Annotated in this window: 54 protein-coding genes and 1 pseudogene (2 of these 55 running past the window's edge); 43 read left to right on the top strand and 12 right to left on the bottom strand. The window is 73.0% G+C overall.

The window, feature by feature from the left end; all coding sequences use genetic code 11:
* A protein-coding gene (locus AB0C76_RS11520; protein ID WP_359963159.1) for an RluA family pseudouridine synthase crosses the window boundary here: on the top strand, positions 1-904 show its 3' portion. It extends 35 nt beyond the left edge of the window; the window shows 904 of its 939 coding nt (coding positions 36-939); the start codon falls outside the window, past its left edge; it ends in the stop codon at positions 902-904.
* A gap of 1 nt (position 905) precedes the next feature.
* Positions 906-1,373: a GNAT family N-acetyltransferase gene (locus AB0C76_RS11515; protein WP_359963156.1), complete on the top strand. Its 468-nt coding sequence runs from the start codon at positions 906-908 to the stop codon at positions 1,371-1,373.
* Between the two features lie 127 nt (positions 1,374-1,500).
* Here the strand turns inward: AB0C76_RS11515 and AB0C76_RS11510 are convergent, their stop codons facing one another.
* A complete protein-coding gene (locus AB0C76_RS11510) occupies positions 1,501-2,523 on the bottom strand; it encodes a mechanosensitive ion channel domain-containing protein (RefSeq protein ID WP_359963153.1) in 1,023 nt (340 codons plus the stop codon).
* Positions 2,524-2,657: 134 nt separating this feature from the next.
* Between AB0C76_RS11510 and AB0C76_RS11505 the strand changes: the two genes are divergently transcribed.
* From AB0C76_RS11505 to dnaE, 6 genes are all read left to right on the top strand, one after another.
* On the top strand, positions 2,658-5,435 hold the full coding sequence (locus AB0C76_RS11505) for an alpha/beta fold hydrolase (RefSeq protein WP_359963150.1): 2,778 nt from the start codon (positions 2,658-2,660) through the stop codon (positions 5,433-5,435).
* On the top strand, positions 5,432-6,289 hold the full coding sequence (locus AB0C76_RS11500) for an ABC transporter permease subunit (RefSeq protein ID WP_359963147.1): 858 nt from the start codon (positions 5,432-5,434) through the stop codon (positions 6,287-6,289). The genes AB0C76_RS11505 and AB0C76_RS11500 overlap by 4 nt, the downstream gene beginning before the upstream one ends.
* A 70-nt stretch (positions 6,290-6,359) precedes the next feature.
* Positions 6,360-6,938, top strand: a complete 579-nt coding sequence (locus AB0C76_RS11495) for a dienelactone hydrolase family protein (protein ID WP_359963144.1) — start codon at positions 6,360-6,362, stop codon at positions 6,936-6,938.
* Positions 6,926-7,333, top strand: coding sequence for a DUF3052 domain-containing protein (locus tag AB0C76_RS11490; protein ID WP_359963141.1), 408 nt, complete (start codon positions 6,926-6,928; stop codon positions 7,331-7,333). The genes AB0C76_RS11495 and AB0C76_RS11490 overlap by 13 nt, the downstream gene beginning before the upstream one ends.
* Entirely contained in the window at positions 7,326-8,060 is a 735-nt protein-coding gene (locus AB0C76_RS11485; RefSeq protein WP_359963138.1) for a hypothetical protein, read from the top strand. The genes AB0C76_RS11490 and AB0C76_RS11485 overlap by 8 nt, the downstream gene beginning before the upstream one ends.
* A 134-nt stretch (positions 8,061-8,194) precedes the next feature.
* Positions 8,195-11,728, top strand: a complete 3,534-nt coding sequence (gene dnaE / locus AB0C76_RS11480; RefSeq protein ID WP_359963135.1) for a DNA polymerase III subunit alpha — start codon at positions 8,195-8,197, stop codon at positions 11,726-11,728.
* A 137-nt stretch (positions 11,729-11,865) separates the two neighbouring features.
* On the opposite strand, the gene AB0C76_RS11475 is transcribed toward dnaE, so the two are convergent.
* Positions 11,866-12,753, bottom strand: a complete 888-nt coding sequence (locus AB0C76_RS11475) for a LysR substrate-binding domain-containing protein (protein ID WP_359963132.1) — start codon at positions 12,751-12,753, stop codon at positions 11,866-11,868.
* Between the two features lie 72 nt (positions 12,754-12,825).
* Here AB0C76_RS11475 and AB0C76_RS11470 point away from each other — a divergent pair, with 72 nt between their 5' ends.
* From AB0C76_RS11470 to AB0C76_RS11445, 6 genes are all read left to right on the top strand, one after another.
* On the top strand, positions 12,826-13,728 hold the full coding sequence (locus tag AB0C76_RS11470; RefSeq protein ID WP_359963129.1) for a dihydrodipicolinate synthase family protein: 903 nt from the start codon (positions 12,826-12,828) through the stop codon (positions 13,726-13,728).
* Positions 13,729-13,829: 101 nt separating this feature from the next.
* Positions 13,830-14,876: an aspartate-semialdehyde dehydrogenase gene (locus AB0C76_RS11465; RefSeq protein ID WP_359963126.1), complete on the top strand. Its 1,047-nt coding sequence runs from the start codon at positions 13,830-13,832 to the stop codon at positions 14,874-14,876.
* Positions 14,877-15,122: 246 nt separating this feature from the next.
* Positions 15,123-16,370: an NYN domain-containing protein gene (locus tag AB0C76_RS11460; RefSeq protein ID WP_359963123.1), complete on the top strand. Its 1,248-nt coding sequence runs from the start codon at positions 15,123-15,125 to the stop codon at positions 16,368-16,370.
* Positions 16,371-16,454: 84 nt separating this feature from the next.
* Complete coding sequence (locus AB0C76_RS11455) at positions 16,455-17,456, top strand: ABC transporter ATP-binding protein (RefSeq protein WP_359963121.1); 1,002 nt, start codon at positions 16,455-16,457, stop codon at positions 17,454-17,456.
* On the top strand, positions 17,453-18,265 hold the full coding sequence (locus tag AB0C76_RS11450) for an ABC transporter permease (RefSeq protein ID WP_359963118.1): 813 nt from the start codon (positions 17,453-17,455) through the stop codon (positions 18,263-18,265). Before AB0C76_RS11455 ends, AB0C76_RS11450 begins: the two co-directional genes overlap by 4 nt.
* Before the next feature lie 63 nt (positions 18,266-18,328).
* The gene (locus AB0C76_RS11445) at positions 18,329-19,141 is read left to right on the top strand and encodes a hypothetical protein (protein WP_359963115.1); all 813 of its coding nucleotides are present in this window, start codon (positions 18,329-18,331) and stop codon (positions 19,139-19,141) included.
* Between the two features lie 110 nt (positions 19,142-19,251).
* Here the strand turns inward: AB0C76_RS11445 and ybaK are convergent, their stop codons facing one another.
* From ybaK to AB0C76_RS11430, 3 genes are read right to left on the bottom strand one after another with little or no spacing between them, the layout of a single operon-like run.
* Positions 19,252-19,746 (bottom strand): Cys-tRNA(Pro) deacylase, encoded by a 495-nt coding sequence (gene ybaK / locus AB0C76_RS11440; protein ID WP_359963112.1) that lies wholly within the window; start codon positions 19,744-19,746, stop codon positions 19,252-19,254.
* Between the two features lie 35 nt (positions 19,747-19,781).
* Positions 19,782-20,510, bottom strand: coding sequence for an LON peptidase substrate-binding domain-containing protein (locus AB0C76_RS11435; RefSeq protein WP_359963109.1), 729 nt, complete (start codon positions 20,508-20,510; stop codon positions 19,782-19,784).
* 52 nt (positions 20,511-20,562) lie between these two features.
* Complete coding sequence (locus AB0C76_RS11430; RefSeq protein ID WP_359963106.1) at positions 20,563-22,140, bottom strand: oxidoreductase; 1,578 nt, start codon at positions 22,138-22,140, stop codon at positions 20,563-20,565.
* Positions 22,141-22,231: 91 nt separating this feature from the next.
* Here AB0C76_RS11430 and hisD point away from each other — a divergent pair, with 91 nt between their 5' ends.
* The 8 genes from hisD (at position 22,232) to hisF (ending at position 28,128) form a co-directional block, all read left to right on the top strand.
* Positions 22,232-23,539 (top strand): histidinol dehydrogenase, encoded by a 1,308-nt coding sequence (hisD, locus tag AB0C76_RS11425; protein WP_359963103.1) that lies wholly within the window; start codon positions 22,232-22,234, stop codon positions 23,537-23,539.
* Complete coding sequence (locus AB0C76_RS11420; protein WP_359963101.1) at positions 23,536-24,696, top strand: histidinol-phosphate transaminase; 1,161 nt, start codon at positions 23,536-23,538, stop codon at positions 24,694-24,696. The genes hisD and AB0C76_RS11420 overlap by 4 nt, the downstream gene beginning before the upstream one ends.
* Before the next feature lie 6 nt (positions 24,697-24,702).
* Positions 24,703-25,296 carry an imidazoleglycerol-phosphate dehydratase HisB gene (gene hisB / locus AB0C76_RS11415; protein WP_359963098.1) on the top strand — a complete coding sequence of 198 codons (594 nt, stop codon included), beginning with the start codon at positions 24,703-24,705 and terminating at the stop codon, positions 25,294-25,296.
* Positions 25,293-25,445 (top strand): hypothetical protein, encoded by a 153-nt coding sequence (locus AB0C76_RS11410; protein WP_359963095.1) that lies wholly within the window; start codon positions 25,293-25,295, stop codon positions 25,443-25,445. Before hisB ends, AB0C76_RS11410 begins: the two co-directional genes overlap by 4 nt.
* A gap of 34 nt (positions 25,446-25,479) precedes the next feature.
* Positions 25,480-26,115: an imidazole glycerol phosphate synthase subunit HisH gene (hisH, locus tag AB0C76_RS11405; RefSeq protein WP_359963092.1), complete on the top strand. Its 636-nt coding sequence runs from the start codon at positions 25,480-25,482 to the stop codon at positions 26,113-26,115.
* A gap of 17 nt (positions 26,116-26,132) precedes the next feature.
* Positions 26,133-26,858, top strand: a complete 726-nt coding sequence (priA, locus tag AB0C76_RS11400) for a bifunctional 1-(5-phosphoribosyl)-5-((5-phosphoribosylamino)methylideneamino)imidazole-4-carboxamide isomerase/phosphoribosylanthranilate isomerase PriA (RefSeq protein WP_359963195.1) — start codon at positions 26,133-26,135, stop codon at positions 26,856-26,858.
* A gap of 62 nt (positions 26,859-26,920) precedes the next feature.
* The gene (locus AB0C76_RS11395; RefSeq protein ID WP_359963089.1) at positions 26,921-27,361 is read left to right on the top strand and encodes a RidA family protein; all 441 of its coding nucleotides are present in this window, start codon (positions 26,921-26,923) and stop codon (positions 27,359-27,361) included.
* Positions 27,358-28,128 (top strand): imidazole glycerol phosphate synthase subunit HisF, encoded by a 771-nt coding sequence (hisF, locus tag AB0C76_RS11390; protein ID WP_359963086.1) that lies wholly within the window; start codon positions 27,358-27,360, stop codon positions 28,126-28,128. Before AB0C76_RS11395 ends, hisF begins: the two co-directional genes overlap by 4 nt.
* A 56-nt stretch (positions 28,129-28,184) precedes the next feature.
* Here hisF and AB0C76_RS11385 read toward each other — a convergent pair whose 3' ends face one another.
* From AB0C76_RS11385 to AB0C76_RS11375, 3 genes are all read right to left on the bottom strand, one after another.
* Entirely contained in the window at positions 28,185-28,964 is a 780-nt protein-coding gene (locus AB0C76_RS11385; RefSeq protein ID WP_359963083.1) for a VOC family protein, read from the bottom strand.
* Positions 28,965-29,225: 261 nt separating this feature from the next.
* A complete protein-coding gene (locus tag AB0C76_RS11380) occupies positions 29,226-29,870 on the bottom strand; it encodes a TIGR03085 family metal-binding protein (protein ID WP_359963080.1) in 645 nt (214 codons plus the stop codon).
* A gap of 25 nt (positions 29,871-29,895) precedes the next feature.
* Complete coding sequence (locus AB0C76_RS11375; protein WP_359963077.1) at positions 29,896-30,471, bottom strand: hypothetical protein; 576 nt, start codon at positions 30,469-30,471, stop codon at positions 29,896-29,898.
* Positions 30,472-30,578: 107 nt separating this feature from the next.
* On the opposite strand from AB0C76_RS11375, the gene AB0C76_RS11370 reads away from it, so the two are divergent.
* The 18 genes from AB0C76_RS11370 to AB0C76_RS11285 all read left to right on the top strand — a co-directional run bounded on the left by AB0C76_RS11370 (position 30,579) and on the right by AB0C76_RS11285 (position 49,357).
* Positions 30,579-31,067 (top strand): hypothetical protein, encoded by a 489-nt coding sequence (locus AB0C76_RS11370; RefSeq protein WP_359963074.1) that lies wholly within the window; start codon positions 30,579-30,581, stop codon positions 31,065-31,067.
* Positions 31,068-31,257: 190 nt separating this feature from the next.
* Positions 31,258-31,629, top strand: coding sequence for a phosphoribosyl-AMP cyclohydrolase (gene hisI / locus AB0C76_RS11365; protein ID WP_350741272.1), 372 nt, complete (start codon positions 31,258-31,260; stop codon positions 31,627-31,629).
* A 32-nt stretch (positions 31,630-31,661) separates the two neighbouring features.
* Positions 31,662-33,185: an anthranilate synthase component I gene (locus tag AB0C76_RS11360; RefSeq protein WP_359963071.1), complete on the top strand. Its 1,524-nt coding sequence runs from the start codon at positions 31,662-31,664 to the stop codon at positions 33,183-33,185.
* A 30-nt stretch (positions 33,186-33,215) separates the two neighbouring features.
* Positions 33,216-33,692 carry a Uma2 family endonuclease gene (locus tag AB0C76_RS11355; protein WP_359963068.1) on the top strand — a complete coding sequence of 159 codons (477 nt, stop codon included), beginning with the start codon at positions 33,216-33,218 and terminating at the stop codon, positions 33,690-33,692.
* Positions 33,693-33,718: 26 nt separating this feature from the next.
* On the top strand, positions 33,719-34,348 hold the full coding sequence (locus AB0C76_RS11350) for a TIGR02234 family membrane protein (RefSeq protein ID WP_359963065.1): 630 nt from the start codon (positions 33,719-33,721) through the stop codon (positions 34,346-34,348).
* 146 nt (positions 34,349-34,494) lie between these two features.
* Positions 34,495-34,758 (top strand): HGxxPAAW family protein, encoded by a 264-nt coding sequence (locus tag AB0C76_RS11345; protein WP_359963062.1) that lies wholly within the window; start codon positions 34,495-34,497, stop codon positions 34,756-34,758.
* A gap of 89 nt (positions 34,759-34,847) precedes the next feature.
* On the top strand, positions 34,848-35,288 hold the full coding sequence (locus tag AB0C76_RS11340) for a DUF2752 domain-containing protein (RefSeq protein ID WP_359963059.1): 441 nt from the start codon (positions 34,848-34,850) through the stop codon (positions 35,286-35,288).
* 219 nt (positions 35,289-35,507) lie between these two features.
* A complete protein-coding gene (trpC, locus tag AB0C76_RS11335) occupies positions 35,508-36,314 on the top strand; it encodes an indole-3-glycerol phosphate synthase TrpC (protein ID WP_359963056.1) in 807 nt (268 codons plus the stop codon).
* A 9-nt stretch (positions 36,315-36,323) separates the two neighbouring features.
* Positions 36,324-36,473: a hypothetical protein gene (locus tag AB0C76_RS11330; RefSeq protein WP_329928299.1), complete on the top strand. Its 150-nt coding sequence runs from the start codon at positions 36,324-36,326 to the stop codon at positions 36,471-36,473.
* A 49-nt stretch (positions 36,474-36,522) separates the two neighbouring features.
* Entirely contained in the window at positions 36,523-37,773 is a 1,251-nt protein-coding gene (gene trpB / locus AB0C76_RS11325; protein ID WP_359963053.1) for a tryptophan synthase subunit beta, read from the top strand.
* A 1-nt stretch (position 37,774) separates the two neighbouring features.
* Complete coding sequence (gene trpA / locus AB0C76_RS11320; RefSeq protein ID WP_359963050.1) at positions 37,775-38,584, top strand: tryptophan synthase subunit alpha; 810 nt, start codon at positions 37,775-37,777, stop codon at positions 38,582-38,584.
* A 322-nt stretch (positions 38,585-38,906) separates the two neighbouring features.
* On the top strand, positions 38,907-39,152 hold the full coding sequence (locus AB0C76_RS11315; RefSeq protein WP_359963047.1) for a hypothetical protein: 246 nt from the start codon (positions 38,907-38,909) through the stop codon (positions 39,150-39,152).
* Between the two features lie 160 nt (positions 39,153-39,312).
* On the top strand, positions 39,313-39,840 hold the full coding sequence (locus tag AB0C76_RS11310) for a MauE/DoxX family redox-associated membrane protein (RefSeq protein ID WP_359963044.1): 528 nt from the start codon (positions 39,313-39,315) through the stop codon (positions 39,838-39,840).
* A gap of 64 nt (positions 39,841-39,904) precedes the next feature.
* Complete coding sequence (locus AB0C76_RS11305; protein WP_359963042.1) at positions 39,905-40,768, top strand: thioredoxin domain-containing protein; 864 nt, start codon at positions 39,905-39,907, stop codon at positions 40,766-40,768.
* Between the two features lie 150 nt (positions 40,769-40,918).
* Positions 40,919-41,953, top strand: coding sequence for a prolipoprotein diacylglyceryl transferase (gene lgt / locus AB0C76_RS11300; protein ID WP_359963039.1), 1,035 nt, complete (start codon positions 40,919-40,921; stop codon positions 41,951-41,953).
* 160 nt (positions 41,954-42,113) lie between these two features.
* Entirely contained in the window at positions 42,114-42,839 is a 726-nt protein-coding gene (locus AB0C76_RS11295) for a VIT1/CCC1 transporter family protein (RefSeq protein ID WP_359963192.1), read from the top strand.
* A gap of 451 nt (positions 42,840-43,290) precedes the next feature.
* Positions 43,291-47,904: a glutamate synthase large subunit gene (gene gltB / locus AB0C76_RS11290; RefSeq protein ID WP_359963190.1), complete on the top strand. Its 4,614-nt coding sequence runs from the start codon at positions 43,291-43,293 to the stop codon at positions 47,902-47,904.
* On the top strand, positions 47,897-49,357 hold the full coding sequence (locus AB0C76_RS11285; RefSeq protein WP_359963036.1) for a glutamate synthase subunit beta: 1,461 nt from the start codon (positions 47,897-47,899) through the stop codon (positions 49,355-49,357). Before gltB ends, AB0C76_RS11285 begins: the two co-directional genes overlap by 8 nt.
* A 309-nt stretch (positions 49,358-49,666) precedes the next feature.
* Here the strand turns inward: AB0C76_RS11285 and AB0C76_RS11280 are convergent, their stop codons facing one another.
* Complete coding sequence (locus tag AB0C76_RS11280; protein ID WP_359963033.1) at positions 49,667-49,876, bottom strand: winged helix-turn-helix domain-containing protein; 210 nt, start codon at positions 49,874-49,876, stop codon at positions 49,667-49,669.
* An 829-nt stretch (positions 49,877-50,705) separates the two neighbouring features.
* Between AB0C76_RS11280 and AB0C76_RS11275 the strand changes: the two genes are divergently transcribed.
* From AB0C76_RS11275 to AB0C76_RS11265, 3 genes are all read left to right on the top strand, one after another.
* A complete protein-coding gene (locus AB0C76_RS11275) occupies positions 50,706-51,371 on the top strand; it encodes a hypothetical protein (RefSeq protein WP_359963030.1) in 666 nt (221 codons plus the stop codon).
* Positions 51,372-51,449: 78 nt separating this feature from the next.
* Entirely contained in the window at positions 51,450-52,316 is an 867-nt protein-coding gene (locus AB0C76_RS11270; RefSeq protein ID WP_359963027.1) for a helix-turn-helix transcriptional regulator, read from the top strand.
* Positions 52,317-52,422: 106 nt separating this feature from the next.
* Positions 52,423-53,880, top strand: coding sequence for an aldehyde dehydrogenase family protein (locus tag AB0C76_RS11265; RefSeq protein ID WP_359963025.1), 1,458 nt, complete (start codon positions 52,423-52,425; stop codon positions 53,878-53,880).
* A 38-nt stretch (positions 53,881-53,918) separates the two neighbouring features.
* On the opposite strand, the pseudogene AB0C76_RS11260 reads toward AB0C76_RS11265, so the two are convergent.
* From AB0C76_RS11260 to AB0C76_RS11250, 3 genes and pseudogenes are all read right to left on the bottom strand, one after another.
* Positions 53,919-54,191 (bottom strand): annotated as a pseudogene (locus tag AB0C76_RS11260) (helix-turn-helix transcriptional regulator); the annotation flags it as partial.
* Entirely contained in the window at positions 54,092-54,646 is a 555-nt protein-coding gene (locus AB0C76_RS11255) for an alcohol dehydrogenase catalytic domain-containing protein (RefSeq protein WP_359963023.1), read from the bottom strand. The gene AB0C76_RS11255 and the pseudogene AB0C76_RS11260, both read right to left, overlap by 100 nt.
* Before the next feature lie 495 nt (positions 54,647-55,141).
* Positions 55,142-56,871: the 3' portion of a 5'-nucleotidase C-terminal domain-containing protein gene (locus tag AB0C76_RS11250; protein WP_359963021.1), read on the bottom strand. 112 nt of this gene lie beyond the right edge of the window; the window shows 1,730 of its 1,842 coding nt (coding positions 113-1,842); its start codon lies off the right edge, out of view — the gene reads right to left on this strand; it ends in the stop codon at positions 55,142-55,144.

The raw sequence follows: 56,871 nt of genomic DNA, 5'->3' as shown, positions 1-56,871 counted from the left end.
ACCCGACGGCCTGGAGGGCGAGCGACTCGACGCCGCCCTCGCCCGGATGTTCGGCTTCTCCCGGACCAAGGCCGCCGAGTTGGCCGCCGACGGCAAGGTGACGCTCGACGGCGCCGTGGCCGGCAAGTCGGACCGGGTGACCGCCGGCTCCTGGCTGGAGGTCGAGATCCCCGCCCCCGCCGCCCCGGTGCAGGTCGTCGCCGAGCCGGTCGACGGCATGCGGATCGTCCACGAGGACGACGACATCGTGCTCGTCGACAAGCCCGTCGGCGTCGCCGCCCACCCCAGCCCCGGCTGGACCGGCCCCACCGTCATCGGCGGCCTCGCCGCGGCCGGCTTCCGGATCTCGACCTCCGGTGCGGCCGAGCGCCAGGGCATCGTCCACCGGCTCGACGTCGGCACCTCGGGCCTGATGGTCGTGGCGAAGTCGGAGCGCGCGTACACCGACCTCAAGCGCCAGTTCCACGACCGCATCACCGAGAAGCGCTACAACACGCTCGTCCAGGGCCACCCGGACCCGCTGAGCGGCACGGTCGACGCGCCGATCGGGCGGCACCCCAGCTCGGACTGGAAGTGGGCGGTGACGCGCGAGGGCAAGCCGTCCGTCACGCACTACGACCTCATCGAGGCGTACCGGGCCGCGTCGCTGCTCGACATCAAGCTGGAGACCGGCCGCACCCACCAGATCCGCGTGCACATGTCCGCGCTGCGGCACCCGTGCGTCGGCGACCTCACCTACGGCGCCGACCCGACGCTCGCCAAGCGGCTCGGACTGACCCGGCAGTGGCTGCACGCCGTCTCGCTCGGGTTCGAGCACCCGGCGGACGGGCAGTGGGTCGAGTTCTCCAGCGAGTACCCGGCGGACCTGCGCAAGGCGCTCGACATCATCGCGTCGGAGAGCTGAGATGACGGCGGCCGCGGGGATCCGCGTCGCGCAGGGCGAGGCGGACCTGGAGCTCGTGCGGGCGGTCCGGCGCGAGGTGTTCGTCGTCGAGCAGAACGTGCCGGAGGAGCTGGAGTACGACGAGTACGACGCCACCTCGGTGCACGTGCTGGCGGTCGCGGCGGACGGCACCGCGCTCGGCACCGGACGGCTGATCCACGGGGACGTTGCGCTGGATCTCACCGGTGGGCGCGCCGGGCGGGTGCTGCTGGGGCGGCTCGCGGTGGTGAAGGCCGCCCGGGGGACCGGGCTCGGGGTCTCGCTGGTGCGGGCGATCGAGGCTGCGGCGGTCGCCCGTGGGGCCGTGGAGCTGGAGCTGCACGCGCAGGTGCAGGCGCTCGGGTTCTACGAGCGACTGGGGTACACGGCGGAGGGGCCGGTGTACGACGACGCCGGGATTCCGCACCGGACGATGACGCGAGTGCTGTAGGCCCTCCGGGGGCCGTGGGGACCGCTGGGAGCGGGGCCGCGGCTCGGTGGGTGGCTGGTCGCGCGGTTCCCCGCGCCCCTTTCGGGGCGCGGGGAATTCTTGTGTGCGGGGAACCGGGCGAGGGCTCTCAGGGGGTCGTGCGGAGGCGGGGGAGGGCTTCGGGGTGTTCGTCGCGCAGGTAGGCGATGAGGTGTTCGCGGATGTCGAAGCGGAGTTGGGCGGCGTCGTCGGGGGTGCGGGCGGTCATCGTTGCGCGGACGACGATGGTGCTGGGGGTGGAGTCGGTGACGTTGAGGGCCCACTCGGTGCCGTCCCAGAGGGGGTGGGTCTCCAGGCGGGCGTGCAGGGCCCCGCGCAGGGCGTCGACCGGGGTGGTGTGGTCGAGGTGGAGCAGGACCGCGGCCAGCAGTCCGGGGTCGCGGCGGGTCCAGTTCTCGAACGGCTTGTTGACGAAGTAGGAGACCGGCACGATCAGGCGCCGGTGGTCCCAGAGGCGCACCACCAGGTAGGAGAGCGTGATCTCCTCGACCGTGCCCTGCTGGCCGTCCACCACCACGGTGTCGCCGATCCGGACCGTGTCGCCGAAGGCGATCTGCAGGCCGGCGAAGAAGTTGCCCAGGGTGCTCTGGGCGGCGATGCCCGCGACGATGCCGATGATGCCGGCGGAGGCCAGCAGACCGGCGCCGATGGTGCGCATCGCGGAGAACGTCAGCAGCATCACGGCGACCGTCACGATGACGATGCCGGCGCTCACCGCGCGGCGCAGCATGCTGATCTGGGTGTGCACGCGCTGCCTGCGGGCGGGGTCCTCGGTGACCATCTCGAAGCGGCCGAGCAGGGCCTCCAGGAGCGCCGCCACGACACGGACGGTCAGCCAGCCGAGGGAGGCGAGGAAGAAGAGGAGGAGCAGGTGGTGCGCGCCCTCGTCGTTCTTCAGGCCGAAGATCCGCTTGAGCGGGCTCGCGGCGAGCAACAGGGCTGTGATGACGGTGAGTTGGAGGGGGATCCGGCACCTGCGGAGCAGTGGCCAGACCGGGGCCCCGGGGTTGCGGGCGGCGGCGCGCTGGAGTGCCTGGTCGACGAACCAGCCGGTCGCCAGGGTGGCGACGACGGCGGCGAGCAGGGTGATCAGCGGCCGGAACACGGGCACCTCGCCGAGGGGGGCTGGGTCGGTCGAGCCGTACGATACCCGGGCATAGCGGGCCGGAAGCGGGTGAAACGGGCGGGGGCCGGGGCGGCGGCCTTATCGGACGCCTACTCGTGCGGCCGTTACGATCAACGGCCATGGAGTTCGGTGGCGCGTGGCGTCGGTGGCGCGGCCGCGGTGCGGTGACGCGGCGGAGACTGCTGGCCGGTGCGGTGGCCCTGGTGGCCGTCGCGGGGATCGGCACGGCGGAGGTGGCGGCCGGCGGGGAGCAGCCGGTCCACCAGGAGGATCGTTTTCTCAGCATGCCGGAGACGCCCGGCAGCGCCCAGCAGGTGCAGCTGGACACCTCGTTCTTCACGACGGGCTCCACCCCGCGCCCGGCGGTCCTGCTCGCCCACGGCTTCGGCGGCTCCAAGGAGGGCGAGCGCGACCGGGCCGAACAGCTGGCCCGGCAGGGGTACGCGGTGCTGACCTGGTCGGCGCGCGGCTTCGGGCACTCGGGCGGGAGGATCGGGCTCAACGCGCCCGACCGCGAGGTCGAGGACGTCAAGCACCTGGTGGACTGGCTGGCCCAGCGGCCCGAGGTGCAGCTGGACGCGCCCGGCGATCCGCGGGTGGGCATCACCGGCGCCTCGTACGGCGGCGCGGTCTCGCTGCTGGCATCCGCGTACGACCACCGGATCGACGCGGTGGCCACCCAGATCACGTGGTGGAACCTGGCCGACGCGCTGTTCCCGCAGGGCGTGCAGGGGGCGGGCGCGGCGGACGGGGTGTTCAAGAAGCTGTGGGCCGGGATCTTCTTCACGACCGGCGCCGCGGGCGACCTCGGGCCGTCGGGGGGCTCACCGCGCGAGGGCGGCCGGCCGACCGGGGGCGAGGGCGGGCCGGTCGGGTGCGGGCGCTTCCTGGAGTCGCTCTGCCAGATGTACGACCGGGTCGCCACGAGCGGGCACGCGGACGCGGACGCCGTCGCGCTGCTGGACAAGTCGAGCCCGTCCTCGGTGGCCGGGCAGCTCAAGGTGCCGACGCTGGTCGTGCAGGGGCAGCAGGACTCGCTGTTCCCGCTGGACCAGGGGGACCGGATCGCGCAGGCGGTGGCGGCCAACGGCGCGCCCGTCTCGGTGGACTGGTTCGCCGGCGGGCACGACGGGGGCACGGACACGAGCGCCCGGGTGGACGACCGGGTGACGGCGTGGTTCGACCACTACCTGCGGGGGCGGAAGAACGACACGGGCCCGGCGTTCCGGGTGACCCGGACCGGTGGGGTCGACTCGACCGGATTCCAGGCCGTGCTGCGCGGCGCCACGGCGGACGCGTACCCCGGGCTCGGGGGTACCGGCTCGCGCTCGGTGGAACTGACCGGCGGTGAGAAGACACTGGCCAACCCGCCGGGCGGCGCCCCGCCGGGCATCTCGACGCTGCCGGGGATCGGGGCGCTCAGCCAGGCGGCCTCGCTCGGGGCCGGGCTGGCGCTGGACTTCCCCGGGCAGAACGCGTCGTTCGAGTCGGCGCCGCTGGACGGGCCGCTACACCTGACCGGACAGCCGACCGTGCCCGTCCGGGTGCAGGCGGACCAGCCGGACGCGGTGCTGTTCGCGAAGCTGTACGACGTCGGGCCGGACGGCAAGGCCCAGCTGCCGCAGCAGCTCGCCGCGCCGCTGCGGGTCACCGGCGCGGACGCCGGGCGGACCGTCACGGTGGCGCTGCCCGCCGTCGACCACACGTTCCCGGCGGGGCACCGGCTGCGGCTCGTGCTGGCGAGCACCGACCTCGCGTACGCCTCGCCGGCCGAACCGGCCACCTACCGGGTGGCGGTCGCGGGGGCGCTGGCCGTGCCGACCGTGGAGCAGCTCGTCACCGAATCGACGCCGCTGCCCGCGCGGACCTGGATGCTCCCGGTGGCCGCCGTCGTGGTGGCGCTCGGGCTGGTGCTGGTGCCCCGGCTGCGGCGGCGCGCGCGGGGGGCCGGCGGGCCCGCGTACGACCCGGCGCTCGGCGGGGTGCCGCTGCAGATCACCGGGCTCGGCAAGCGCTACAAGGGCTCGGCGGACCGGTACGCCGTACGGGACCTGGGCTTCCGGGTCGAGCAGGGGCAGGTGCTCGGGCTGCTCGGGCCGAACGGCGCGGGGAAGACCACGACGCTGCGGATGCTGATGGGCCTGATCCGGCCGGACGCGGGCGAGATCCGCGTCTTCGGCCACCTCGTGCGGCCCGGCGCGCCGGTGCTCTCGCGGGTCGGGGCGTTCGTCGAGGGCGCTGGCTTCCTGCCGCACCTCACCGGGCGGGCCAACCTGCGGCTGTACTGGCAGGCCACCGGGCGTCCGGAGGAGGACGCGCACTTCGCCGAGGCGCTGGAGATCGCCGGGCTCGGCGAGGCGCTCGACCGCGCGGTGCGGACGTACTCGCAGGGCATGCGGCAGCGGCTCGCGATCGCCCAGGCCATGCTCGGGATGCCGGACCTGCTGATCCTCGACGAGCCGACCAACGGGCTCGACCCGCCGCAGATCCGCGAGATGCGCGAGGTCATGATCCGGTACGCGGCCGGCGGGCGGACCGTCATCGTCTCCAGCCACCTGCTCTCCGAGGTCGAGCAGAGCTGCACGGACCTCGTGGTCATGGACCGCGGGCGGCTCGTGACGTCCGGTGCCGTCGGTGACATCGTCGGGGCCGGGGAACTGCTCATGATCGGGGTGGCGCCGGAGTTCGCGCCGGAGGCGGTCGTCGAGAAGGTGGGCGAGCTGGCCGGGGTCGGCTCGGCCGAGGCCGTGGAGGGCGGACTGCTGGTGCGGCTGGACGGGATGCCGGCGAGCGAGCTGGTCGCCGAACTGGTGCGCCTCGGCGTGCCGGTGGAGAGTGCCGGGCCGCAGCGGCGGCTGGAGGACGCGTTCCTGTCGTTGATCGGAGGTGCGGCGTGAGCGGCGTCGTTTCGGCGGACCACGCCGAGGGGTACCGGGCGGGGCGGACGCTGCCGCTGCGGGTCGAGGTCGTGCGGCAGCTGCGCCGGCGCCGGACGCTGGTGATCGGCGGGGTGCTGGCGGCGCTGCCGTTCATCGTCCTGGCGGCCTTCCAGATCGGCGGCACGCCCGGGCGCCAGGACCGGACCACGTTCATCGAGCTGGCCACCGCGTCCGGGGCCAACTTCGCGACCACGATGCTGTTCATGGGCACCGGCTTCATGCTCGTGATCCCGGTCGCGCTGTTCTGCGGCGACACCGTCGCCTCGGAGGCCAGCTGGTCCTCGCTGCGCTACCTGCTGGCCGCGCCGGTGCCGCGGGCGCGGCTGCTGGCGCGCAAGTTCGTGGTGGGGATGCTGTTCTCGGCGGTCGCGGTCGTCATGCTGCCGGCGATCGGGCTGGTCGTGGGGACGGCCGCGTACGGGTGGGGGGACCTCAAGCTCCCGGCCGGGGCCAGCCTGCCGGCCGCGGACGCGCTGCCGCGCCTCGCCCTCGCGGTGGCCTTCGTGTTCCTCGGCGAGCTCGTGATCGGGGCGCTGGCCTTCTGGCTCTCGACGGCCACCGACGCGCCACTGGGGGCGGTCGGCGGTGCGGTCTTCGCGTCGATCATCACCGGGGTGCTGGACGCCGTCACGGCGCTCGGGAGCCTGCGGGAGTGGCTGCCGGCGCATTGGCAGTACGCGTGGGCGGACGCGCTGCAGCCGCAGCTGGAGTGGGGCGGCATGGTGCAGGGCGTCTCCCTGTCGCTGTCGTACGCGGTGGTGCTGCTCGCGCTCGCGTTCCGCGGGTTCGCCCGGAAGGACGTGGTCTCGTAGCGGGGCGGGTCCGTCCGGGGCGATGAGGGATCATGGGTGGGTAGCCGACCTCTCCCGAAGGACCCCCGCCGTGGCCCAGATCGTCCTCTTCCATTCCGCCTACGGGCAGCGCCCCGCCGTCCACGCCGCCGCCGAGCGGCTGCGCGGCGCCGGGCACACCGTCCACACGCCGGACCTGTTCGACGGGCGGACCTTCGACGACATCGAGGCCGGGCTGGCGTACCAGGAGGAGCTCGGCGGGAGCGACGAGCTGCTGCGGCGGGCGGTGACCGCCGTCGCCCCGCTGGCGGAGGGCGGGCTGGTGTACGCCGGGTTCTCGCTCGGCGGATCGCTCGCGCAGAACCTGGCGCTGGCCGACGAGAAGGCGCGCGGCCTGCTGCTCCTGCACGGCACGTCGGACCTGCGGGAGGACGCGGCCACCGACATCCCGGTGCAACTGCACGTCGCAGAGCCGGACCCGTTCGAGACCGAGGACTGGCTGAACGCCTGGTACCTGCAGATGCGCAAGGCCGGGGCGGACGTCGAGGTGCACCGCTACCGCGGCGCCGGGCACCTGTTCACCGACGCGGAGCTGGCGGACTACGACGCCGAGGCGGCCGAGCGGGCGTGGGCCGTCGCGCTGGACTTCCTCGCGGAGTGCGACCACTGAGCGGGTACTCGGGGACGCCGCTGGCGCGCAAGCTCGGCATCCGGCCGGGGGACGAGCTGCTCCTGGTGGACGCGCCGGCGGGGTTCGCGGTGCCGGACCTGCCGGAGGGCGTCACGGCAGCCGCCGGATCGTTCGACGTCTGTGTGTGGTTCCCGGCCGGGCGCGCCGCCTTCGAGGCCGGGCTCCCCGGCCTGCGGGCGCTGATGCGGCCGGCGGCGGGGCTGTGGGTGGCCCGGCCGAAGAAGTCCTCGGGGGTGGTGAGCGATCTGGACGAGAACGGCGTGCGGGAGGTCGCGTTGCCGACGGGCCTGGTGGACAACAAGGTGTGCGCGATCGACGAGGTGTGGTCCGGGCTGCGGCTGGTGATCCGGCGGGAGTCGAGGGAGCGTGGCTGAGCGGAGGTACGAGTACGCGCCGGCGGGCACGTTGCCGGGGTTGTTGCAGCGGGGGCGGGGGCTGGGGGCGATGATGGCCGCCGAAGCCCCGGGGGCAGCCGCCGAGCTGGTCTACGGCTGCATCCGCCGGGAGTGGCGGTGGGACCGGCAGGTCGACGAGCGGGTGCTCTACCTGGCGCGGCTGGTGCGGGACCTGGAGCTGCCGTTCGGGCCGGTGGTGGAGGCGCTGGAGGGGGAGGCCCGCGGGCGGGCGGACGAGGTGCTGGAGCTGTTGGCGCGCGGGTACGTCCGGCGGAACGGGCACGGTGATCACGCACGGGACGAGGACTCCCGTGCGGTGCCGGAGCTGCTGGAGGAGCTGGAGCGGTGCTGGGTCGAGCGGACCTGGTGCGGGCCGGCCGCCCTCGCGCGGGGGCTGGCGCGGTTCGGGCCGGAGGCGGGCGGGGCGGCGTCGCTGCTGCGGCGGTTCTGGCTGTGGACGCCGCACTCGTCCGAGCGGCCGGCGTACCTGGAGGCGCTCGCCGCGGTGGCGCCCGCGGGGCTCGACGAGGCGTACGTGGAAAGCCTCTGGGACTGTGAATCCGGTGCCAGGCTGTTGGGGGTCCGACACGCTCCGGAACGGCCCGAGGTGGCGGACCGCCTGCTCCGCTTGCGCGACGATCCGCTGGAGGAGAAGGCGGTGCGGGACGCCGCCGCGGTGCGGCTCGGCGGGGGCCGGGCGGGCTAAAGTAGACGCGTGAACGCGTGAGGGATGGTCCGGACCCCGGGAGGTGGTTCGGACCACATCTGTTTCCAGGGATCCCCTGTGACCTGAGCGTTCGCCGGCCCACCACAAAGCCCAGAGCCTCTGGAGGCCCCGCCTTGAGCGATCAGCCGTTCGCGCATCTGCACGTCCACACCGAGTACTCGATGCTGGACGGCGCCGCCCGGTTGAAGCAGATGTTCAAGGAGGTCGAGCGGCTGGGGCAGACCCACGTCGCGATGACCGACCACGGGAACATGTACGGCGCCGCCGAGTTCCACAAGCAGGCCACCGCGGCCGGGATCACCCCGGTGATCGGCATCGAGGCGTACGTCGCGCCCGAGTCCCGGTCCAACACCAAGCGCATCCTGTGGGGCCAGCCGCACCAGAAGAAGGACGACGTCTCCGCGTCCGGCGCCTACACCCACAAGACCATCTGGGCCCGCAACAAGGAGGGCCTGCACAACCTCTTCAAGCTGACCTCGCGCTCCTACGCCGAGGGCTGGCTCGTGAAGTGGCCCCGCATGGACAAGGAGCTGATCTCCGAGCTGTCCGGCGGCCTGATGGCCACCACCGGCTGCCCGTCCGGCGAGGTGCAGACCCGGCTGCGGCTCGGACAGTTCGACGAGGCGCTCAAGTCCGCGGCCGACTATCAGGAGATCTTCGGGAAGGAGAATTACTTCCTGGAGCTGATGGACCACGGCCTCGACATCGAGAAGCGCGTCCGTGACGGCCTCCTGGAGATCAGCAGGAAGCTGAACATCCCGCCGGTGGTCACCAACGACTCCCACTACACCACCGAGGCCGACGCCGGCGCGCACGACCTCCTGCTCTGCGTGCAGACCGGCAAGAACCTCTCCGACCCGGACCGCTTCCGCTTCGACGGCACCGGCTACTACATCAAGTCCGCGGCCGAGATGTACGCCCTGGACTCCTCGGACGCCTGGCAGGAGGGCTGCCGCAACAGCCAGCTCCTGGTCGCCTCGCGCGTCGACACCGAGGGCATGTTCACGTTCAAGAACCTCATGCCGCGCTTCCCGATCCCGGACGGCTTCGAGTCCGAGGCGGACTTCTTCAGGTCCAAGGTCTGGGAGGGCATGGACTGGCGCTTCCCGGGCGGGTACGACGAGGAGCACAAGAAGCTCGCCGAGTACGAGATGGACACCATCATCCAGATGGGGTTCCCGGCGTACTTCCTCGTGGTCGCCGACTTCATCATGTGGGCCAAGAGCCAGGGCATCGCGGTGGGCCCCGGCCGCGGTTCGGCGGCCGGTTCGCTGGTCGCCTACGCGATGGGCATCACCGACCTCGACCCCATCCCGCACGGCCTGATCTTCGAGCGCTTCCTCAACCCCGAGCGCATCTCCATGCCCGACGTCGACATCGACTTCGACGAGCGCCGGCGCGGTGACGTCATCCGCTACGTGACCGAGAAGTGGGGATCCGACAAGGTCGCCATGATCGTCACGTACGGCACCATCAAGGCGAAGGCCGCCATCAAGGACTCCTCGCGCGTCCTCGGCTACCCGTACGCGATGGGCGACCGGATCACCAAGGCGATGCCGCCGGACGTCATGGGCAAGGGCATCCCGCTGTCGGGAATCACGGATCCGAGCCACCCGCGGTACGGCGAGGCCGGCGAGATCCGCGGCCTGTACGAGACCGACCCGGACGTGAAGAAGGTCATCGACACCGCGCGCGGCATCGAGGGCCTGATCCGCCAGCCCGGCGTGCACGCGGCCGGCGTCATCATGTCCGCCGAGCCGCTGACCGACCACATCCCGGTCTGGACCCGGCACACCGACGGCGTCACCATCACGCAGTTCGACTACCCCACGTGCGAGGGCCTCGGCCTCCTCAAGATGGACTTCCTCGGCCTGCGCAACCTGACGATCATGGATGACGCCGTCAAGGCGATCGAGAAGAACAAGGGCGTCAAGATCAACCTGCTTGATCTGCCCCTGGACGACAAGCCGACCTACGAACTCCTCGCGCGCGGCGACACGCTGGGCGTCTTCCAGCTCGACGGCGGGCCGATGCGCTCGCTGCTGCGCCTGATGAAGCCCGACAACTTCGAAGACATCTCCGCCGTCCTCGCGCTCTACCGGCCGGGCCCGATGGGCGTCAACTCCCACACGAACTACGCCCTTCGCAAGAACGGGCAGCAGGAGATCACCCCGATCCACCCGGAGCTGGAGAAGCCCCTGGAGGAGGTGCTCCGGCCGACGTACGGCCTGATCGTCTACCAGGAGCAGGTGCAGAAGGCCGCGCAGATCCTCGCCGGGTACTCGCTCGGCCAGGCGGACCTGCTGCGCCGCGCGATGGGCAAGAAGAAGAAGGAGATCCTGGAGGCGGAGTTCGTTCCGTTCCAGAAGGGCTGCCGCGAGCGCGGCTACTCCGACGCGGCCATCCAGGCGGTGTGGGACGTCCTCGTCCCCTTCTCCGGCTACGCGTTCAACAAAGCCCACACCGCCGGGTACGGGCTGGTCTCGTACTGGACGGCCTACCTGAAGGCCAACTACCCGGCCGAGTACATGTCCGGCCTGCTGACCTCGGTGAAGGACGACAAGGACAAGTCCGCCGTCTACCTGAACGAGTGCCGCAAGATGGGCATCCAGGTGCTGCCGCCGGACGTCAACGAGTCGGACTCGGACTTCACGCCGCACGGCAGCGACACCGTCCGGTTCGGGCTGACCGCCATCCGCAACGTCGGCGGGCCGGTGGTCGACTCGATGATCCGCACCAGGAAGGCGAAGGGGAAGTTCGTCTCCTTCCCGGACTTCCTGGACAAGGTGGAGTCGGTGGTCTGCAACAAGCGGACCGTCGAATCGCTGATCAAGGCCGGCTCGTTCGACTCGCTCGGGCACACCCGCAAGGGCCTCAGCGCGCAGTTCGAGCCGATGATCGACAACGTCGTCGGAGTCAAGCGCAAGGAGGCCGAGGGGCAGTTCGACCTCTTCGGCGGCGACGCGACCGCGGACGAGCCGAGCTTCGGACTGGACGTCACCTTCTCCGACGAGGAGTGGGACAAGGCCTTCCTGCTCACCCAGGAACGGGAGATGCTCGGCCTGTACGTCTCCTCGCACCCGCTGCACGGCATCGAGCACGTGCTCGCCGACAAGGCGGACTGCGCGGTGGCGGACCTCGCGGAGCGGCCGGACGGGACGATCGTCACCATCGGCGGCATCATCTCGGGCCTCCAACGGAAGATGACCAAGCAGGGGAACGCGTGGGCGATCGCCACCGTCGAGGACCTGGCCGGCTCGATCGACTGCATGTTCTTCCCGGCGAGCTACCAGCTGGTCTCCTCCCAACTCGTCGAGGACGCCGTGGTGTTCGTGCGCGGAAAGCTGGACAAGCGGGAGGACGTGCCGCGGCTGATGGGGATGGAGCTGTCCGTCCCCGACCTGTCCAACGCGCACGCCGAGGCGCCGATCGTCATCAACATCCCGAGCGTGAAGGTGACGCCGCCGCTGGTGGCCCGGCTCGGTGAGGTGCTGAGCAGCCACCGGGGGACGACGGAGGTGCGGTTGCGGCTGGAGGGCACGCGGTCGACGACGGTGCTGCGGCTCGACCGGCACCGGGTGAAGTCGGATCCGGCGTTGTTCGGGGACCTGAAGCAGTTGCTGGGGCCGAGCTGCCTGGCGGGATGACGCAGGACGCAGCCGGTCTTCGAAGACCGGGGGCGGGTGGGTCGCCCACCGCTTCGCGCAGTTCCTGCCCCCGGCCCTCGGCCGGGGGTCCCCCCCCGCGTCCCTTTCGGGGCGCGGGGATTCGCGTGCCCGGGGGTTCACGAGGTCCCGCCGAGGCCCGGGGGAACCGAGGTGTGGAGGGCCGAGACGAAGGCGGAGATCGCCGGGTGGGAGCCGGCGCCGGCCCGGAAGGCGGCGCGGGTGCGGCGGTACATGGGCAGGCGGGTGAGGACGACGCCGGGCGGGGGCGCGGCGGTGCCCAGGTGGGGGACGAGGGCGACGCCCTGGCCGGCGGCCACCAGGGCCAGGACGGTCGTGAAGTCGTCGATCTGGTGCCGGACCCGCGGCGCGAAGCCGGCGGCCTCGCAGGCGCGGACGGCCATGCTGTGGCAGAGCGTGCCGCGCGGGGCCAGGATCCAGGGTGCTGAGCGCTGTTCGGCCACCGTGCCCGGGGTGCGCGCGGCCAGGTACATCGGCTCGGTGAACACCGGGCGGGTCACCGCGAGGCCGGGCTCGGGGTCGGCCGGGACGAGGTCGTACTCGTGCACCAGGGCGACGTCGAGCTCGCCCGCGCGCAGCGCCGCGCCGACGTCCGCCGGGTCGACCTCGGTGACCATCGGCTCCAGGCCCGGGTGCCAGCCGGCCAGTTCGGCGAGGACGGCCGGGATGATCGCGCGGGCCGCCGAGGGGTAGGTGCCGATCCGCAGCGGGCCGGCCAGGCCACGGCGGGCGTGGGCGAGTTCGGCGTCCGCCTGCTCCAGCCGGGCCAGCACCGCCTCGGCGTGCCGGACCAGGCCCAGCGCGGCCGGGGTGAGGGCGACCCGGCGGCCGGTGCGCTCCAGCAGCGGGACGCCGGCCTCCTTCTCCAGGACGGACAGCTGCTGGGACACCGCCGAAGGACTGAAGGAGAGCGCCTCGGCGACGGCGGCGATGGTGCCGAGGTGGGCCAGTTCACGCAGCAGGCGCAGGCGTCGGACGTCGAGCATCGGCTCAGCTTACGAGAAGCGTCGGAAATGTGAACTGGACCTGGGTGATCGGCGCGGCGGAGGATCGGTCGCATGGAACTCGCGGGTATCTACGTCCCCCTGATCACTCCCTTCGCCGCCGACGGCTCCGTCGCGCTGGACGCCCTGGAGAAGCTCGCGCACGAGGTGCTCGACGCCGGTGCGGCCGGGCTCGTCGCCCTCGGGACGACCGGTGAGCCCGCCGCGCTGAGCGCCGAGGAGCGGCGGGCGGTGATCGACGCGTGCGCCGCCGTGTGTGCCGGGCGCGGCGCGCAGCTGATCGTCGGCGCGCACGGCGGCGACACCCGGGCCACGGCGGAGGCGCTGGCCGAGCTCGGCGCCCGGGTGCCGCGCGCCGCGGCGGCGCTCGTCACCGTCCCGGCGTTCCTGCGGCCGGGCGAGGCGGGGACGGTGGCGCACTTCCGGGCGCTCGCGGAGGCGAGCCCGCTGCCGCTGGTCGTCTACCACATCCCGTACCGGACCGGGCAGCAGCTGTCGGCCGCCGCGCTGTGCGAAATCGCCGCGCTGGACGGCGTGGTGGGCGTCAAGTACGCGACCGGCGGGCTGGACCAGGCGGCGGTCGAGCTGCTCGCCGCCGGTCCCGAGGGGTTCGCGGTGCTCTCCGGGGAGGACGCCTTCGTCCCCGCGATGCTGGCCCTCGGCGCGGCCGGCGGCATCCTCGCCGCCGCCCACCTGGCGACCGGCCGCTTCGTCGAGCTGGCCGAGGCCTGGCGGGCCGGGGACGTGGACCGTGCGCGGGCGCTCGGGCACCGGCTGACCGGGCTGGCGCTGGCCGCCTTCGCCGAGCCGAACCCCACGGTGGTGAAGGGCGTCCTGCACGCGCAGGGCCGGATCCCCACCCCGGACGTGCGGCCGCCGCTGCTGCCGGCCGGGCGGGCGCAGGTGGACGCGGCGCTCGCCCTCGCAAGTGGTCTGGACCAGCAGGGCGGGTCCTAGCCCTCTCTCACACCGTGGAATACCAGGTCGCCCCCGCCGCGTGACAAGGCATGATGGGCAGAGTGCGGCTGTGAAAGCACCATGCAGAGGAGTCAGTCGGAATGAAGATCGGTATTGTCGGGGCCACCGGCCAGGTCGGCGGCGTGGTCCGCGAGATCCTGGCGGAGCGCGCAGGACTTCCTGGCGGAATCGGCCCGGTGGAGCAGCTGCGGCTGTTCGCCTCGGCCCGTTCGGCCGGCCGCACGCTGCCCTGGCAGGGCACCGAGGTCACCGTCGAGGACGCGGCCACGGCCGACTACACCGGCCTGGACATCGTGATCTTCTCGGCCGGCGGCAGCACCTCCAAGGCCCTCGCCCCCAAGGTCGCCGCGGCCGGCGCGGTCGTCATCGACAACTCCTCCGCCTGGCGCCGCGACCCCGAGGTCCCGCTGGTCGTCTCCGAGGTCAACCCGGAGGCCGTCGCGGACCGGCCCAAGGGCATCATCGCCAACCCGAACTGCACCACCATGGCCGCCATGCCCGTGCTGCGCCCGCTGCACGAGGAGGCCGGGCTCGCCGCCCTCGTCGTCTCCACCTACCAGGCCGTGTCCGGCAGCGGCGTCGCCGGCGTCGCCGAGCTGCAGGACCAGGCCGCCAAGGTCGTCGACGGCGCCTCGGCGCTCGCCCACGACGGCTCGGCCGTCGAGTTCCCCGAGCCCAAGGTCTACCAGCGGCCGATCGCCTTCAACGTGGTGCCGCTCGCCGGCTCCATCGTCGAGGACGGCTCCAACGAGACCGACGAGGAGCAGAAGCTCCGCCACGAGAGCCGCAAGATCCTCGGCATCCCCGGGCTCAAGGTGGCCGGCACCTGCGTGCGCGTCCCGGTCTTCTCCGGCCACTCGCTGCAGATCAACGCCCGCTTCGAGCGTCCGATCAGCCCCGAGCGGGCCGCCGAGCTGCTCGCCGCCGCCCCGGGCGTCGAGCTGTCCGACATCCCCACCCCGCTGCAGGCCGCCGGTCGGGACCCGAGCTACGTCGGCCGCATCCGGGCCGACGAGACGGTGGAGCACGGGCTGTCGCTGTTCGTCTCGAACGACAACCTGCGCAAGGGCGCCGCGCTCAACGCCGTGCAGCTGGCCGAGCTGGTCGCCGCCGAGCTGAAGGGCTGAGACCCCGAAAGCGCAGCCCGCGTGACGTTTGGCGGGCCCCGTCGTTGAACGGGGCCCGCCTTTGCTTTCCGTTGGGAGGGCTGTTGCGCGACCGCGACGTCCCCCGGGGTTCGCCGCGCGAACCAGGGGGAAAAGGTGAGCCAACGATCGGGCGGTCGCGGAAGCCCCCTCACCCACCGCGCCCGTTCCCCGGGCGGACCGCGCCCACCTGGCCTGACCCCGAGGGCGAGCGGAAAGAGGTGCGCGATGGATCGCTGTGTCGTTCTGGTGGATGCCGGATACCTGCTGGGCGCCGCCGCCAGCCTGCTCGCCGGCGACCCCTCCCGCTCCCGGGTCACCGTCGACCACACCGCGCTGATCACCGCGCTGCGCGAACGCGCCGAGGCCGAGACCGGGCTGCCGCTGCTGCGGATCTACTGGTTCGACGCCGCCCCCGACCGGCGCCCGATGCCCGAGCACCGGCGGCTGCGGGTCCTGCCCCGGGTGACCGTCCGACTCGGCGCCCTCACCCGTGCGGAGGGCCGCTGGGTGCAGAAGGGCGTGGACGCCGCCATGCACGCGGAGCTCTCCGAGCTCGCCCGCAACCGGGCCTGCGCCGACGTCGTGCTGATCACCGGCGACGGGGACCTCCTGCCCGGCATGATGTCCGCCAAGGAGCACGGCGTCGTCGTCCACCTGTGGGCCCTCCAGGCCGCCGACGGCGACTTCAACCAGTCCGAGGACCTCGTCGGCGAGGCGGACGAACGCCGGGTTCTCGACCGCGAGTGGATCGAGAACTCGTTCAGCCTCCGCGAGACCGCGAACGTCTTCCCCGCCCCCGGCCAGGGCCCCCGGCAGGAGATCGCCAAGATCCTCGCCGCGCCGCCCGCCGCACCCCCGGCCGCCGTGCCGCCCACCGTGCCCGTACCGGTCCGCCCGGCCGCCGGCGCGTCCGCGCCCGTCGCCCCCGCCGCCACGAACGGGCGGCCGCAGCCGGCCGCCGCGCTCAAGGTCGTGCCCACCCCCAAGGACCTCGCCGGGCGCACCGCCGCCGCGCCCGTGGCCACCGCGAACGGCAGCGCCGCCCACACCGGCCCGGTGCTGCGCTGGTCCTCCGACCGCGGCTGGGTCGACCGGCCCGCCCCCGAGCCCGCCGTCACCGCCGGCGACAGCCTGCCGACGCTCGCCCAGCTCACCACCGCCGAACAGCGCTGGGCCGACCGCGAGGAGGACATCACCTCCATCGGCGGCGACGCCCACGAGGTCGGGCAGGTCTTCGCCCGCCGCTGGAGCGAGCGCCTCGGCGACGTCGAGCGGCTCACCGTGCTGTGGCCCGACTACCCGCGCATCCCGCACCGCGTCGACGGCGAACTCCTGCGCTACGCGGCCCGGTTCGGGCTCCTCGCGCACAAGGACGACCAGATCGACGAGCACGACAGGTACGCGATCCGGGCCGGGTTCTGGAAGGAGCTCGCGTCCCGGGTGCCGGGCGGGTCGATGGTCGTGGACGACTGAGGGCACGGCAGGCGGGAGTCCCCAGGCAGGCCCGATGGGCCCCCTTGTCCGGTTCGCCCGTGTGAGCGCGTAAAGTCGTCCGTCGTGAACGAGACGGCGGCAGGGCGAGGACCCGGGGGCGGCCTGCCGTGCTGCGCCGTCCGCGACCTGGTGAAGACCTACCGCACCGGACGCGGCTCCACGGCCACCGGCATCCGGGCCAACGACGGGATCACGCTGACCGTCCGGCCGGGTGAGATCTTCGGCCTGCTCGGGCCCAACGGCGCCGGCAAGTCCACCCTCGTGCGCCAGCTCTGCGGGCTGCTGCGCCCCGACTCCGGCTCGATCGAGCTCTTCGGGCACGACGTCGTGCGCCACCCCGAGCTGGCCGCCCGCCTGCTCGGGTACCTCGGGCAGGAGTCCACCGCCCTCGACGAGCTGACCGTCGCGCTCGCCGCCGAGACCACCGGACGGCTGCGCGGGCTCAGCCGGGCGCAGGCCCGGGCCGAGGCCGGCGAGGTGCTGACCGAGCTGGGGCTGGAGCCGATCGCCGGCCGACCGCTCGCCAAGCTCTCCGGCGGGCAGCGCCGCCTCGCGTGCTTCGGCGCCGCGCTGGTGGGGGAGCGGCCGCTGCTCGTGCTCGACGAGCCCACCACCGGGATGGACCCCGTCGCCCGCCGCGCCGTCTGGGCCGCCGTCGACCGGCGCCGGGCCGAGCGCGGCACCACCGTGCTGCTCGTCACCCACAACGTCATCGAGGCGGAGACCGTCCTCGACCGGGTCGCCGTGGTCGACGAGGGACGCGTCATCGCCTGCGACACGCCGGGCGGGCTCAAGGCCCTCGTGGACGGCGACGTCCGGCTCGACCTGGTGTGGCGGGACGAGGCACCGGTCGGCGTGCCGGCCGTCGCCGAGCTCGCCGAACGGGCCGTGCGCACCGGCCGCCGCTGGACCGTGCGCACCAGCCCCGAGCAGGCCCGCGAACTCGTCGCCGCCGTCACCACCGGCCCGGCCTTCGCCGCCCTCGACGACTTCACCCTCGCCACGCCGAGCCTTGAGGACGCCTACCTCAAGCTGGGCGGCCGCCACGGAGGACTGGCCAAGTGACGCTGCTCTCGGTGCCGCCCCGGACCGCCGCCGACGCGGGCCCCGTGCCCGCCCCGCTCGCCCCGGCGGCGCGGCTGCTGCCCGCGCTCGCGGCCGTCTACCGGGCACAGCTCGCCCGCGCCCGGGTGGCGCGGATCCCGCTGCTGTTCGTGGCGACGTTCCAGTCCCTCGGCATCCTGGTGATGATGCGGGGCGTCGTGGACCCCGGACAGAACTCGGCGGCGCGGTCGGTGGTCGCCGGGTCCAGCGTGCTGGTGGTGGCGTTCGTCGCGCTCAACCTGCTCGCGCAGTACTTCGGGAAGCTGCGGGCCACCGGCGGCCTCGACCACTACGCGACGCTGCCGGTCCCGGCGGCCTCCGTGGTGCTGGGCGCGGCCGGGGCGTACGCGTCGTTCACGCTGCCCGGCACGGTGGTGACGGCGGCGGTGGGCGCGGTCATGTTCGGGCTGCCGCTCGGCCAGCTGTGGGTGCTGCTCGCGGTCGTGCCGCTCGCCGGGGCCGCGCTGTCCGGGCTCGGCGCGGCCTGCGGGCTGCTCGCGCCGCGGCAGGAGATCGCCACCATGCTCGGGCAGCTCGGGATGTCCGCGGCGCTGCTGCTCGGCGTCCTGCCGGTGGACCACCTGCCGCAGCCGGTGCTGTGGCTGCGCGACCTGCTGCCGTCCACGTACGGCGTGGAGGCCTTCGCCCGTACGTTCACGGCCGACCCGGACTGGGCGCTGGTCGCGGGTGACCTCGCGGTCTGCGCGGGAGTGGGCGTCGTGTCGCTGGCGATCGCCACCTGGGCGTACCGGCGGGCCGTCTCCCGGTAGGGCGCACGGCCGCGGCACCGGGTGGCGGTCCCTTCGGGGCGCGATCGTGAAACGATGGGGTCCGTGACCGTACCGAACACACCTCCGGATCCCACCCGCGACGACGTGCCCGCGGTGCCGGACACCAACCCGTTCGCGCCGCCGCAGACCCAGGACGCCGCCGGGCTGCCGCCGCTCCCGGAAGGGATCGGGGACGGCTCCGAGGCCGAGGGCTCGCCGGTGGAGCGGCTGATGTCGGAGCTGCGGATCGGTGCGGCGACGGTGGTCGTGTGCGCGGTCCTGGGGCTCGCCATGGCCGGGCTGTGGGCCTGGCTGGCGCCCAAGGTGCCGCTGGTCGTCGACGGGGACCGGATCCTGTACGCCGACCCCGAGGGCGAGCAGCGCGCCGGGGCCGACGCGGTGTTCGTGCTCGTCGGGCTCGGCATGGGGATCCTCACGGCGCTCGGGGCCTTCCTCGTCACGCGGCGCCGCGGCGGGGGCATCTCGGTCGCGGTGGGGCTGGCCGTCGGCGGGCTGCTCGGCTCGCTCGGCGCCTGGCGGCTCGGGCGGTCCTTCGGGCCCAGCCACGACCTGATCGGGGAGGCCCGGCGGGTCGGCAACGGCGGACGCTTCTACGCGGACATCGACCTGGGGGCGCACGGCGCCCTGCTGGCGTGGCCGATGGCGGCGATGGTGCTGCTGCTCCTGCTGTCGGCGGCGTTCGGCAAGCGCGAGGAGGACCCGCCGCCGTACTGGGCGGGGCCGTACGGGGCGGCTGCGCCGCAGGCTCCGGCGGACGGGCTTGCGGGGGAGGACGGGCACGGCGGGCAGGACGTGAAGGACGGGCTTGCGGGGGAGCAGGGCGGGGCTGACGGCCGCCGGCCGGGGCTCGGGTAGGCGTCTTCCGTTTCGCGCGGTTCCTTCCCCCCGGCCTCCGGCCGGGGGACCCCCAGCGCCCCTGGGCGAGTGCCCGACGTCGGGGAGACGAGGGGCGCTCGGGAAGCCCCTCAGCGGGCGATGGGGGCGGTTGTGGCCCTGGTCAGGGTGATCAGGTCGGTCGGCGCCAGTTCCACTTCCAGGCCCCTGCGGCCCGCCGACACGTAGATCGTCGGGTGCGTCATCGCGCCCTCGTCGACGACCGTCCGCAGCGGGCGGCGCTGGCCGAGCGGGGAGATGCCGCCGCGGACGTAGCCGCTGCTGCGTTCGGCGGCGGCCGGGTCGGCCATGGCGGCGCGCTTGCCGCCCACGGCGGCGGCCAGCGCCTTGAGGTCGAGCTGGCCGGCGACCGGGACCACGCCGACGGTCAGGACGCCGTCCACGTCGGCGACCAGGGTCTTGAAGACCCGTTCGGCGGGGACGCCCATGGCCTCGGCGGCCTCGCCGCCGTAGGAGGCGGCGGCCGGGTCGTGCTCGTAGGAGTGCACGGTGAACGGGACGGCGGCGGTCTCCAGGGCGACGGTGGCCGGGGTGCCCTGGCCGCCCTTCTTCGGCTTCCTGGCCACGGGAGCTCCTCGGGTCACACGGGGTTCGGCGGGGGTCAGTTGGGGCTGAAAGACTGGCGGGTCAGGTCCACCGCGGGCAGCGACGGCAGCCAGCTGAGCACGGCCGTCTCGCGGCGCAGCAGGTCGAGTTCGGTGCGCAGCCGCTGGGCGGTGTCGGGGCAGGCCAGCAGCTGCTGCTTGACCGGCGTCTCGAACACCGAGGCGGCGGCGACCAGGTAGGAGAGCACCTGCGGGTCGTCGGGGAGCTCCTGGTGGCCGACGGTGCTGGCCTCGCGGGCGCCGGCCAGCCGTTTCTGGTAGGCGCGGAACGCCCGCTCGACCTCGGCGGCGAGCGCGCCGGAGCCCTCGCCCGGCCGCTCCTCGATCGGCTCGATCTCACCGGTCAGGTACGGACCGGAGGCGTCCACGTCGCGCAGCAGGAACCGGGTGGTGCCGGTGACCAGGAGCTCGTAGCGGCCGTCGGGCTGGTCCTGGACGGAGGCGACGTCGGCGACGCAGCCGATGTGGTGGATCGCCTCCAGGGCGTCCCCGCTGAAGGTGCCGAGGCCGTCCAGCGGGCCCGCCGGGCCCTCGTCGGGGCGGACCGGGGCGACCTCACGGCCGTCCTTGATCGCGAGCACGCCGAAGCGGCGCGGCTCGTCCTCCGGCTGTTCGAGCAGGTCGGCGACGAGACGGCGGTAGCGCTCCTCGAAGACGTTCAGGGGCAGCACGAGGCCCGGGTAGAGCACGGTGTTCAGCGGGAAGAGCGGCAGCCGTTCTGTCACGGCCGACAGCGTAGTTCCCCAAGCCGGGGCCTTGTCGCGGGGTTTGTCGGCCTCACCCGCGCTGGAGCATCCGCGTGGCGCCCGCGACGACGGTGGAGGCGAGCAGCCAGCCGACCACCACGAGGCCGGCGGAGACCCACTGGGCGAGGCCGCCGGGGTTCCACGCGCCCTGGTTGAGGTCGACGATCGGCAGGAGCTGGTTGAGCGTGTACAGCACCGGGTTCCAGTTCGGGTGCTCGTCGGCCTTCAGCGGGTCGAGCGGGTGGGTGGCGAAGAACACGCTGCCGAGGGCCCAGGCGAGGAGCAGCCACAGGGCGGCGCGGCCGGGACGGAAGCCGTAGCCGACGCTGACGTCCTGGACGGTGCCCCAGATCCGGGCGGGCAGCGGGAGCGTCTCCCGGCGGCGGCGCTGCTTGGCGTAGAGCACCTCGCGGGCGTCGTCGTCGGCGCCGTCGCGGCGCATCGCGGCGGCGAGCTGCTCGTAGGACTCGGGCTGGAAGTCGACGGTGGAGCCCTCCAGCCAGGCGATGCGCTGCTGGACGGTGAACGGCGCGACCGGGCGCAGGACCTCGTAGGTGAAGCCGGTGAGGCCGAGGTGTTTGCCGAGCGGCCAGGCGTCCGGGGTGTCGACGAGGTTGCCGACCCGGGCGCGGGAGAGCGAGACCGGGCCGGTGGGCCGCATGCGGCAGGTGAAGCGCAGTTCGGGGGTGTGGATGCGGCGCAGCGAGAGCTCGTCGTCGCCCTCCAGGTGGAACTCGCCCGAGATCAGGCAGGCGCCGTCGAAGCGGGCGTCGGAGAGCCGCACCTGGCCGTAGGCGCGGAACGGGGTGCTGGGGGCGCCGGCCGGCGCGGTCTGGCCGTAGCCGGAGCCGTAGTAGCTGCGCGAGCCGAACCAGCCGCCGTCGGCGGAGCTGGTGAGGTAGGCGGTGTGGCCGACGGTGATCCGGACGGCGTTGAGGCAGATCCGGTTGTCGGGGACGGCGTGGAGCTGGGCGCCGCGCAGCGAGAGCCGGCCGCCGATGCGGGCGGTGCGCAGGCTGAGCTCGCCGTGGACCTCGATCCGGTCGGCCTCGAAGTCCTGGTGGACGGTCATGCCGTCGGCGGAGAGCGCGCGCCCGTAGCGGTCGGAGCCGAGGTGGGTCACGTTGAGCAGCAGGTCGGTGCCGATCTTGGCATCGGTGAGCCGGACGCCCTCCGGTATGCGGCAGCGCGCGAGGTGGAGGTCGCCGGTGGTGGCCAGCCGGGAGGCCTCCAGGCGGGGTATCAGGCAGTCGACCATCCGGACGGTGCTGGCCTCGGCCTCGGACATCAGGACCTTGTGCTCGAAGCGGCAGCCGTACAGCTCGACGTACTGGTTGATCCGGCCGCCGGCGAGGTTGAGCGCGCCGGTGACGTTGACGCCGTTCATCCGCAGGGAGGACACCCGGCCCGGGGCGGCGGTGGGGCCGGCCAGCAGCAGGCGGGCCAGGACCTCGGCGCGGACGGTGCGCTCGGAACCCCATTCGGCGCTGCCGTAGGGGTCGTCCTCGGCCGATTTCCGGGCACGGCGGTCGAAGACGTCCCCCTGGCGGAAGGCCTCCCAGAGCTCCTTTTCCGTGTCGGTCCAGTCCTCCGGCGCGCGCTCCACCATGCTTTCCCCCGTCCCCCCGGTCGTCTCGCCTTTCGTATCACGGAGTGAAATGCGGGACCAGTGGTTTCGGCCACTCCTTACACTGGGTGGCGTGATCTCTCGAATCGACCTCCGCGGCTCGCTGGACGACCCGCGTGACCTGCTGCCCCGTGCCGAGTTCGACGTGGCGGCCGCCCTGGAGAAGGTGCGGCCGATCGCCGAGGACGTGCACCATCGCGGGGTCGCGGCGCTGATCGAGATCACCGAGCGCTTCGACGGCGTCCGGCTGGAGTCGACCCGGGTCCCGGCCGAGCAGCTCACCGAGGCCCTGGAGACGCTGGACCCGAAGGTGCGCGCCGCGCTGGAGGAGTCGATCCGCCGCGCCCGGGCCGTGCATGCGGACCAGCGCCGCACCGGGCACACCACGCAGGTGGTGCCGGGCGGCACCGTCACCCAGCGCTGGGTGCCGGTGGACCGGGTCGGGCTGTACGTGCCGGGCGGGCTGGCGGTGTACCCGTCGTCCGTGGTGATGAACGTCGTGCCGGCCCAGGAGGCGGGCGTCCGGGGCATCGCCGTCACCTCGCCGCCGCAGAAGGAGTTCGGGGGGCGCGTGCACCCGACGATCCTGGCGGCCTGCGCGCTGCTCGGCGTGGACGAGGTGTACTCCGTGGGCGGCGCCCAGGCGGTCGCGATGTTCGCGCTCGGCACCGAGGAGTGCGCGCCGGTGAACATGGTCACCGGCCCGGGCAACATCTACGTCGCCGCCGCCAAGCGCTACTTCGCAGGCCGGATCGGCATCGACTCCGAGGCCGGCCCGACCGAGATCGCCGTCCTCGCGGACGACAGCGCGCTGCCGTCCGACGTCGCCGCCGACCTGATCAGCCAGGCCGAGCACGGCCCGACCTCCGGCTCGGTGCTGGTCACCGACTCGCCGGCGCTCGCCGACGCGGTCGAGGCCGAGCTGGCCGTGCAGGTCGCGCGGACCAAGCACGGCGAACGCGTCGCCGAGGCGCTCGGCGGCCGGCAGTCCGGCATCATCCTGGTCGACGACCTGGAGCAGGGCCTGACCGTCGTCAACGCCTACGCCGCCGAGCACCTGGAGATCCAGACCCGGGACGCGCACGCCGTGGCCGCGAAGGTCCGCAACGCGGGCGCGGTCTTCATCGGCCGCTGGACGCCCGTCTCGCTGGGCGACTACGCGGCCGGTTCCAACCACGTGCTGCCCACCGGCGGCTGCGCCTGCCACTCGTCCGGCCTGTCGGTGCAGACCTTCCTGCGCGGCGTCCAGGTCGTCGAGTACGACCGGGACGCGCTCGCGGACATCGCCGCGCACGTCGTCAACCTCGCCGACGCGGAAGACCTGCCGGGGCACGGGGACGCCATCAAGGCTCGTTTCGATTGGACGGTTCCCGGCTCGTGACGCGCACGACTCGTATCGACGACCTTCCCATCCGGGACGAGCTGCGGGGCCAGTCACCGTACGGCGCACCGCAGTTGGACGTGCCCGTGCAGCTCAACACCAACGAGAACCCCTACCCGCTGCCCGAGGAACTGGTGGCCCGGATCGCCGAGCGGGTCGCCGAGGCCGCCCGGGGCCTGAACCGCTACCCCGACCGCGACGCGGTCGAGCTGCGCGAGGGGCTCGCGGCCTACCTGAGCCGCACCACCGGCTTCCCGGTGGTGCGCGAGCAGGTCTGGGCCGCCAACGGCTCCAACGAGGTGCTCCAGCAGCTCCTCCAGACCTTCGGCGGCCCCGGCCGCCGCGCACTCGGCTTCGAGCCGTCCTACTCGATGCACGCCCTCATCTCGCGGGGCACCGGCACCGAGTGGATCTCCGGCCCGCGCAACGACGACTTCACCATCGACGTGGACGCGGCCGTCGCCGCGATCGCCGAGCACAGGCCCGACGTGGTCTTCGTCTGCTCGCCGAACAACCCCACGGGCACCGCGGTGGCCGCCGACGTCGTGCTGCGCCTGTACGAGGCCGCCCAGGCAGCCCGGCCCAGCCTGGTCGTCGTCGACGAGGCCTACGTCGAGTTCTCGCACCGCGCCTCGCTGCTGCCGCTCATCGAGGGCCGCCCCAACCTGGTGGTCAGCCGCACCATGTCCAAGGCCTTCGGCGCGGCCGGCCTGCGCCTCGGCTACCTGGCCGCCGACGCGGCCGTGGTGGACGCGGTCCAGCTGGTCCGCCTGCCCTACCACCTGTCGGCCGTCACCCAGGCCACCGCACTGGCCTGCCTGGAGCACACCGACACCCTGCTCGGGTACGTCGGGCGCCTCAAGGAGGAGCGCGACCGGCTGGTGGACTCGCTGCGCGGGCTCGGCCTGGAGGTGACCGACTCGGACGCCAACTTCGTCCAGTTCGGCCGCTTCGCCGACGCCCACGCCGTCTGGCAGGCCATCCTCGACCAGGGCGTCCTGGTCCGTGACAACGGCGTCCCGGGGTGGCTGCGCGTCACCGCCGGCACGCCGGCCGAGAACGACGCCTTCCTGGACGCCGTTCGCATCGCCCTCCCGTCTCCCACCCCCACCCTTGAACGAGCGCGCTCCGCGCGCGCTGCCAGTCAGGAGCTGTAACCCCGTATGTCCCGCATCGGACGCGTTGAGCGCACCACCAAGGAGACCTCGGTCCTGGTCGAGATCGACCTCGACGGCACCGGCAAGACCGACATCTCCACGGGCGTCGGGTTCTACGACCACATGCTCGACCAGCTCGGCCGCCACGGTCTGTTCGACCTCACCGTCAAGACCGACGGCGACCTGCACATCGACACCCACCACACCATCGAGGACACCGCCCTCGCGCTCGGCGCCGCCTTCAAGCAGGCGCTCGGCGACAAGGTCGGCATCTACCGCTTCGGCAACTGCACGGTGCCGCTGGACGAGTCGCTCGCCCAGGTCACCGTCGACCTCTCCGGCCGCCCCTACCTGGTGCACACCGAGCCGGAGCACATGGCGCCGATGATCGGCAGCTACGACACCACGATGACCCGGCACATCCTGGAGTCCTTCGTGGCCCAGGCGCAGATAGCCCTCCACGTCCACGTGCCGTACGGTCGCAACGCGCACCACATCGTCGAGTGCCAGTTCAAGGCGCTCGCACGGGCCCTGCGCTACGCCTCCGAGCGCGACCCGCGCGCGGCCGGCATCCTCCCCTCGACCAAGGGTGCACTGTGAGCAAGTCCGCCGTGGCTCTCCTCTTCGTCGGTCTCTTCCTGGCCGGCGGGGTGATCTCGTTCTGGAAGCAGAAACTGCCGAAGGGCGTCATCCTGGTGCTCGCGATCGGCTCCGTGATGTGCCTGGCCGCCGGCGCCATGCGCCTGTAGTGCGCGCGTACGCAGAGAGACTGGACACCTGAACATGGGCAAGAACGTCGTCGTCCTCGACTACGGATCGGGCAACCTGCGCTCCGCGCAGCGGGCCCTGGAGCGCACCGGCGCCAACGTCACCGTGACCTCCGACTTCGACACGGCGATGGCCGCGGACGGCCTGCTCGTCCCCGGCGTCGGCGCCTTCGAGGCGTGCATGCGCGGCCTCAAGTCGGTCCGCGGCGAGTGGATCATCGGCCGCCGGCTCGCCGGGGGCCGCCCGGTCATGGGCATCTGCGTCGGCATGCAGATCCTCTTCGAGAAGGGGGTCGAGCACGGCGTGGAGACGGCCGGCTGCGACGAGTGGCCGGGCACCGTCGAGCCGCTGGACGCCCCGGTCGTCCCGCACATGGGCTGGAACACCGTGGACGTGCCCGAGGGCAGCCGGATGTTCGCCGGCCTCGACCCGGAGACCCGCTTCTACTTCGTGCACTCCTACGGCGTGCGGCACTGGGAGCTGGAGACGCACAGCGCGCGGATCCACGCCCCGCTCGTCACCTGGGCCACCCACGGGCAGCCGTTCGTCGCGGCAGTCGAGAACGGGCCGCTGTGGGCCACCCAGTTCCACCCCGAGAAGTCCGGCGACGCCGGCGCCGCCCTCCTGACCAACTGGGTCAACACCCTCTGACCGTCTGAGAGTTGTTACTGATGAGCCTTGAGCTGCTGCCTGCCGTCGATGTCCGGGACGGCCAGGCCGTCCGTCTGGTCAAGGGCGCCTCCGGCACCGAGACTTCCTTCGGCGAGCCGCTCGCCGCCGCGCTCGCCTGGCAGAACGCCGGCGCCGAGTGGCTGCACCTGGTGGACCTGGATGCCGCTTTCGGGACCGGGAGCAACTACGAGCTGCTGCGCGAGGTCACCGGCCAGCTGGACATCAAGGTCGAGCTGTCCGGCGGCATCCGCGACGACGAGTCGCTCGCCCGGGCCCTCGCCACCGGCTGCACCCGCGTCAACCTCGGCACCGCCGCCCTGGAGGCCCCCGAGTGGGTCGCCAAGGCCATCGCCGAGCACGGCGACAAGATCGCCGTCGGCCTCGACGTCGTCGGCACCACCCTGCGCGGCCGCGGCTGGACCCGCGACGGCGGGCAGCTCTTCGACGTCCTGGACCGCCTGAACCAGGAGGGCTGCGCCCGCTACGTCGTCACCGACGTCAACCGCGACGGCACCCTCACCGGCCCCAACCTCCAGCTGCTGAGCGATGTCTGCGCCGCCACCGACCGCCCGGTCGTCGCCTCCGGCGGCGTCTCCTCGCTGGACGACCTGCGCGCCATCGCCGGCCTCGTCGGCGAGGGTGTCGAGGGCGCCATCGTGGGCAAGGCACTCTACGAGCAGAAGTTCACCCTCGAAGAGGCCCTGGCGGCGGTTTCGGGCTGACGTCGCCGATGACGGCCCGACGTCGGGCTGACGTCACCGATGACGGAAGAGACGGTTACAGGATGACGGAACGTCGGATCGTACGCGGCCGGGTCGCCGGATTCTCCCCCTGGGAGGACGAGTTCGGCTATTCCCGGGCGGTGGTCGCGGGCGACCACGTGCACGTGGCCGGCTCCACCGCCTGGGTGGACGGCCGGATCGAGCACGAGGGCGACCCGTACAGGCAGACGCTCGCCGCGTTCGGCGTCGGGCTCGAGGCCCTGGCCGCGTACGGTCTGACGGCGGACGACGTCGTCCGCACCCGGATGTACATCACCCACGTCCGCGACGCCGAGGAGGTGGGCCGCGCCCACCGTCAACTCTTCGACGACGCCCGCCCGGTGGCCACCATGGTGGTGGTCGAGGGCCTGATCGACTCCCGGATGATGGTCGAGGTCGAGATCGACGCGTACCGCACCGGGCTGGCAAAGACCCTGGAAGCCCCGGAAGGCAATCAGCCGTGACCCTTGCAGTACGTGTCATCCCCTGCCTGGACGTCGACGCCGGGCGGGTGGTCAAGGGCGTCAACTTCCAGAACCTGCGCGACGCCGGCGACCCGGTCGAGATGGCCAAGCTCTACGACGCCGAGGGCGCCGACGAGCTCACCTTCCTCGACATCACCGCCTCCTCCGGCGACCGCGAGACCACCTACGACGTGGTCCGCCGCACCGCCGAGCAGGTGTTCATCCCGCTCACCGTCGGTGGCGGCATCCGCGCCGTCGAGGACGTCGACAAGCTGCTGCGGGCCGGCGCCGACAAGGTGGGCGTCAACACCGCGGCCATCGCCCGGCCGGAGCTCGTGCGGGAGATCGCCCAGCGGTTCGGGCGGCAGGTGCTGGTGCTGTCGGTCGACGCCCGGCGCTGCCCTCCCGGTACCGAGACCGAATCCGGCTTCGAGGTCACCACGCACGGCGGGCGCCGCGGCACCGGCCTCGACGCGGTCGAATGGGCGGGCCGCGCGGCCGAGTTGGGCGCGGGAGAGATCCTGCTCAACTCGATGGACGCCGACGGCACCAAGGACGGCTACGACCTGGACATGATCCGGGCCGTGCGCAAGGCGGTCTCCGTGCCGGTGATCGCCTCCGGCGGCGCCGGCAAGCTCGCCGACTTCGCCCCGGCCGTCGAGGCGGGCGCGGACGCGGTGCTCGCGGCGAGCGTCTTCCACTTCGGGGACCTGCGGATCGGCGAGGTCAAGAACGCGCTGCGGGAGGCCGGGCACCCGGTGCGGTGACGCGTTCTTCACGCTGAGGAGGGCCCGCCGTTCCCGCGGGCCCTCCTTTCTCGCCGCTACTGCCGGGGCTCGCCCTTGATCAGCGCGAAGGGGGCGCCGTTCGGGTCCGCCAGCCACGCGAGCCGGCCGACGTTCTCCACGTCCGCGGCGGGCATCAGCACCGTGCCGCCGGCCGCCGTCGCCTTGGCGATCAGCGCGTCCACGTCGTCGGCGGCGAAGTACGGCGTCCAGGCGGACGGCTGGGCCGCGTCCATCACCGGGGCGATGCCGCCGAAGCTCGTCTCCTGCTGGTCGCCCTCGGCGGTCGAGACCACCCGGTAGTTCATGCCCGGGGACGGCTCGAAGTTCTCCACCCGCCAGCCGAACAGGGTCTGGTAGAACGCGAAGCCGGCGTCCTGGTCGGAGGTGTGCAGTTCGGACCAGCAGAGGGCGTTGTCCGTCGAGACGGCGTCCAGGCCCTTGGTGTTGCCGGCCTCCCACAGCGCGAACCGGGCTCCCTGCGGGTCGGCGACCTGGGCGAAGCGACCCTCGCCCATGACGTCCATCGGCGGGACGAGCACCGTGCCGCCGGCCTGCTCGGCGGTCTTGACGGCGGCGTCCAGGTCGGGGGTGTGGAAGTACGTCGTCCAGGTGGACCGGTCGCCCTCGTTGAGCGGGCCGACGGCGCCGACGGTCTTGCCGTCCAGCTGGAGGAACCCGTAGCCGCCCGTCTCCGGGCCGGCCGACTGGAACGTCCAGCCGAAGACCTTGTTGTAGAACTCGGCGGTGGCGGGGATGTCCGGAGCGCCGAGGTCGATCCAGCAGGGCGAGCCGGCGGGGAAGTCGGTGGTGAGCATGAGGTGGTGCCCCTTCGACGGAGAGCTGACCGGAGCGGTGTCCGACGGGCGCGCGCACGCCCCTCCCCGGCCACCTGAGAGTCTGCACCGGGCCACTGACATCCGCAGCCGGGGCGGGGTGGGGCGGGGCGGGCCGGTACCTCGAACGGGGCATCCCCGGACGGGCGGCCGGGGCGACGGCAAGCCTGGTCTCGTCGCGCGGGTGCTCTCGGGGGTTGCCCGCCGCGTGTCGGCGGGCAACCCCGCGGATCACCGGGTGCGCTACCGCGCAGGCAGCGGCAGGGCGTGGCGGAGGGCCTCGACGGCGTCCGAGGGGCCGTCGACGGTGAGGGTGGTGTGGGCGCCGCGGCCGTAGGTGAAGAGGATCAGGTCGGCCGGTTCGCCGGTGATGTGGACGACCGGGGTGCCGGTGGGGCCGGCGGTGATGGTGCGGCCGTCGGGGTGGTGGAGTTCGAGGCGGACGGGGGAGCGGCGGCCGGCTTCGAAGCGGGCGAGGAGGGGGAGGCGGCGCCACAGGGCCTCGGCGCGGCCGGGCGGGACGGGGTGGGGGGTCCAGTCGTCGGCTGCCCGCAGGACGTCCTCGGCGTGCACGAAGTACTCGACGGTGTTGGCAGCTTCGTCCGCGCCGGGGAGCGCGAAGAAGGAGAACACCGGCGGACCGGAGCGGAAGAGGCGGACCAACTCGTCGTACGGGCGCTCGGCGTAGGCCGACTGCACCCGGTGGGTCCAGCCCGCGAGGGCGCCGACACGGATGCCGGGGGCCGCGTCCGCCCGGCGTTCGCGGATCACCAGGTGGGCGGCGAGGTCGCGGGTGGTCCATCCGGCGCAGAGGGTGGGGGCGTCCGGCCCGGCGGCGGCCAGGAGTTCGGCGAGGCGGTGACGCTCGGCGAGGGCGTGGTTCGACATGGCGTCACCTTAGAACGTGTCGGGCTCAGCGGAGGTGGCCGGTGAGCTTGGGGCCGCCCTGGTGGTTGCTGACGGTCAGCGCACAGGTGTAGTCCCGCCAGCCCTGCTGGTAGTTGGCCATGGTCGGGCCGACCGGGCGGCCGTAGTAGGTGCGGTTGTCGCCCTGGCGGGCCTTGGCGGCGGTCTCGGCGGCCTTGCAGCCGTCGAGCATCGCGAGGTTGATCTTGAGGTCGCCGGTGAGGCCCTCGGGCAGCTTGAGGTCGGCGATCACCTCGCCGTCGTGTTCGCCGGTGCAGGGCCGTTCCTCGGACCGGACGATCGCCGGGCTGAGCTGCGGGTGGTCGAAGCAGGTGCCGACCGGGAAGAAGGCGTACGGCGGGGTCGGCGTCGGCGTGGGCGTGGGCGTCGGGCTGGGGGTCGGCGCCGGGGTGGCCGTGAGGGTGGGCGGGGGCGGCGCGGCGGCCGGCTTCCTGTCGTCGGGCCAGAGCACGACGGTGGCCACCACCGCGAGCAGCGCGACGAGGACGGCCGCGACGGTGAGGACCAGGCCGCGGGACGGGCGCGGGTCGGCGGCTGCGGGCGGCGGCTGCTCGGAGGTCATGGCCATGAGGATGGCCCAAACCGGTGCTCCGCGGCAGGTGGTTGGCCGAACTCGTCCCCCCATTGGGTAGGCTCCCGGGCGGCACGACACGATCCCGGGAGTTGGGAATGCGCGTCGGAATCACCGGCCACCAGGGCCTGTCGGGCGGCATCACGGAGATGCTGGTCCGCGGCGACCTCTGGCAGCTGGTCACCACCTTCGGCCCGTACGAGCTCGTCGGCGTCACCTGCGCCGACGACGGGCCGGACACCTGGTTCGCCCGGTCCGTCCTGGAACACGGCGGCAAGCTGGAGATCATCGTCCCCGCGAGCGCTCCGGTCGTCGGCCGGACCGGCGACCCCCACCGGGCCACCCGGCTGGAGCTGATGAACGAGGCGAACGCCGTCCACCGGCTGGCCCCGGCCGAGCGCGGGGGCCTCGGCGACGACACCGGGCGGGCGCTGGTCGGCATGATCGACGAGCTGATCGCCGTCTGGGACGGAGAGGCGTGGGACGGCGAGCCCGGCAACGGGCCGGCCCGGGTGGCCGCACTGGCGCAGGAAGCCGGGCTGTTCGTCCACCGGATCTGGCCCGCCGGCTGCGAGCGGCCCCGCTGACCCGCCCCGGCCGCGAGGCGGACGGCGCACAGCCCCGAGCCGAGGGGCGCGCCGGTGGCGAAAGCGACGAGCGCCGAGCGACCGACGGAGGAGGGAGCGCCGGAGCGAAGAGCGTCGGCACCGGATCCCGGCGCCCGGAGGCGAGCGGGCGAGTGGCTGCGCGCCCCGGCCGGGCTGACACAATGTCCCCATGTCCACCACACCCGCCGCCCCCGGCACCACCGCCCTGGACCCCGCGATCGCGGCCCGCCTCAAGCGCACCGAGGACGGCCTGCTGCCGGCCATCGCGCAGCAGTACGACACCGGCGAGGTGCTGATGCTCGGCTGGATGGACGACGAGGCGCTGCACCGCACGCTCACCACCGGCCGCTGCACCTACTGGAGCCGCAGCCGTCGCGAGTACTGGGTCAAGGGCGACACCTCCGGGCACGTCCAGGCGGTCAAGTCGGTGGCGCTCGACTGCGACGGCGACACCCTGCTGGTCAAGGTCGACCAGACCGGTGCCGCCTGCCACACCGGCGACCGCACCTGCTTCGACGCCGACGTGCTCCCGCTCGCCTGATCCCGTCCCCGAACCAGAAGGTGCCGCCCGCCATGGACCTCGAAGCCTTCCGCAAGCTCGCCGTCGACACCCGGGTCATCCCGGTCACCCGCAGGCTCCTCGCGGACGGCCTCACCCCGATCGGCCTCTACCGCAGCCTGGCCGGCGAGCGGCCCGGCACCTTCCTGCTGGAGTCCGCCGAGCAGGGCCGCAGCTGGTCGCGCTACTCCTTCGTCGGCGTGCGCAGCGCCGCCACGCTCACCGCCGGCCCGGACGGCGAGGCCCGCTGGCTCGGCGCCCCGCCGGTCGGCATCCCCACCGGCGGCGACCCGCTGGAGGTGCTGCGCGCGGCCCTGGAGGCCCTGCACACCCCCCGGCACGCCGACGACGGCCTGCCGCCGCTCACCGGCGGCCTGGTCGGCTACCTCGGCTACGACGTCGTCCGCCGCCTGGAGAAGCTGCCGGACCTCAACCCGGACGACCTCAAGCTCCCCGAGCTGACGATGCTGCTCGCCACCGACCTGGCCGTGCTGGACCACGTCGACGGCACGGTGCTGCTGATCGCCAACGCCGTCAACCACAACGACCTCGCCAGCGGCGTCGACGAGGCCCACGCGGACGCGGTGGCCCGCCTCGACGCGATGGAGGCGGACCTCCTCAAGCCCGTCGACCCCGGGCTCGCCACCTTCACCCCGGCCGGGCCCGGCGACGTCCGCTCGCCGTTCGGCGGCGCGCCCTACCGGGCCGCGGTGGACGTGATCAAGGAGCGGATCCGGGCCGGCGAGGCCTTCCAGGTCGTGCCCTCGCAGCGTTTCGAGGCGCCCTGTCCGGCCTCCGCGCTGGACGTCTACCGCGTGCTGCGCACCACCAATCCGAGCCCGTACATGTACCTGTTCCGCTTCCCGGGCCCGGACGGCGGCGCGGAGGGCGGCTTCGACGTGGTCGGCTCCAGCCCTGAGGCGCTGGTCAAGGTCACCGACGGCGAGGCGATGCTGCACCCGATCGCCGGCACCCGCCACCGCGGCGCGAGCCCGCACGAGGACGCGGCGCTGGCCGCCGAGCTGCTCGCCGACCCCAAGGAGCGCGCCGAGCACCTGATGCTGGTCGACCTGGGCCGCAACGACCTCGGCCGGGTCTGCGAGCCGGGCAGCGTCGAGGTGGTCGACTTCATGCACATCGAGCGCTACAGCCACGTCATGCACATCGTCTCGACCGTCACCGGCAGGGTGGCGCCCGGGCGGACCGCCTTCGACGTGCTGACGGCGTGCTTCCCGGCGGGCACCCTCTCGGGCGCGCCCAAGCCCCGGGCGATGCGGATCATCGAGGAGCTGGAGCCCACCCGCCGGGGCCTGTACGGCGGCTGCGTCGGCTACCTGGACTTCGCCGGCGACTCCGACACCGCCATCGCGATCCGGACCGCGGTGCTGCGCGACGGCACCGCGTACGTGCAGGCCGGTGCCGGCGTGGTGGCCGACTCCGACCCGCACGGCGAGGACACCGAGTGCCGCAACAAGGCGGCCGCCGTGCTGCGCGCGATCGCCACCGCCAATACGCTGCGGACGCCGGAGCTTTCGTAGCCCCACAGGTACGCAAGGGAGGCGGCCGGGATGTCCGAGGTGCCGCAGGACGAGCGGCGGTGGGTGGCGGTGCTCGCCGCCGCCGTCCAGATCGGGGACCAACTGGCGGGCCACGGACGGGTGTTGTCGCAGGTCCTGATCGACTTCCGGGCCGCGCCCGGCGGGCTCGCCCCCGACCTGGCGGTGATCGCCCCGGGGGCCGGGCGCAACGGCGCGGGGCGCTACGACGGGACGTCCGTCGAGGCCGTCCTGGAGGTGGCAGCCCCGGGCGGCGGCCACGGCGAGGCGGCGCGCGCGTACGCGGAGTCCGGGCTGCCGCTGTACGTGCTGGTCGACCCGGCGGCCGGCGTCTGCACCGTGCACACCGCCCCGGCGCCGGGCGGGGTGTACCGGGAGGCCGAACGGGTCCCGTTCGGCAACGACCTCTTCCTGCCGCTCGGCGAGCGGACGCTCGTGCTCCAGACCGACGGGTTCGCGGCGGAGCGCCCCACCCCGGGTACGGCCTGAGAACGCGGCCGGGGGATAGTGGACGGGTGAGCGCTGACCAGAACCCCGTACCCGACACCGCCCCGGCCGCACGGCCGGGCCGGCGCACGCTCGGCGTGATGCTGCTGCTGACCGTGCTGAGCGCCGTCCTGGTGCTGACCGCGGTCGGCCGGGACTGGGCGCAGGGCCGGGCCGACACCCTGGAGGTGTCCGTCACCGGCGGCAGGATCTCCGAACTGCCCGGCGGGCTGGCCCTGGTGGGTCTGGCCGCCGCCGTCGCGGTGTTCGCGGTGCGCGGCGCCGGACGGCTCGCGGTCGGCGCGCTGACCCTGCTGGCCGGGATCGGTGTGGTCGCCACGGCGGTGGCCGGCGCCGGCGACACCGCCGCGCTGGACGCCGAGGCGGCCCGCAAGCTCGCCCTGGCCGGCTCGACGGCCACCGGGGTCGGCCACAGCGGCTGGCCGTGGGTGGCGGTGGCCGGCGGGGTGCTGCTCGCCGTCGCGGGGCTGCTCACGCTGCGCTTCGGCCGCGGCTGGCCGGCCATGGGCAGCCGCTACGAGGCGCCCACCGGCAAGGCCCCGGCGAAGGGCCCGGCCAAGGGCGCCGCGAAGGGCGCGGACACCCCGGCGGACCTGTGGAAGGCACTGGACCGCGGCGAGGACCCGACGGCGGTCTAGTGGGTCGCCCGGCCACCCGCATGTGACGCGATAGACCCGCCACCCGCTTTGGGCCGCCGACGTGTGGCCCGGCACAATGGAACCCGTCAAACCCGCCGGCGGCCCCGCAGGCCCGGCCGGGCCCCGAGAGCCAAGGAGCACCATCGATGGCAGCAGCAGCACACGGCCACACCCCCGCCGCCTGGACCGGCGTCATCATCTCCTTCGTCGGCTTCGCCATCGCGGGCGTCGCGATGATCCTGCCGTCGCCGCTGCTGGTCGTGGCCGGTCTCGCGGTCGTCCTCGTCGGCGGGATCGTCGGCAAGGCCATGGCGATGGCGGGGATGGGCAAGCAGCCGAGCACCAACGTCTACACGTCCGTCCAGGAGCAGACCGAGGCCCGCGCCGCGCGCGCTGCCGTCGCCGCCTGACGACGACATACCCTTCGCACTGCAGAACGGCGGGCGCCACGCCCGCCGTTTTCGCATCCCCGGCCCCCGCGCCGGGCACAATCGGGGGCGTGAACGCCGCCCCCACCGCCTCCGCCCCGCCGCCCGTGCTGCGGCGGATGGGCCCGCCGCTGGCCGCACTGGCCGCGGCGGCCGTGCCCGCCGTGTACGTCTCCGTGGTGGACCCGAACGCACCCGGGCACTACCCGACCTGCCCCTTCCTGGCCGCGACCGGCTGGTGGTGCCCCGGCTGCGGGGGCCTGCGCTGCGTCCACGCGCTGGCCCACGGGGACCTCACCACCGCGCTGCACGACAACGCCGTCGCGGTGCTCCTGTTCGCCGTCCTGGCGCTGGTGTGGCTGCGCTGGGCCTGGGCCGCGCTGACCGGCGGCCCGGCACCGCGGATGTCGGTCGGGGCGCGCCGCTGGGCGCTGATCGGGCTGCTGGTGCTGGTGTTCACCGTCGTGCGCAACCTGCCGGTCGGGGCGGGACTGGCTCCCCCGCTGGTCTGAGGCGGGGAGCCCGGTCGGAGCCGGGCAGCCGCCCGGCTCCGGGTGGAGAAGCGGTGAAGTCGCAGTTGAGAGCCGCCGCAAGGGGCGTCCGGTCCGCGAGACGCGCGCTGGGCTGATGCGGTTCGCGCCCCCGGGTGCCGATACCATCGAAGAGCCGACGGGCCTCTGTCCGGCGGCTACCGGCTAGCTGAACTAGCAGAAACGATGGGGGCACTGCGAGTGAGTGTGCTCGACACGATCATCGAAGGGGTCCGTGAGGACCTCGCCGAGCGGCAGGCCCGGGTCTCCCTGGACGAGCTCAAGGAGCTCGCCGCCAAGGCCCCGGAGGCCAAGGACGGCGTCGCCGCCCTCAAGGGCGACGGGATCCGGGTGATCTGCGAGGTGAAGCGCTCCAGCCCGTCCAAGGGCGCCCTGGCCGCGATCGCCGATCCGGCCGCCCTGGCGGTCGACTACGCGGCCGGCGGCGCCGCCGCGATCAGCGTGCTGACCGAGCAGCGCCGCTTCGGCGGGTCGCTGGCCGATCTCGACGCGGTCCGCGCGGCGGTGGACACCCCGCTGCTGCGCAAGGACTTCATCGTCACCGCCTACCAGCTGTGGGAGGCCCGGGCGCACGGCGCCGACCTCGCGCTGCTGATCGTCGCCGCCCTCGACCAGCCGGCCCTGGTGTCGCTGATCGAGCGCGCCGAGTCGATCGGCCTCACGCCGCTGGTGGAGGTGCACGACGAGGAGGAGATCAAGCGCGCGGTGGACGCCGGGGCGCGGATCATCGGCGTCAACGCCCGCAACCTCAAGACGCTGGAGGTCGACCGCGACACCTTCGGCAACGTCGTCCACGCGATCCCGGACGGCATCGTCAAGGTCGCGGAGTCCGGTGTGCGCGGCCCGCTGGACGTCATCTCCTACGCCAACCTCGGCGCGGACGCGGTGCTGGTCGGCGAGTCCCTGGTGACCGGCAAGGACCCGCGGGCCGCGGTCGCCGACCTGGTCGCCGCCGGGGCCCACCCGGCCGTGCGGCACAAGGACTGAGCGCGGCAGATGAAGATCGCCACCCGTCTCGCCCCCGGCTGCCGCCCGCGCGGCTGCCGCGCGCCCGCGCGCCGGGTGCTGGGGCGGCGGGTGCGCTACGTCATCGGCTGTGAGCCCGGGCAGGTGCCCGGCCGGCGATGGCGCGGGACGCTCGGCTGATCACCGGCCACGAGACGTCACTGTCGTCATCTCCCCAAGGGAACCCACCATGTCCGACAAGGACCACCAGTCCGGCGCGCACGTGCCGGACGCCCGCGGCTACTTCGGCGCGTACGGGGGCCGCTTCATCCCGGAGGCGCTGGTCGCCGCCGTCGAGCAGGTCGCCGAGGAGTACGAGAAGGCCAAGGCCGACCCGGCCTTCACCGCCGAGCTCGACGCCCTGCTCAAGGACTACACGGGCCGCCCGAGCCCGCTGACCGACGTGCACCGCTTCTCCGCCCAGGCGGGCGGCGCGCGCATCCTGCTCAAGCGCGAGGACCTGAACCACACCGGCTCGCACAAGATCAACAACGTGCTGGGCCAGGCGCTGCTCACCCGCCGGATGGGCAAGACCCGGATCATCGCCGAGACCGGCGCGGGCCAGCACGGCGTGGCCACCGCCACGGCCTGCGCGCTGTTCGGCTTCGACTGCACGATCTACATGGGCGAGGTCGACACCCGGCGGCAGGCGCTGAACGTCGCCCGGATGCGGATGCTCGGCGCCGAGGTGGTGGCCGTCAAGTCCGGCTCCCGCACCCTCAAGGACGCCATCAACGAGGCGTTCCGCGACTGGGTCGCCAACGTCGACTCCACGCACTACCTGTTCGGGACCGTCGCCGGGCCGCACCCCTTCCCGATGATGGTCCGCGACTTCCACCGCGTCATCGGCGTCGAGGCGCGCGAGCAGGTCCTCGAACGCACCGGGCGGCTGCCCGACGCCGTCGTCGCGTGCGTCGGCGGCGGCTCCAACGCGATGGGCATCTTCCACGAGTTCATCCCGGACGCCGGCGTGCGCCTGATCGGCTGCGAGGCGGCCGGCGAGGGCGCCGAGACCCCCAGGCACGCGGCCACCCTCACCAAGGGCGACCCCGGCGTGCTGCACGGCTCGCGCACCTACGTCCTCCAGGACGAGGACGGCCAGACCATCGAGTCGCACTCCATCTCGGCCGGCCTCGACTACCCGGGCGTCGGCCCGGAGCACGCGTGGCTCAAGGACACCGGACGGGCCGAGTACCGCCCGGTCACCGACGACGCCGCGATGCAGGCGCTGCGCCTGCTCTCCCGCACCGAGGGCATCATCCCGGCCATCGAGAGCGCCCACGCGCTGGCCGGCGCCCTGGAGCTCGGCCGCGAACTCGGGCCGGAGGCCACCATCCTGGTCTCGCTCTCCGGGCGCGGCGACAAGGACATGCACACCGCGGCCCAGTACTTCGGCCTGTACGACGAGCCGGCCGGCGACGCGGCCGACGGGGGTAAGTGACATGGCGAGCAAGCTCAGCGGCGTCCTGGCGGCGGCCAAGGCCGAGGACCGCGCCGCGCTGATCGGCTACCTGCCGGCCGGCTTCCCGACCGTCGACGGCGGCATCCGGGCGATCGGGGCTCTGGTCGAGGGCGGCTGCGACGTCGTCGAGGTCGGCCTGCCGCACTCCGACCCGGTGCTGGACGGCGCCGTCATCCAGACCGCCGACGACATCGCGCTGCGCGGCGGCGTGCGGATCAAGGACGTTCTGCGGACCGTCCAGGAGGTCGCCACCGCGCACCCGCGGGCGGCGGTTCTGGTGATGACGTACTGGAACCCGGTCGACCGCTACGGCGTGGCCCGCTTCGCCGCCGATCTGGCGGCCGCCGGCGGGGCCGGCTGCATCCTGCCGGACCTGCCGGTCGAGGAGTCGCAGGAGTGGCGCAAGGCGGCGGACGAGCACGGTCTGGACACCGTGTTCGTGGTCGCCCCCAGCAGCAAGGACCAGCGGCTGGCCGAGGTCACCGCGGCCGGCAGCGGGTTCGTGTACGCCGCCGCGGTGATGGGCGTGACGGGCACCCGCAGCGCGGTCGGCTCGCTCGCCGAGGACCTGGTCGCCCGCACCCGGGCCACCACGGACCTGCCGGTCTGCGTCGGGCTCGGCGTCTCCACGCCGGAGCAGGCGGCCGAGGTCGCGGCCTTCGCGGACGGCGTGATCGTCGGGTCCGCGTTCGTGAAGCGGATCCTGGAGGCGGACGGGGACGAGCCGGCCGCGCTCGACGCCGTCCGCACCCTGGCCGGCGAACTGGCGCAGGGCGTGCGGCGGCGCTGACGCGCTGCCGATGGACACGGCTGACGGCCCGTCGCTCCTGGGGGAGCGACGGGCCGTCGGCTTTGGGGCCGGGTGGGCCCCCTTCGGGGTGGAATTGGGGGGAGGGGAGGGGAGGGGAGGGGGCGGGGGCCGGCCGTCGGCTCCGGGGCGGGAGACGGGGGTCGTCGGCCTTTCGGGGGAGGGTGACGCGTCATCGGGTGTTCGCCGGAACCCCGAACGGGTGAACAGCGGCGGGCACACGCATCAGCCGCGATTGACGGGCGTTGAGTGGAGGGACGAGTGCACGAACGACGTGCACGGGGGCGAGCGAAGGGGTGAGCCGGTGAGGTGTTTCCACCGAGCCGTCCTGCTGCGGGCGGCGGCTGCGGCCCTGGCCCTCGGCGCCGCCGTCGGGGCGCACTCCGAGGTCGGGCACGCGCTGGCCAGGGCCGCCGTCGAGCGGGCCGAGCGGGACGCGTCCGTGTGTGCCGAGGCGGCCCGCTGGGAGGCCGCCGCGCGGGACTCCCACCGGCACCACGAGAGCCGGACGGACCTCGTCGACCCGGGGCGTCCGCCGACCTGCCGGTAGCGCGCCAGGGCCCGCCGGAGTCGTGCGGCAGTTCGAGCGGAATCGGACGGACCGTCATCATCCATCACTCGTACGGCTTAATTCCCGAATGCGGAGGAACCTGGCTCCTTCCCCTACGGTTCGTCAGGAAGTGAACGAGTTTCCCGAGGGGGGTTCCCTGATGGCCGGCCCGGCAGCGCAGCGCGGCGAATTGGTGTCCGCGCGCTCCGCGCCGCCCGGGCGCCGACCCGCGCCGGTGTGGACGCAGTGGGCCGGCACCGCCGGCCGGCTCGGGCTCGCCGTGGTGTGGGGCTGGGCCGGACTGGCCAAGATCGCCGACCCGGCGGAGGCCGCCCAGGCCGTCCGCGCCTACGAGATCCTGCCGGAGGGGCTGGTCAAGCCGATCGGCTACGGACTGCCCTTCCTGGAGCTGGCGCTCGCCCTGCTGCTGGTGATCGGGCTCGGCGTCCGGCTGGTCGCCGCCGTCTCCGCGCTGCTGCTGCTCACCTTCATCGCAGGGATCGGCTCGGCCTGGGCACGCGGCATCTCCATCGACTGCGGCTGCTTCGGCGGCGGGGGGCACGTGGACGCGTCGCAGACCGAGTACCTGCAGGAGATCCTGCGCGACACCGGGTTCCTGCTGCTGGCCGGGTGGCTGCTGTGGCGGCCCCGCACCACGTTCTCGGCGGACGGCTGGCTGACCAGCTGACCGCCCGGCGCCCACCACACCCCCAACCCCCCGACCGAGGTCCTCCCCGATGGATGTCAAGGCAATGAGCGAGAAGAATCGAGAAGGCAAGCGCACCGCCCGCGAGCGGATGCAGGCGCAGCGGGCGGCGGACGAGGCCGCCGGGCGGCTCAGGAAGAAGCTCATCGTCGGCGGCTCGGTGCTCGCGGTGATCGCCGCCGCGGTCGTCGTCGGCGTCGTGGTGCAGAACCAGCGCTCCAAGCCGGAGACCCCGGCCGCCGCCCCGGCCGGGACGGTCGGCGACAAGAACCTCGTCATCCCGGTCGGCGCCGCCAACGCCCCGTCCGTCCTCACGGTGTACGAGGACCCGCGCTGCCCCGCCTGCGGAATGTTCGAGCGCGAGTTCTCCTCGACCATCGACCAGCTGGAGGACCAGGGCAAGATCTACACCAACGCCCACATCGTCTCGTTCATCGACCGCGCGCTGCCCGGCAAGGGCTCCAAGAACGGGGCCAACGCCCTGGCCTGCGCCCAGGACGCGGGGCACTTCCGGGACTTCCACGACGTCCTCTACCGCAACCAGCCGGACGAGACCAACGACGCCTTCGGCAACAAGGCCGTCCTGCTCAACCTCGCCAAGCAGGTCAACGGCCTGGACACGCCCGCCTTCGAGGCCTGCGTCAACGACAACAAGTTCGGCGGGTGGGTGTCCGCGGTGCAGCAGGACTTCGACAAGTCCAGCTACAAGTCGACCCCGACCGTGCTGCTCAACGGCCAGCCGATCTACCCGAAGAACGGCAACGAGGAGATCACCCCGGCGAACCTGGCGAAGTGGGTGGACGCCGCCAACCAGGGCAAGCAGCTCGGCACCCCGGGCTCCAACGGGCAGTCGCCGGCCCCCACCAGCACCGCCTCGGAGGCCAACAACCCGTCGCCGAACGCCGGCTGAGCCTCCCGCGCCGCCCGCGGCCGCCGTCCCCTCCCCGTCCGGCGGGGACGGCGGCCGGCCGTCGTGGGCGGCCCCGCCCCCCGTTGTTCGGTTTCTGTGACCCCTGGGGTGTCCAGCGGGGGCCGCCGACCCTGTAGCGTCGGAGCTGTCATGGATATCGCCTTCATTCCCAGCCCGTCGCGGGGCGTCCTCCACCTCGGACCCGTCCCGCTGCGCGCCTACGCCTTCTGCATCATCCTCGGTGTCGTCGTCGCCGTCTGGCTCGGCAGCAAGCGCTGGGTCGCCCGGGGCGGTGCCAAGCACACGGTCGGTGACATCGCCGTGTGGGCCGTGCCGTTCGGCCTGGTCGGCGGCCGGCTGTACCACGTGATCACCGATCACCAGCTGTACTTCGGCGACGGCCGGAACCCCTGGAACGCCTTCAAGATCTGGGAGGGCGGCCTCGGCATCTGGGGCGCGGTCGCGCTGGGCGCGGTCGGCGCCTGGATCGGCTGCCGTCGCCGGGGCGTGCCGCTGCCCGCGTACGCCGACGCCATCGCGCCGGGCATCGCGCTCGCGCAGGCGATGGGGCGCTGGGGCAACTACTTCAACCAGGAGCTGTTCGGCCGGCCGACCACGCTGCCGTGGGGCCTGGAGATCTCTCCCGCCCACCGTCCGGCCGCCACGCCCGACGCGGCCACGTACCACCCGACCTTCCTCTACGAGTCGCTGTGGTGCATCGGTGTCGCGCTGCTGGTGATCTGGGCGGACCGGCGGTTCAAGCTCGGGCACGGGCGGGCGTTCGCGCTGTACGTGGCCGCGTACACGGTGGGCCGGTTCTGGACCGAGTGGCTGCGGGTCGACGAGGCGCACGTCTACTTCGGCCTGCGGCTGAACGACTGGACGTCCATCGTGGTGTTCATCGGCGCCGTGGTGTCCTTCGTGATCGTCGGCAAGAAGCGGCCCGGCCGCGAGGACCCGGCGAGCATCGACCCGGCCGCGCACGAGGAGGAGCCCGAGATCGCGGACAAGGCCGAGGGCTCGGGCAAGGCCGAGGCGGGCGAGAGGAAGGCCGCCCCGTCCGAGAAGGTCGCCGGAGCCGGTGAGGCCGCCGAGTTGTCTCGGCATGCGGACGCCGAGCCGGGCGGGAAGAAGGCCGCCGCGACCGCCGAGAAGGCCGGCAAGGACGTCGAGAACCCGATCTGACCTGGGGAGTCCCCCACACCGAGGCCACCCTTCGCACCGCCTGCGAAGGGTGGCCTCAGTGCTGTTCGGACAGCCTTACTTTGCTGGAATGCCCAGGTCAACCCGGCTACGTTCAAGCCAGACGAACGAAGACGGAGGGGCCTGAACCGTGAGCGCGACCATCCTTGAGCCCGAGGCCGGGCAGCATCCCCGCATACCCGCGGCGGACCACCACCGGGACGTCAACGGCGGCTGGCTGCGGCCCGCGGTGTTCGGTGCGGTCGACGGCCTCGTCTCCAACTTCGCGCTGATGACCGGTGTGGTCGGCGGCGCGGCGTCCAACGGCACGGTGATCCTCACCGGCCTCGCGGGGCTGGCGGCCGGCGCCTGCTCGATGGCGGCGGGGGAGTACACCTCGGTGGCCTCGCAGCGCGAGCTCGTCCAGGCCGAGATCGAGGCCGAGCGGCTGGAGCTGAGCCGCAACCCGCACGGGGAGCTGGCCGAGCTCGCCCAGCTGTACGTCTCGCGCGGCGTGGACCCGGACCTCGCGCACGAGGTGGCCCGGCAGCTGTCCGCGAACCCGGACCAGGCGCTGGAGATCCACGCCCGCGAGGAGCTGGGCATCGACCCCAACGACCTGCCCTCGCCGCTGGTCGCCGCCGCGTCCTCCTTCGTGTGCTTCGCACTCGGTGCGCTGCTGCCGCTCCTGCCGTACCTGCTGGGCGCGACGACGCTGCTGCCCGCCATGCTGCTCGCGGCGGCCGGGCTGTTCGGCTGCGGCGCCGTGGTGGCCCGCGTGACGGCGCGCAGCTGGTGGTTCAGCGGGCTGCGGCAGTTGGTGCTGGGCGGCGCGGCCGCGGGGGTGACGTACCTGCTGGGCTGGCTCATCGGCGGGCACGTGGGCTGACCCCGGCAGTCGCAGGACGGGGCTGTGCGATGACACGGACCCTTGCATGACTATGCCGGCGAATGCGTGACGTTCCGCACATGGTCGTCGCGCACCGCCTGGCCTAGTCTCACCATCCGAGCCCTGGAACCGCAGATTCGCATCCGCGATGCGGTCCCGGGAAAGGATTCGCAGGCGACCTTGATCGCCTTGTGTGGCGATCCGGTTTCACCCCTGTTTCGGGCGGCCGACCGCCGGGCACAATCGTCGGGACGTGCACTGTGGCGCGTCCCTCCACCCACCCCGTGACCTGCGGATCCGTCCACCATGCGGACGAGATATTCCGCTTCCCGGGATCTTGGGCATCATGTAACTTGCACGAAATCGCTCCATCGCATCAGGGCCAACGTCGTCCCTACTTGCACCAACTTGCCGAAAGACGACGACGGGAGAGCCGATGCTGTCTGCATCCATGCACTCCGCAAACGAGCCCCAGGCCGGCGCCGCCCGCCCGCCGTACGCGCTCGTTCCGGATGCGCGACCTGCTGCTCAGGGCCTGTACGACCCGCGAAACGAGCACGACGCCTGTGGCGTCGGTTTCGTCGCCACGCTGACCGGCATCGCCGACCACACCAACGTCGAGCAGGCGCTGACCGTCCTGCGCAACCTGGAGCACCGCGGCGCCACCGGCGCCGAGCCCGACTCCGGCGACGGCGCCGGCATCCTCACCCAGATCCCGGACGCCTTCCTGCGCGGCAAGGTCTCCTTCGAGCTCCCGGCCGCCGGCTCCTACGCCGTCGGCATCGCCTTCCTGCCGGACGAGGACGCGGCCGACGCCGCCGCCGTCGCGCAGATCGAGGCCATCGCCGCCGAGGAGGACCTGACCGTCCTCGGCTGGCGCGACGTGCCCGTCACCCCCGACCTCCTCGGCGCCACCGCGCGCAGCGTGATGCCCCGCTTCCGCCAGGTCTTCCTCGCGTCAGCGCCTGTTGGACAGAGCCCCGGCCGCGAGGGCCTCGCCGGGATCGAGCTCGACCGGATCGCCTTCGTCGTCCGCAAGCGCGCCGAGCGCGAGGCCGGCGTCTACTTCCCGTCGCTGTCCGCCCGCACCATCGTCTACAAGGGCATGCTGACCACCGGCCAGCTGGAGCCCTTCTTCCCCGACCTGTCGGACCGCACCTACACGTCCGCCATCGGCCTGGTGCACTCGCGGTTCTCCACCAACACCTTCCCGAGCTGGCCGCTCGCCCACCCGTACCGCTTCGTCGCGCACAACGGCGAGATCAACACGGTCAAGGGCAACCGCAACTGGATGCGCGCCCGCGAGTCGCAGCTCGCCACCGACGTGATCCCCGGCGACCTGAGCCGGATCTTCCCGATCTGCACCCCGGACCACTCCGACTCGGCCTCCTTCGACGAGGTCCTGGAGCTGCTCCACCTCGGCGGCCGGTCGCTGCCGCACTCGGTGCTGATGATGATCCCGGAGGCGTGGGAGAACCACGCCACCATGGACCCGGCCCGCCGCGCGTTCTACCAGTACCACTCCAACCTCATGGAGCCCTGGGACGGCCCGGCCTGCGTCACCTTCACCGACGGCACCCGGATCGGCGCCGTGCTCGACCGCAACGGCCTGCGCCCGGCCCGCTACTGGGTCACCGAGGACGGCCTGGTCGTGCTCTCCTCCGAGGTCGGCGTCCTCGACCTCGACCAGCAGAAGGTGGTCCAGAAGGGCCGCCTCCAGCCCGGCAAGATGTTCCTGGTCAGCCTCGACGAGAACCGGATCGTCCCGGACGAGGAGATCAAGGCCGGCCTGGCCGCCGAGCACCCCTACGAGGAGTGGGTCACCGCCGGGCAGATCCAGCTCGCCAAGCTCCCCGAGCGCGAGCACATCGCCCACACCCACGCCTCCGTCACCCGCCGCCAGCAGACCTTCGGCTACACCGAGGAGGAGCTGCGGGTCATCCTCGCGCCGATGGCGAAGACCGGCGCCGAGGCGCTCGGCTCGATGGGCACCGACTCGCCGATCGCCGCGCTCAGCGAGAAGCCGCGCCTGCTCTTCGACTACTTCGTGCAGCTCTTCGCACAGGTCACCAACCCGCCGCTGGACGCCATCCGCGAGGAGCTCGTCACCTCGCTGCTCAGCAACCTCGGCCCCGAGGGCAACCTGCTGGCCGCCGACGCCGCCTCCTGCCGCTCGGTCGGCATCACCTTCCCGGTGATCGACAACGACGAGCTCGCCAAGCTCGTCCACATCAACGCCGACGGGGACCAGCCCGGCCTCAAGGCCGTCACGCTGTCCGGCCTCTACCGGGTCGCCAGCGGCGGTGAGGGCCTGGCCGCGCGCCTCGCCGAGATCGCCGCCGAGGCCGACGCCGCGATCGCCGACGGCGCCCGCATCATCGTGCTCTCCGACCGCCACTCGGACGCCGAGCACGCCCCGATCCCCTCGCTGCTGCTCACCTCCGCGATCCACCACCACCTCATCCGCACCAAGCAGCGCACCCAGGTGTCCCTGCTGGTCGAGGCCGGCGACGTCCGCGAGGTGCACCACGTCGCGCTGCTGGTCGGCTACGGCGCCGGCGCGGTCAACCCGTACCTGGCCATGGAGTCCGTCGAGGACCTCGTCGCCCAGGGCGTCTTCATCCAGGGCGTCGAGCCCGAGAAGGCCATCCGGAACCTGATCAAGGCGCTCGGCAAGGGCGTGCTCAAGGTCATGTCCAAGATGGGCATCTCGACCGTCGCCTCCTACCGCGGCGCCCAGGTCTTCGAGGCCATCGGCCTCTCGCACGAGCTGGTCGACGGCTACTTCGCCGGCACCACCACCAAGCTCGGCGGCATCGGCCTGGACGAGATCGCCAAGGAGACCGCCGCCCGCCACGCCAAGGCCTACCCGGCCTCCGGCATCCCCGCCGCGCACCGCGCGCTGGAGATCGGCGGCGAGTACCAGTGGCGCCGCGAGGGCGAGCCGCACCTGTTCGACCCGGACACCGTCTTCCGGCTCCAGCACTCCACCCGCAACCGCCGGTACGACATCTTCAAGCAGTACACGGACCGGGTGAACGAGCAGTCCGAGCGCCTGATGACGCTGCGCGGCCTGTTCCGGCTCGACGCCCTCGGCCGCGAGGCCATCCCGGTCGAGGAGGTCGAGCCGGTCTCCGAGATCGTCAAGCGCTTCTCCACCGGCGCCATGTCCTACGGCTCGATCTCCCGCGAGGCGCACGAGACCCTCGCCATCGCGATGAACCGCCTCGGCGGCAAGTCCAACACCGGTGAGGGCGGCGAGGACCCGGACCGCCTGTACGACCCCGAGCGCCGCTCGGCGATCAAGCAGGTCGCCTCCGGCCGCTTCGGCGTCACCTCCGAGTACCTGGTCAACGCCGACGACATCCAGATCAAGATGGCCCAGGGCGCCAAGCCCGGCGAGGGCGGCCAGCTGCCCGGCCACAAGGTCTACCCGTGGGTCGCCAGCACCCGGCACTCGACCCCGGGCGTCGGCCTCATCTCGCCGCCGCCGCACCACGACATCTACTCCATCGAGGACCTGGCCCAGCTGATCCACGACCTCAAGAACGCCAACCCGGCCGCCCGCATCCACGTGAAGCTGGTGTCCGAGGTCGGCGTCGGGACGGTCGCGGCGGGCGTCTCCAAGGCGCACGCGGACGTCGTCCTGGTGTCGGGCCACGACGGCGGCACGGGCGCCTCGCCGCTCACCTCGCTCAAGCACGCCGGCGGTCCCTGGGAGCTCGGCCTCGCCGAGACCCAGCAGACCCTGCTGCTCAACGGGCTGCGCGACCGCATCGTCGTCCAGACCGACGGCCAGCTGAAGACCGGGCGCGACGTCGTCATCGCCGCGCTGCTCGGCGCCGAGGAGTTCGGCTTCGCGACCGCCCCGCTCGTCGTCTCCGGCTGCATCATGATGCGCGTCTGCCACCTGGACACCTGCCCGGTCGGCGTCGCCACCCAGAACCCGGTGCTGCGCGACCGGTTCTCCGGCAAGCCCGAATTCGTCGTCAACTTCTTCGAGTTCATCGCCGAGGAGGTCCGGGAGATCCTGGCCTCGCTGGGCTTCCGCTCGATCGAGGAGGCCGTCGGCCACGCCGAGCACATCAACGCCCAGGCCGCCGTCGACCACTGGAAGGCCGCCGGGCTCGACCTGGCCCCGCTCTTCCACGTCCCCGAGCTGCCCGAGGGCGCCGCGCGCCACTGCACCACCACGCAGGACCACGCGCTCGACAAGGCCCTCGACAACCAGCTGATCACCCTCGCCGAGGACGCCCTGGAGCGCGGCGAGACCGTCCGCATCCAGCTGCCGATCCGCAACGTCAACCGCACGGTCGGCACCATGCTCGGCCACGAGGTGACCAGGCGCTACCGCGGCGAGGGCCTGCCCGAGGGCACCATCGACGTCACCTTCACCGGCTCCGCCGGGCAGTCGTTCGGCGCCTTCCTGCCCCGCGGTGTCACCCTGCGCCTGGAGGGCGATGCCAACGACTACGTCGGCAAGGGCCTCTCCGGCGGTGTCGTCGTCGTCCGCCCGGCCCGCGAGGCCGCGGCCATCGGCAACGACGCGCAGAACCACGTCATCGCCGGCAACACCATCGGCTACGGCGCCACCTCGGGCCGGATCCACCTGCGCGGCAAGGCCGGTGAGCGCTTCGCCGTCCGCAACTCCGGCGCCACCCTCGTCGTCGAGGGCGTGGGCGACCACGGCCTGGAGTACATGACCGGCGGACGGGTCGTCGTCCTCGGCGAGACCGGGCGCAACCTCGCGGCCGGCATGTCCGGCGGCATCGCCTACGTCCTCGACCTGCGCCCCGCGAACGTCAACGACGGCATGGTGGGCATCGAGGCCCCCACCGCCGACGACCGCGAGTGGCTGCGCGAGACCGTGCAGCAGCACTACGAGGAGACCGGCTCCACCGTCGCCGCCGAGCTCCTGGCCGACTGGGGCAGCGGGGTCTCCCGCTTCTCCAAGATCATGCCGACCGACTACAAGGCAGTGCTCGCCGCCAAGGACGCCGCTGAGCGCGATGGCCTCTCCGAGGCCGAGACCACTCGCAAGATGATGGAGGCGGCACATGGCTGACCCCAAGGGCTTCCTGACCACGCCCAAGCAGCTGGCCGAGCGCCGTCCCGTGGACGTCCGTCTGCGGGACTGGAACGAGGTCTACGTCGAGCGCAGCCTCCTGCCGATCATCACCAAGCAGGCCGGCCGCTGCATGGACTGCGGCATCCCGTTCTGCCACAACGGCTGCCCGCTCGGGAACCTCATCCCCGAGTGGAACGACCTCGCCTACCGGGACGACTTCGTCGGCGCGATCGAGCGGCTGCACGCGACCAACAACTTCCCGGAGTTCACGGGCCGCCTGTGCCCGGCCCCGTGCGAGTCCGCGTGCGTCCTCGGCATCAACCAGGACGCGGTGACCATCAAGAACGTCGAGGTCACCATCATCGACAAGGCGTGGGACCGCGGCGGCGTCACCCCGCAGATCCCCGAGCGCCTCTCCGGCAAGACCGTCGCCGTCGTCGGCTCCGGCCCGGCCGGCCTCGCCGCCGCCCAGCAGCTCACCCGGGCCGGGCACACCGTGGTGGTGTACGAGCGCGCCGACCGCATCGGCGGCCTGCTGCGCTACGGCATCCCCGAGTTCAAGATGGAGAAGCGCCACATCAACCGCCGCATCGAGCAGATGCGCGCGGAGGGCACCCGCTTCCGCACCGGCGTCCACGTCGGCGAGGACATCACCGGGCAGCAGCTGCGCGAGCGCTTCGACGCCGTCGTCGTCGCCGCCGGCGCCACCACGGCCCGCGACCTGCCGGTGCCCGGGCGCGAGCTCAAGGGCGTCCACCAGGCCATGGAGTACCTGCCGCTGGCCAACAAGGTGCAGGAGGGCGACTTCGTCGAGTCGCCGATCAGCGCCAAGGGCAAGCACGTCGTCGTCATCGGCGGCGGCGACACCGGAGCCGACTGCGTCGGCACCGCGCACCGGCAGGGGGCGGCCTCCGTCACCCAGCTGGAGATCATGCCGCGGCCGGGCGAGGACCGGCCCGGGCACCAGCCCTGGCCGACCATGCCGATGACGTACAAGGTCACCTCCGCGCACGAGGAGGGCGGCGAGCGGATCTACTCCGTGAGCACCACCCACTTCAGCGGCGACGAGGACGGCAACGTCCAGGAGCTGCACCTCGTCGAGGTGGAGTTCAAGGACGGGAAGTTCGAGCAGGTCCCCGGCACCGAGCGGGCCATCCCGGCGCAGCTGGTCACCCTGGCCATGGGCTTCACCGGGACGGACGTGAAGAACGGGCTCGTCGAGCAGCTGGGGGTGGACCTCGACGCGCGCGGTAACATTGGCCGCGACGGCCGGTTCGCCACCAATGTCGATGGCGTGTACGTCTGCGGAGACGCCGGTCGTGGCCAGTCCCTGATCGTCTGGGCCATCGCGGAGGGCCGCTCGGCCGCCGCGGCGGTGGACAAGTACCTCGGTGGCAAGACCCCGCTTCCGGCCCCGATCCGGCCCACCGACCGCCCGCTCGTGGTCTGACGGTCCGACCGGCCCCCTGAACCCCCGGCGCCGCATCGCCGGGCGCTCAACCCGCTGCCCCCGCCAGCGTCGTCGGGCCAATGCGGTCTCCTGGCGCTCGCCCCCTTCCCCGACCAGTTGGGGGGCGGGCGCCGACGCGTTTTCCGCGGCGGCAGGGGAGTGGGGCCAGAAGGGGTACGGGTGGGAGCGCTCCGGGGTGGGGAGGGGGCGCGCCCGGGGGCGGGCGCCGACGCGTTTTCTGCGTGAAGCCACTTTTGCCGCGCGGTGGTTGGCGGGTTTCGGCCACGGGGCGGGGCGCGTTCCGGTTCGTCACGGCCGCAGCAGCAGGTCCGCCGCCTCGGTGCGGGCGTACAGGACGGTGCGGCCGGTGCGGTGGCGCCCCAGGAGGCCGGCGTCGTGCAGGGCGCCCAGGTGGTGCGAGACGTTCGGGGCGGAAAGGCCCGTCCGGACGGCGAGCTCGGTGGTCGAGGCGGGGGAGTCCAGCTCGGCGAGCAGCCGGGCGCGGGTGCGGCCGAGCACGCGGGCCAGGCCCTCGGGGACCGGGGCGGCCGCCGCCTCCCACAGCGTCGCGACCCCGCGCGGCGGGTAGACCAGGGCGGGCCGCCACGGCGGGGTTCTGCTGCGAGAACACGCCCGGCCAGGCGAAGACCGTCGGCACCAGGACCAGGCCGCGCTCACCGTCCAGCCGCCGGCGGACGTCGATCCGGTGCCCGATCCGCAGGGTGTCGCGCTCCCAGGACACCCGCGGGTGCAGGTCCGCGAAGAGCGCCGCCGGGCCGCCCGCCGACATCTGCCGGGCGCGGCGCAGCACCTCGCCGTCGACGAGCCGCTGCATCCGCGGCCAGTGCGGGGCGATCGCCGCCGCCCAGTACGCCCGCACCTCGGCCGTCAGCCGCTCCAGGCCGGCCTCCGGGTCCCGGGCCAACTCCACGACCAGCGGGTGGGGTTCGCCGTCGATCCGGCCGATGCCGCGGCGCACCACGGCCGGGTCGGCGACCGCCAGCACGGCCGTCTGCCCCTCGAACGTCCCGTCCGCGTCCGGCGGCACCGGGGTCAGGAAGTCCGGCACGTACACCGTCGGCAGCCGCACCAGCGCCGACAGCAGCTCCCGGCCGGCCCCCTCCAGCCGCTGCCGGGCCCGGCGCACCCACGGCAGGTGCGCGGCCTGCCTGCCCGGGTCCTCGAGCACCTCGACGCTCGTCACGACTCGGTCGGCGGGGAACGGGCGAAGCGCGTGCGGGCCAGGTCCTGCACCGAGAACTCCCAGGTCAGCACGGTCACCTCCAGTGAGGATTCGATCCAGGTGGAATCAGTGGGCGGCGGCGATCATGCCAGGGACGCTCGGTCCATGACCACCGCCCCCGCGCCCCCGCTGCGCGACCGCCTCGGCCTGCCCGCCACCGCCGGCCGCGCCCGCCTGATCGGCGCCCACGTCATCGACAGCCTCGGAACCGGACTGATCCTCGCCTTCACCCTCGTCTACTTCGCGGGCACCACCGGCCTGTCCGTCGCCGCCGTCGGGGCCGCCGTCTCCACCGCGCGCCTGCTCGCCCTGCCCACCGCCGTCGCCGTCGGCCCGCTGCTCGTCCTCAACGGCGTTCAGGTGGTGCTCACCCAGAACGCCGTCGCCCGCCGGCTCGAACGCTTCCGCCCCACCCGGGTCGTCGCCGCCGGCACCCTGCTCAACGCGCTCGCCTTCGGCCTCTTCGCCCTCGTCGTCGCCGCCCCCGGCCGGGCCGTCCTCGCCGGGCTGTTCGCCGCCATGGCCGTCTACAACCTCGCGGAGACCGTCGCCACCCCCTTCCGCGAGGACCTCAGCGTCTCCCTCGCCGACCCCGAGCTGCGCGGACGCCACCTCGCCCTCTACCAACTCTCCTGGGACGTCGGCCAGGCCGTCGCCCCCGCACTGCTCACCCTGCTCCTCGCCCGCGCCGCCGTCCTGCCCTGGCTCTTCCTGCTCGTCCTCAGCGCCGCCGCCGTGCCCGCGCTGCTACGGCTGGAACGCACCGCCTGACGGGCTGTTGTTCGTCGGTGCCAGATGGCAGACTGCGGCCGACGGCCGGGGGGCTGCGCGAGTGCGGAGGTTGACGCGATGAGCACGACTCAGGCAGGGGGAGGCGCGACGGTACGGCGCCTGCTGTTGGGATCACACCTGCGCAAACTCCGCGAGGCCAGGGGCGTCAGCCGCGAGGAGGCCGGCTACTCGATCCGCGCCTCCGAGTCCAAGATCAGCCGCATGGAGCTCGGCCGGGTCGGCTTCAAGGAACGCGACGTCGCAGACCTGCTCACCCTCTACGGCGTCGACGCCGAACACGAGCGCGCCAGCGTCCTCGGCCTCGTCCGCGACGCCAACGCCACCTCCTGGTGGCACGGTTACGGCGACGTGCTGCCCCCCTGGTTCCAGAACTACGTCGGCCTGGAGGAGGCCGCCACCGAGATCCGCAGCTACGAGGTCCAGTTCGTCCACGGGCTCCTCCAGACCCCCGACTACGCCCGCGCCGTCATCGCCGCCGGCGGTCACGTCACCGAACCCGACGAGATCGAACGCCGCGTCGAGGTCCGGCTCAAACGCCAGGCCGTCCTCACCGCAGACCGGGCCCCCCACCTGCTCGCCGTCCTCGACGAGGCCGCGCTGCGCCGCCCCTGGGGCGGACCGGAACTGATGCGGGCCCAGATCGACCGGATGCTCGACCTCACCGACCTGCCCAACGTCGACCTCCAGGTGATGCCCCTCGGCTTCGGCGGACTGCGCGCCGAGGGCGGCGCGTTCACCGTGCTCGGCTTCGCCGAACCCGAACTGCCCGACGTCGTCTACCTGGAGCAGTTCACCACCGCGCTCTACCTCGACAAGCCCGCCGAGGTCGCCGAGTACACCGGCGCCATGGAAGGCCTCCTCGCCGACAGCCTCGGCGCCGAGCCGACCCGGGAACTTCTGCGCTCCGTACGCCAAGAGCTTTAGTCCGTCAGTACGATGAGCACCGATCAGATCTGATCAAAGGCGTTCCACACCGAAGCGTGCCAGGCGCGATCTCCTGGGCACGAGTCTCAGGCACGAGAGGGATCGGATGTCGTACTTCTCCGAGTTGGCGGCGCAGTACATCGACGGCGAATGGCTGGCCGGCGACGGCTCCTGGGACATCGTCGACGTCGACCCCTACACCGGCGACAAACTCGCCACCGTCACCGTCGCCACCGTCGAGCAGGTCGACCGGGCCTACCGCGCCGCCGCCCGCGCCCAGAAGGAGTGGGCCGCCACCAACCCCTACGCCCGCCGGCTCGTGTTCGAGCGCGCGCTGCGCCTCGTCGAGGAGCGCGAGGACGAGATCACCCGCGCCATCATGGCCGAACTCGGCGGCACCGCCCTCAAGGCCGGCTTCGAACTCTCCCTGACCAAGGACATGCTGCGCGAGTGCATGCAGCTCTCCCTGCTCGCCGAGGGCCGCCTGCTGCCCTCGCCCGTCGACGGTAAGGAGAACCGCCTCTACCGGCTGCCCGTCGGCGTCGTCGGCGTGATCAGCCCGTTCAACTTCCCGCTGTTCCTGTCCCTCAAGGCCGTCGGCCCCGCCCTCGCCCTCGGCAACGGCGTCGTGCTCAAGCCGCACCAGGAGACCCCGGTCGTCGGCGGCACCCTCCTCGCCAGGATCTTCGCCGACGCCGGACTGCCGGCGGGCCTGCTCAACGTCGTCGTCACCGACATCGCCGAGATCGGCGACGCCTTCATCGAGCACCCGGTGCCCAAGGTCATCTCCTTCACCGGCTCGGACAAGGTCGGGCGCCACGTCGCCACCGTCGCCGCCTCCCACTTCAAGCGCACCGTGCTCGAACTCGGCGGCAACAGCGCCCTCATCGTCCTCGACGACGCCGACCTCGACTACGCCGTCGACGCCGCCGTGTTCAGCCGCTTCGCCCACCAGGGCCAGGTCTGCATGGCCGCCAACCGGGTGCTCGTCGACCGCGGCGTCGTCGCCGAGTTCACCGAGAAGTTCGTCGCCAAGATCGCCTCGCTCACCGTCGGCGACCCCAGGGACCCGGCCACCCAGATCGGCCCGCTCATCAACCCCGTCCAGGCCGACTCCATCAACGCCCAGGTCGACCAGGCCGTCGAGGCCGGCGCCACCGTCCTGCTGCGCGGCGCGACCAACGGCAGCCTCATGGACCCCGTCGTCCTCACCGACGTCCCCGCGGACTCGCCCATCCTCCAGCGCGAACTCTTCGGCCCCGTCGTCCTCGTGGTGCCCGTCGACGGCGAGGACGAAGCCGTCCGCATCGCCAACGACACCCCCTTCGGCCTCAGCGGCGCCGTGCACACCGGCGACGTCGAGCGCGGCGTGCGGGTGGCCCACCGGATCGAGACCGGCATGATCCACGTCAACGACGGGACCATCGCCGACGAGCCGATCGTGCCCTTCGGCGGCGAGAAGAACTCCGGCGTCGGACGGCTCAACGGCGAGTACACGGTCGACGCGTTCACCACGGTGAAGTGGATCTCCATCCAGCACGGGCGCAGCCGCTTCCCGTTCTGATCCGCAGCCGCCGTGCCGATCGCGCGGCGGGGCCCGGGCTACGCGGCAGTGCGGGCCTCCCGGCGGTAACCGCCGGGAGCCTGCCCGTACTCCCGCTTGAACGCCTTCGCGAACGCGTACTCCGAGCCGTAGCCCGTCTGCGCCGCCACCGCCGTCAGCGGCGCGTCCGACTCCCGCAGCAGACGGGCCGCCGTCGTCATCCGCCACCGCGTCAGGTACGCCATCGGCGGCTCGCCCACCATCGTGCTGAACCGGCGGGCGAACGCCGCCCGGGACAGGCCCGAACGGCCCGCCAGCGCCTCCACCGTCCACGCCGTCGCCGGCGCAGCACCCGCTGCCCCTTCGTGACGCCTGCCAGGTCCACTAGGCCCTGCCAGGCCGTCAGCGCGGCCAGCGGCAGCGCCGCCGCCCGCACGTGGTCGAGCGTCGCGGGCTTGCGGGCCAGCTGGCGCGAGGGCGCCGCGACGTACTCGGCGTAGCCGGTCGCGGCACGCGGGAAGAACGGCATCCCGTACACCTCCTCGCCCACCCGGTACCGGGCCCCGGGCGCGGCCTCCTCGACCACCCCGGACACGTCCCACCCGACCCCGAACGGCGGCTCCCCGAGCAGCGGGAACGCCCCCGACCGCACCGCGACGTCCACCGGGTTCACCGCACTGGCCCGCACCCGGACCAGCACCTCCCCGCCCCGGAGCTTCGGCCGCTCCACCTCGGCCACCTCCAGCACCTCGGGCCCGCCGAACGCCTTCTGGATCACTGCACGCATCGAACGCTCCCTGTCCGTGGCCGGCCCGCCCACCGGGCCGTTCGCGATGCCTCCACGGTAGGGAGATCGAATGAGCGGATGAATATCCTCAAGTCTTCGGAAGATGTCCGGTCGTCTCGTCGGGTGGCTCGACCGATCAGGCGGGACAGTGGAGGAGGGCGTGGGTGGCGAGCTCGAAGCCGAAGGGGGCGGGGACCGGCACGCGGTCGCCGAACGTGCCGTTCCGGCGTTGGTGGTACCCGCTGTCGGACCGTTCGGCGCAGAGCGTGATGGCGCCTTCGCGCGGGTCGATCAGCTACGGCGGGATGATCTCGTCGCCCGAGATCTCGATCTGCCGTCCAGTCGGAGGTGTCAGGCTCTGGGCGTGGGTCAGGAGCTGGGAGTGCCGGTCCGGGATCGGGAACTCGCTCACGGCGCCGGTTCCTCCGCCGCGGACGGCGAAAGGCCGCCGCCCCGGGACGTGGTGTCCCGGGGCGGCGGCCTCCGTGGAGCGGCTCAGAAGACCGGCTGGCCGGCGCGGACCAGGCGCCAGGAGTTGGTGAAGAAGTCGGCCGGGTCGATGACGCCCTTGGCCTTCACCCAGGCGATCATCGTGTTGCGGATCTCGTCGGAGTTCGCCCAGACCGCCTTGGCGGTCGCGACGTGCGGGAAGTTGCCGCCGCCGTTGGCGCGGTAGTTGTTGACCGCGAGGACGAACTGGGCGGCCGGGTCGATCGGCTTGCCCTGGTAGGACAGGTTGACGATCCGGCTGCCCTTCGGCTGCGAGACGTCGATGTCGTAGCTCAGGCCGTAGATCGAGTCGTAGTTGTAGTCCGGGGTGTCCTCGGCGTTGGTCAGGGTGTCCTTGTTGACCGGGGCACCCGCGGCGAGCTGGTTGAAGTACTTGGCCGAGAACTCCAGGTAGTCCTTGAGCTGGGCGCCCGTCAGGATGCGGGCCTCCAGGGTGTTCTCGTAGATGTACAGGCCGGCCGCGTCGCGCAGCTTGACCTGGCCGGCGGGGATCAGCGCGGTGCGGTTGAACGGGGCGGCCTGCGCGAGCACCGGCAGGTTGGCGTACTGCCCGCCCGCCAGCGCCGCCTTCACCGCGTCGGCCTGCACCTTGCCGATCAGGTCGACGATGGGGGTCGACTTGAACCGGGCCTCGGCGATCGACAGCTCGATCTTGCTGGTGCCGATGTTCTGGTTGACGTACGCCACGACCTTCTTGTGCTGGTCGGTGATGGCGTTCGAGATCTCCGGGTTCTCCGGCACGGTGTTGGAGTTCAGCACGCGCGAGGAGACCGACAGCACCTTCCAGGCGCCGTCGACGAGTTCGACCTCGAAGTCGAAGCAGCTCAGGCGCTGTCCCCAGCACAGCGGCTCGGACAGCACGACCGTCTTGCCGGTCTTCTTGTTGACGATGAGGCGCTGCGGCACCTCCTTGTGGGTGTGGCCGACGAGCACCGCGTCGATGTCCGGGACCTTCTCGGCCATCTCGCCGGAGGCGTCCTCGGGCCAGGGGAGCTGGTCGCCGTAGGTGGTGGCCTCGTCGATGCCGGAGTGGGCGGAGACGACGATGACGTCCGCACCCGCGGCCTTCATCCGGGGCACGTACTTCGCGGCGGTCTCGACGATGCCCGGGAAGACCATCCGGCCGCTGACGTTGGCCTTGTCCCAGATCGCGATGCCCGGGTTGGTGAGGCCGAGGATGCCGACCTTGATCGGGGTGTCCTCGTCCAGCCACACCTCCTTGATCACGTACGGCTTGAAGGCGGGCTTCTCGTTCTTCGCGTGCAGGGCGTTGGCGCCGAGCAGCGGGAACTCCAGCTGGTCCTCGAAGGCCTTCACGGTCGGGATGCCGTAGTTGAACTCGTGGTTGCCGAGCGCGGCGGCGTCGTAGCCCATGAGGTTCATGGCGACGGCCATCGGGTGGTCCGGCACGTTGTCGCCGTCGGTGGCGATCGGCTCGACCCGGGCGTAGTAGTAGGTGAGCTGGGTGCCCTGGATGATGTCGCCGGAGTCGATCAGCAGACAGCGGTCCCAGCCCTTCTCCTCGCGGACCTGGTTGGCCAGCGTGGAGATCTTGGCGAGGCCCACCGCGTTGTGCGCCTTGTCGACGTACTCGGCGTCGGTGAAGTAGTCCCAGTTGAGCACCCGGCCGTGCAGGTCGGTGGTGCCCATGACGGTGAAGGCCTGCTTGCGGCCTTCGCCGCGGTGCTTGGCGCCCTTGGCCTGCGCGGTGCCCG

The organism is Kitasatospora sp. NPDC048722 (genome assembly GCF_040650235.1).
Classification (GTDB): Bacteria; Actinomycetota; Actinomycetes; order Streptomycetales; family Streptomycetaceae; genus Kitasatospora.
The sequence above is the reverse complement of the archived record's forward strand: the minus strand, read 5'-3'. Positions and strand labels throughout refer to the sequence as shown.

Excerpts from the sequence above, each read along its gene's own strand:
- AB0C76_RS11360 (WP_359963071.1), top strand. The coding sequence starts at position 31,662 with ATGGACCTCGAAGCCTTCCGCAAGCTCGCCGTCGACACCCGGGTCATC.
- AB0C76_RS11475 (WP_359963132.1), bottom strand. The coding sequence starts at position 12,753 with ATGCTCGACGTCCGACGCCTGCGCCTGCTGCGTGAACTGGCCCACCTC.
- AB0C76_RS11255 (WP_359963023.1), bottom strand. The coding sequence starts at position 54,646 with ATGCGTGCAGTGATCCAGAAGGCGTTCGGCGGGCCCGAGGTGCTGGAG.
- AB0C76_RS11355 (WP_359963068.1), top strand. The coding sequence starts at position 33,216 with ATGTCCGAGGTGCCGCAGGACGAGCGGCGGTGGGTGGCGGTGCTCGCC.
- AB0C76_RS11275 (WP_359963030.1), top strand. The coding sequence starts at position 50,706 with ATGACCACCGCCCCCGCGCCCCCGCTGCGCGACCGCCTCGGCCTGCCC.
- AB0C76_RS11305 (WP_359963042.1), top strand. The coding sequence starts at position 39,905 with ATGAGCGAGAAGAATCGAGAAGGCAAGCGCACCGCCCGCGAGCGGATG.
- AB0C76_RS11345 (WP_359963062.1), top strand. The coding sequence starts at position 34,495 with ATGGCAGCAGCAGCACACGGCCACACCCCCGCCGCCTGGACCGGCGTC.
- lgt (WP_359963039.1), top strand. The coding sequence starts at position 40,919 with ATGGATATCGCCTTCATTCCCAGCCCGTCGCGGGGCGTCCTCCACCTC.
- hisH (WP_359963092.1), top strand. The coding sequence starts at position 25,480 with ATGGGCAAGAACGTCGTCGTCCTCGACTACGGATCGGGCAACCTGCGC.
- hisI (WP_350741272.1), top strand. The coding sequence starts at position 31,258 with ATGTCCACCACACCCGCCGCCCCCGGCACCACCGCCCTGGACCCCGCG.
- AB0C76_RS11285 (WP_359963036.1), top strand. The coding sequence starts at position 47,897 with ATGGCTGACCCCAAGGGCTTCCTGACCACGCCCAAGCAGCTGGCCGAG.
- gltB (WP_359963190.1), top strand. The coding sequence starts at position 43,291 with ATGCACTCCGCAAACGAGCCCCAGGCCGGCGCCGCCCGCCCGCCGTAC.
- AB0C76_RS11430 (WP_359963106.1), bottom strand. The coding sequence starts at position 22,140 with ATGGTGGAGCGCGCGCCGGAGGACTGGACCGACACGGAAAAGGAGCTC.
- AB0C76_RS11460 (WP_359963123.1), top strand. The coding sequence starts at position 15,123 with ATGGATCGCTGTGTCGTTCTGGTGGATGCCGGATACCTGCTGGGCGCC.
- trpB (WP_359963053.1), top strand. The coding sequence starts at position 36,523 with ATGTCCGACAAGGACCACCAGTCCGGCGCGCACGTGCCGGACGCCCGC.
- AB0C76_RS11330 (WP_329928299.1), top strand. The coding sequence starts at position 36,324 with ATGAAGATCGCCACCCGTCTCGCCCCCGGCTGCCGCCCGCGCGGCTGC.
- AB0C76_RS11385 (WP_359963083.1), bottom strand. The coding sequence starts at position 28,964 with ATGCTCACCACCGACTTCCCCGCCGGCTCGCCCTGCTGGATCGACCTC.
- AB0C76_RS11270 (WP_359963027.1), top strand. The coding sequence starts at position 51,450 with ATGAGCACGACTCAGGCAGGGGGAGGCGCGACGGTACGGCGCCTGCTG.
- AB0C76_RS11310 (WP_359963044.1), top strand. The coding sequence starts at position 39,313 with ATGGCCGGCCCGGCAGCGCAGCGCGGCGAATTGGTGTCCGCGCGCTCC.
- AB0C76_RS11370 (WP_359963074.1), top strand. The coding sequence starts at position 30,579 with ATGCGCGTCGGAATCACCGGCCACCAGGGCCTGTCGGGCGGCATCACG.
- AB0C76_RS11375 (WP_359963077.1), bottom strand. The coding sequence starts at position 30,471 with ATGACCTCCGAGCAGCCGCCGCCCGCAGCCGCCGACCCGCGCCCGTCC.
- AB0C76_RS11470 (WP_359963129.1), top strand. The coding sequence starts at position 12,826 with ATGGAACTCGCGGGTATCTACGTCCCCCTGATCACTCCCTTCGCCGCC.
- trpA (WP_359963050.1), top strand. The coding sequence starts at position 37,775 with ATGGCGAGCAAGCTCAGCGGCGTCCTGGCGGCGGCCAAGGCCGAGGAC.
- AB0C76_RS11465 (WP_359963126.1), top strand. The coding sequence starts at position 13,830 with ATGAAGATCGGTATTGTCGGGGCCACCGGCCAGGTCGGCGGCGTGGTC.
- AB0C76_RS11380 (WP_359963080.1), bottom strand. The coding sequence starts at position 29,870 with ATGTCGAACCACGCCCTCGCCGAGCGTCACCGCCTCGCCGAACTCCTG.
- AB0C76_RS11505 (WP_359963150.1), top strand. The coding sequence starts at position 2,658 with ATGGAGTTCGGTGGCGCGTGGCGTCGGTGGCGCGGCCGCGGTGCGGTG.
- AB0C76_RS11395 (WP_359963089.1), top strand. The coding sequence starts at position 26,921 with ATGACGGAACGTCGGATCGTACGCGGCCGGGTCGCCGGATTCTCCCCC.
- AB0C76_RS11265 (WP_359963025.1), top strand. The coding sequence starts at position 52,423 with ATGTCGTACTTCTCCGAGTTGGCGGCGCAGTACATCGACGGCGAATGG.
- hisB (WP_359963098.1), top strand. The coding sequence starts at position 24,703 with ATGTCCCGCATCGGACGCGTTGAGCGCACCACCAAGGAGACCTCGGTC.
- AB0C76_RS11515 (WP_359963156.1), top strand. The coding sequence starts at position 906 with ATGACGGCGGCCGCGGGGATCCGCGTCGCGCAGGGCGAGGCGGACCTG.